This is a genomic window from Pantoea sp. EKM103V, from assembly GCF_011800365.1.
Taxonomy (GTDB): domain Bacteria; phylum Pseudomonadota; class Gammaproteobacteria; order Enterobacterales; family Enterobacteriaceae; genus Pantoea; species Pantoea anthophila.
The window spans coordinates 55,911-112,651 of sequence record NZ_JAALFQ010000001.1 but is presented as its reverse complement, the minus strand read 5'-3'; the positions used below and the strand labels follow the sequence as shown (position 1 = coordinate 112,651).

Annotated in this window: 52 protein-coding genes and 1 pseudogene (2 of these 53 cut by a window edge); 19 read left to right on the top strand and 34 right to left on the bottom strand. The window is 59.8% G+C overall.

What is annotated here, in order from left to right:
- Window positions 1-716, bottom strand: partial view of a tRNA guanosine(34) transglycosylase Tgt gene (tgt, locus tag HFD97_RS00555; protein ID WP_009091761.1) — the 5' portion only. 433 nt of this gene lie to the left of the window's left edge; only the first 716 of its 1,149 coding nucleotides appear in the window; the start codon lies at window positions 714-716; its stop codon lies beyond the left edge, outside the window.
- A 79-nt stretch (window positions 717-795) separates the two neighbouring features.
- A complete protein-coding gene (gene queA, locus HFD97_RS00550) occupies window positions 796-1,866 on the bottom strand; it encodes a tRNA preQ1(34) S-adenosylmethionine ribosyltransferase-isomerase QueA (RefSeq protein WP_009091763.1) in 1,071 nt (356 codons plus the stop codon).
- 103 nt (window positions 1,867-1,969) lie between these two features.
- Here queA and HFD97_RS00545 point away from each other — a divergent pair, with 103 nt between their 5' ends.
- From HFD97_RS00545 to HFD97_RS00535, 3 genes are all read left to right on the top strand, one after another.
- Window positions 1,970-2,551: an ACP phosphodiesterase gene (locus HFD97_RS00545; protein WP_111208103.1), complete on the top strand. Its 582-nt coding sequence runs from the start codon at window positions 1,970-1,972 to the stop codon at window positions 2,549-2,551.
- A gap of 207 nt (window positions 2,552-2,758) precedes the next feature.
- The gene (locus HFD97_RS00540) at window positions 2,759-3,571 is read left to right on the top strand and encodes an inositol monophosphatase (RefSeq protein ID WP_167431173.1); all 813 of its coding nucleotides are present in this window, start codon (window positions 2,759-2,761) and stop codon (window positions 3,569-3,571) included.
- The gene (locus HFD97_RS00535; protein WP_167431174.1) at window positions 3,572-4,828 is read left to right on the top strand and encodes a histidine-type phosphatase; all 1,257 of its coding nucleotides are present in this window, start codon (window positions 3,572-3,574) and stop codon (window positions 4,826-4,828) included.
- Between the two features lie 392 nt (window positions 4,829-5,220).
- Here the strand turns inward: HFD97_RS00535 and proY are convergent, their stop codons facing one another.
- From proY to phoB, 6 genes are all read right to left on the bottom strand, one after another.
- Window positions 5,221-6,573, bottom strand: a complete 1,353-nt coding sequence (gene proY / locus HFD97_RS00530) for a proline-specific permease ProY (protein ID WP_009091770.1) — start codon at window positions 6,571-6,573, stop codon at window positions 5,221-5,223.
- Between the two features lie 70 nt (window positions 6,574-6,643).
- Complete coding sequence (gene brnQ / locus HFD97_RS00525) at window positions 6,644-7,963, bottom strand: branched-chain amino acid transporter carrier protein BrnQ (protein ID WP_009091772.1); 1,320 nt, start codon at window positions 7,961-7,963, stop codon at window positions 6,644-6,646.
- A gap of 392 nt (window positions 7,964-8,355) precedes the next feature.
- The gene (locus tag HFD97_RS00520; protein WP_167431175.1) at window positions 8,356-9,462 is read right to left on the bottom strand and encodes a cobalamin-independent methionine synthase II family protein; all 1,107 of its coding nucleotides are present in this window, start codon (window positions 9,460-9,462) and stop codon (window positions 8,356-8,358) included.
- Between the two features lie 164 nt (window positions 9,463-9,626).
- Window positions 9,627-10,547 (bottom strand): PstS family phosphate ABC transporter substrate-binding protein, encoded by a 921-nt coding sequence (locus tag HFD97_RS00515; protein ID WP_167431176.1) that lies wholly within the window; start codon window positions 10,545-10,547, stop codon window positions 9,627-9,629.
- Between the two features lie 19 nt (window positions 10,548-10,566).
- Window positions 10,567-11,880: a phosphate regulon sensor histidine kinase PhoR gene (gene phoR, locus HFD97_RS00510; protein WP_009091779.1), complete on the bottom strand. Its 1,314-nt coding sequence runs from the start codon at window positions 11,878-11,880 to the stop codon at window positions 10,567-10,569.
- A 14-nt stretch (window positions 11,881-11,894) separates the two neighbouring features.
- A complete protein-coding gene (phoB, locus tag HFD97_RS00505; protein WP_009091780.1) occupies window positions 11,895-12,584 on the bottom strand; it encodes a phosphate response regulator transcription factor PhoB in 690 nt (229 codons plus the stop codon).
- 197 nt (window positions 12,585-12,781) lie between these two features.
- Between phoB and sbcD the strand changes: the two genes are divergently transcribed.
- On the top strand, window positions 12,782-13,978 hold the full coding sequence (sbcD, locus tag HFD97_RS00500) for an exonuclease subunit SbcD (protein ID WP_167431177.1): 1,197 nt from the start codon (window positions 12,782-12,784) through the stop codon (window positions 13,976-13,978).
- On the top strand, window positions 13,975-17,649 hold the full coding sequence (locus HFD97_RS00495; protein ID WP_167431178.1) for an AAA family ATPase: 3,675 nt from the start codon (window positions 13,975-13,977) through the stop codon (window positions 17,647-17,649). The genes sbcD and HFD97_RS00495 overlap by 4 nt, the downstream gene beginning before the upstream one ends.
- Window positions 17,650-17,697: 48 nt before the next feature.
- Here HFD97_RS00495 and HFD97_RS00490 read toward each other — a convergent pair.
- Window positions 17,698-17,811: pseudogene (locus tag HFD97_RS00490) on the bottom strand (hypothetical protein); the annotation flags it as partial.
- Between the two features lie 147 nt (window positions 17,812-17,958).
- Between HFD97_RS00490 and HFD97_RS00485 the strand changes: the two are divergent.
- Window positions 17,959-18,348, top strand: a complete 390-nt coding sequence (locus tag HFD97_RS00485; protein ID WP_167431179.1) for a cell envelope integrity TolA C-terminal domain-containing protein — start codon at window positions 17,959-17,961, stop codon at window positions 18,346-18,348.
- Here the strand turns inward: HFD97_RS00485 and HFD97_RS00480 are convergent.
- Together HFD97_RS00480 and HFD97_RS00475 are read right to left on the bottom strand one after the other, a co-directional pair.
- Window positions 18,345-19,412, bottom strand: coding sequence for an AraC family transcriptional regulator (locus HFD97_RS00480; RefSeq protein WP_167431180.1), 1,068 nt, complete (start codon window positions 19,410-19,412; stop codon window positions 18,345-18,347). The two genes, HFD97_RS00485 and HFD97_RS00480, sit on opposite strands and share 4 nt — an antisense overlap.
- A 183-nt stretch (window positions 19,413-19,595) precedes the next feature.
- Complete coding sequence (locus tag HFD97_RS00475; RefSeq protein WP_009091791.1) at window positions 19,596-20,600, bottom strand: phosphotransferase enzyme family protein; 1,005 nt, start codon at window positions 20,598-20,600, stop codon at window positions 19,596-19,598.
- Window positions 20,601-20,850: 250 nt separating this feature from the next.
- Between HFD97_RS00475 and eat the strand changes: the two genes are divergently transcribed.
- Window positions 20,851-22,215 (top strand): ethanolamine permease, encoded by a 1,365-nt coding sequence (eat, locus tag HFD97_RS00470; RefSeq protein WP_167431181.1) that lies wholly within the window; start codon window positions 20,851-20,853, stop codon window positions 22,213-22,215.
- Between the two features lie 111 nt (window positions 22,216-22,326).
- On the opposite strand, the gene mak is transcribed toward eat, so the two are convergent.
- Window positions 22,327-23,238: a fructokinase gene (gene mak / locus HFD97_RS00465; protein ID WP_046101338.1), complete on the bottom strand. Its 912-nt coding sequence runs from the start codon at window positions 23,236-23,238 to the stop codon at window positions 22,327-22,329.
- Between the two features lie 146 nt (window positions 23,239-23,384).
- Here mak and rdgC point away from each other — a divergent pair, with 146 nt between their 5' ends.
- Window positions 23,385-24,296, top strand: coding sequence for a recombination-associated protein RdgC (gene rdgC, locus HFD97_RS00460; RefSeq protein ID WP_009091797.1), 912 nt, complete (start codon window positions 23,385-23,387; stop codon window positions 24,294-24,296).
- 71 nt (window positions 24,297-24,367) lie between these two features.
- Here rdgC and ppnP read toward each other — a convergent pair whose 3' ends face one another.
- From ppnP to aroL, 7 genes are all read right to left on the bottom strand, one after another.
- On the bottom strand, window positions 24,368-24,658 hold the full coding sequence (ppnP, locus tag HFD97_RS00455; RefSeq protein ID WP_009091800.1) for a pyrimidine/purine nucleoside phosphorylase: 291 nt from the start codon (window positions 24,656-24,658) through the stop codon (window positions 24,368-24,370).
- A 94-nt stretch (window positions 24,659-24,752) separates the two neighbouring features.
- Window positions 24,753-25,430 (bottom strand): AroM family protein, encoded by a 678-nt coding sequence (locus HFD97_RS00450; protein WP_167431182.1) that lies wholly within the window; start codon window positions 25,428-25,430, stop codon window positions 24,753-24,755.
- 1 nt (window position 25,431) lies between these two features.
- Complete coding sequence (locus HFD97_RS00445; RefSeq protein ID WP_009091804.1) at window positions 25,432-26,364, bottom strand: DUF1177 domain-containing protein; 933 nt, start codon at window positions 26,362-26,364, stop codon at window positions 25,432-25,434.
- 11 nt (window positions 26,365-26,375) lie between these two features.
- Window positions 26,376-27,935, bottom strand: coding sequence for an OPT/YSL family transporter (locus tag HFD97_RS00440; RefSeq protein WP_167431183.1), 1,560 nt, complete (start codon window positions 27,933-27,935; stop codon window positions 26,376-26,378).
- Between the two features lie 270 nt (window positions 27,936-28,205).
- Complete coding sequence (locus tag HFD97_RS00435) at window positions 28,206-28,958, bottom strand: IclR family transcriptional regulator (RefSeq protein ID WP_167431184.1); 753 nt, start codon at window positions 28,956-28,958, stop codon at window positions 28,206-28,208.
- Between the two features lie 342 nt (window positions 28,959-29,300).
- Window positions 29,301-29,492 carry a YaiA family protein gene (locus HFD97_RS00430; protein WP_009091809.1) on the bottom strand — a complete coding sequence of 64 codons (192 nt, stop codon included), beginning with the start codon at window positions 29,490-29,492 and terminating at the stop codon, window positions 29,301-29,303.
- 111 nt (window positions 29,493-29,603) lie between these two features.
- Window positions 29,604-30,128, bottom strand: coding sequence for a shikimate kinase AroL (aroL, locus tag HFD97_RS00425; RefSeq protein ID WP_167431185.1), 525 nt, complete (start codon window positions 30,126-30,128; stop codon window positions 29,604-29,606).
- A 315-nt stretch (window positions 30,129-30,443) separates the two neighbouring features.
- On the opposite strand from aroL, the gene HFD97_RS00420 reads away from it, so the two are divergent.
- The gene (locus HFD97_RS00420; RefSeq protein ID WP_009091814.1) at window positions 30,444-31,154 is read left to right on the top strand and encodes a DUF2076 domain-containing protein; all 711 of its coding nucleotides are present in this window, start codon (window positions 30,444-30,446) and stop codon (window positions 31,152-31,154) included.
- Between the two features lie 2 nt (window positions 31,155-31,156).
- On the opposite strand, the gene HFD97_RS00415 is transcribed toward HFD97_RS00420, so the two are convergent.
- On the bottom strand, window positions 31,157-31,606 hold the full coding sequence (locus HFD97_RS00415) for a YaiI/YqxD family protein (protein WP_009091816.1): 450 nt from the start codon (window positions 31,604-31,606) through the stop codon (window positions 31,157-31,159).
- 165 nt (window positions 31,607-31,771) lie between these two features.
- Here HFD97_RS00415 and proC point away from each other — a divergent pair, with 165 nt between their 5' ends.
- A complete protein-coding gene (proC, locus tag HFD97_RS00410) occupies window positions 31,772-32,584 on the top strand; it encodes a pyrroline-5-carboxylate reductase (protein ID WP_140923328.1) in 813 nt (270 codons plus the stop codon).
- A 47-nt stretch (window positions 32,585-32,631) separates the two neighbouring features.
- Here proC and HFD97_RS00405 read toward each other — a convergent pair whose 3' ends face one another.
- The 3 genes from HFD97_RS00405 to HFD97_RS00395 form a co-directional block, all read right to left on the bottom strand.
- Window positions 32,632-34,158, bottom strand: a complete 1,527-nt coding sequence (locus tag HFD97_RS00405) for an FAD-dependent oxidoreductase (RefSeq protein WP_058956381.1) — start codon at window positions 34,156-34,158, stop codon at window positions 32,632-32,634.
- Between the two features lie 200 nt (window positions 34,159-34,358).
- Complete coding sequence (locus tag HFD97_RS00400; protein WP_033736600.1) at window positions 34,359-34,661, bottom strand: PsiF family protein; 303 nt, start codon at window positions 34,659-34,661, stop codon at window positions 34,359-34,361.
- Between the two features lie 120 nt (window positions 34,662-34,781).
- Window positions 34,782-34,928 carry a hypothetical protein gene (locus tag HFD97_RS00395; RefSeq protein ID WP_162836530.1) on the bottom strand — a complete coding sequence of 49 codons (147 nt, stop codon included), beginning with the start codon at window positions 34,926-34,928 and terminating at the stop codon, window positions 34,782-34,784.
- Between the two features lie 254 nt (window positions 34,929-35,182).
- Here HFD97_RS00395 and HFD97_RS00390 point away from each other — a divergent pair, with 254 nt between their 5' ends.
- Window positions 35,183-38,320 carry a beta-galactosidase gene (locus HFD97_RS00390; RefSeq protein WP_167431186.1) on the top strand — a complete coding sequence of 1,046 codons (3,138 nt, stop codon included), beginning with the start codon at window positions 35,183-35,185 and terminating at the stop codon, window positions 38,318-38,320.
- Here HFD97_RS00390 and HFD97_RS00385 read toward each other — a convergent pair.
- Entirely contained in the window at window positions 38,202-39,476 is a 1,275-nt protein-coding gene (locus tag HFD97_RS00385) for a multidrug efflux MFS transporter (protein ID WP_167431187.1), read from the bottom strand. The genes HFD97_RS00390 and HFD97_RS00385 overlap by 119 nt on opposite strands.
- A 388-nt stretch (window positions 39,477-39,864) precedes the next feature.
- Between HFD97_RS00385 and HFD97_RS00380 the strand changes: the two genes are divergently transcribed.
- Window positions 39,865-40,116 (top strand): biofilm development regulator YmgB/AriR family protein, encoded by a 252-nt coding sequence (locus HFD97_RS00380; protein WP_009091829.1) that lies wholly within the window; start codon window positions 39,865-39,867, stop codon window positions 40,114-40,116.
- Between the two features lie 9 nt (window positions 40,117-40,125).
- Here the strand turns inward: HFD97_RS00380 and HFD97_RS00375 are convergent, their stop codons facing one another.
- The 3 genes from HFD97_RS00375 to HFD97_RS00365 form a co-directional block, all read right to left on the bottom strand.
- The gene (locus HFD97_RS00375) at window positions 40,126-40,446 is read right to left on the bottom strand and encodes a hypothetical protein (RefSeq protein ID WP_140923331.1); all 321 of its coding nucleotides are present in this window, start codon (window positions 40,444-40,446) and stop codon (window positions 40,126-40,128) included.
- A gap of 152 nt (window positions 40,447-40,598) precedes the next feature.
- Window positions 40,599-40,895 (bottom strand): I78 family peptidase inhibitor, encoded by a 297-nt coding sequence (locus HFD97_RS00370; protein WP_009091832.1) that lies wholly within the window; start codon window positions 40,893-40,895, stop codon window positions 40,599-40,601.
- A 274-nt stretch (window positions 40,896-41,169) separates the two neighbouring features.
- On the bottom strand, window positions 41,170-43,773 hold the full coding sequence (locus HFD97_RS00365; RefSeq protein WP_167431188.1) for an EAL domain-containing protein: 2,604 nt from the start codon (window positions 43,771-43,773) through the stop codon (window positions 41,170-41,172).
- Between the two features lie 208 nt (window positions 43,774-43,981).
- On the opposite strand from HFD97_RS00365, the gene HFD97_RS00360 reads away from it, so the two are divergent.
- The 3 genes from HFD97_RS00360 to HFD97_RS00350 all read left to right on the top strand — a co-directional run bounded on the left by HFD97_RS00360 (window position 43,982) and on the right by HFD97_RS00350 (window position 45,293).
- On the top strand, window positions 43,982-44,632 hold the full coding sequence (locus tag HFD97_RS00360) for a CPBP family intramembrane glutamic endopeptidase (RefSeq protein ID WP_009091835.1): 651 nt from the start codon (window positions 43,982-43,984) through the stop codon (window positions 44,630-44,632).
- A gap of 160 nt (window positions 44,633-44,792) precedes the next feature.
- Window positions 44,793-44,963 (top strand): hypothetical protein, encoded by a 171-nt coding sequence (locus HFD97_RS00355; protein ID WP_009091837.1) that lies wholly within the window; start codon window positions 44,793-44,795, stop codon window positions 44,961-44,963.
- A gap of 99 nt (window positions 44,964-45,062) precedes the next feature.
- Window positions 45,063-45,293, top strand: coding sequence for a hypothetical protein (locus HFD97_RS00350; RefSeq protein WP_046102016.1), 231 nt, complete (start codon window positions 45,063-45,065; stop codon window positions 45,291-45,293).
- Window positions 45,294-45,409: 116 nt separating this feature from the next.
- Here the strand turns inward: HFD97_RS00350 and yniD are convergent, their stop codons facing one another.
- The 6 genes from yniD to HFD97_RS00325 all read right to left on the bottom strand — a co-directional run bounded on the left by yniD (window position 45,410) and on the right by HFD97_RS00325 (window position 51,118).
- The gene (yniD, locus tag HFD97_RS22225) at window positions 45,410-45,517 is read right to left on the bottom strand and encodes a small membrane protein YniD (RefSeq protein WP_244319728.1); all 108 of its coding nucleotides are present in this window, start codon (window positions 45,515-45,517) and stop codon (window positions 45,410-45,412) included.
- 122 nt (window positions 45,518-45,639) lie between these two features.
- A complete protein-coding gene (locus HFD97_RS00345; RefSeq protein ID WP_046101325.1) occupies window positions 45,640-46,068 on the bottom strand; it encodes an OsmC family protein in 429 nt (142 codons plus the stop codon).
- A 58-nt stretch (window positions 46,069-46,126) separates the two neighbouring features.
- Window positions 46,127-47,314, bottom strand: coding sequence for an FMN-dependent L-lactate dehydrogenase LldD (gene lldD, locus HFD97_RS00340; protein ID WP_058956385.1), 1,188 nt, complete (start codon window positions 47,312-47,314; stop codon window positions 46,127-46,129).
- Complete coding sequence (lldR, locus tag HFD97_RS00335; protein ID WP_154928038.1) at window positions 47,314-48,087, bottom strand: transcriptional regulator LldR; 774 nt, start codon at window positions 48,085-48,087, stop codon at window positions 47,314-47,316. Before lldR ends, lldD begins: the two co-directional genes overlap by 1 nt.
- Window positions 48,084-49,739 carry an L-lactate permease gene (gene lldP / locus HFD97_RS00330; RefSeq protein ID WP_167431189.1) on the bottom strand — a complete coding sequence of 552 codons (1,656 nt, stop codon included), beginning with the start codon at window positions 49,737-49,739 and terminating at the stop codon, window positions 48,084-48,086. The genes lldR and lldP overlap by 4 nt, the downstream gene beginning before the upstream one ends.
- Window positions 49,740-49,948: 209 nt before the next feature.
- On the bottom strand, window positions 49,949-51,118 hold the full coding sequence (locus tag HFD97_RS00325; protein WP_167431190.1) for a cyanate transporter: 1,170 nt from the start codon (window positions 51,116-51,118) through the stop codon (window positions 49,949-49,951).
- Window positions 51,119-51,205: 87 nt separating this feature from the next.
- Between HFD97_RS00325 and HFD97_RS00320 the strand changes: the two genes are divergently transcribed.
- The 3 genes from HFD97_RS00320 (at window position 51,206) to dbpA (ending at window position 56,066) form a co-directional block, all read left to right on the top strand.
- On the top strand, window positions 51,206-52,066 hold the full coding sequence (locus tag HFD97_RS00320) for a LysR substrate-binding domain-containing protein (protein ID WP_167431191.1): 861 nt from the start codon (window positions 51,206-51,208) through the stop codon (window positions 52,064-52,066).
- Window positions 52,067-52,155: 89 nt separating this feature from the next.
- Window positions 52,156-53,544, top strand: coding sequence for an amidohydrolase (locus HFD97_RS00315; protein WP_167431192.1), 1,389 nt, complete (start codon window positions 52,156-52,158; stop codon window positions 53,542-53,544).
- 1,139 nt (window positions 53,545-54,683) lie between these two features.
- A complete protein-coding gene (gene dbpA / locus HFD97_RS00305) occupies window positions 54,684-56,066 on the top strand; it encodes an ATP-dependent RNA helicase DbpA (RefSeq protein WP_046101317.1) in 1,383 nt (460 codons plus the stop codon).
- A gap of 33 nt (window positions 56,067-56,099) precedes the next feature.
- Here dbpA and HFD97_RS00300 read toward each other — a convergent pair whose 3' ends face one another.
- Window positions 56,100-56,492 (bottom strand): YgiW/YdeI family stress tolerance OB fold protein, encoded by a 393-nt coding sequence (locus HFD97_RS00300; RefSeq protein ID WP_009091859.1) that lies wholly within the window; start codon window positions 56,490-56,492, stop codon window positions 56,100-56,102.
- A 167-nt stretch (window positions 56,493-56,659) separates the two neighbouring features.
- Here HFD97_RS00300 and HFD97_RS00295 point away from each other — a divergent pair, with 167 nt between their 5' ends.
- Window positions 56,660-56,741, top strand: the 5' portion of a protein-coding gene (locus tag HFD97_RS00295) for a chemotaxis protein (RefSeq protein ID WP_111208035.1). 881 nt of this gene lie beyond the right edge of the window; the window shows 82 of its 963 coding nt (coding positions 1-82); it begins with the start codon at window positions 56,660-56,662; its stop codon lies off the right edge, out of view.

Here is a 56,741-nt window from a genome sequence, read left to right as displayed (position 1 = left end):
TTATCCTGCGGAAGCTGCGGACAGACGTGCTCAAGAATACGGTGCATGTCCTGCTTAGGTTCACCCACCGCCAGGCCGCCCACAGCGTACCCATCAAAGCCAATCTCTACCAGACCTTTAACCGAGACATCTCGTAAATCTTCGTAAACCGAGCCCTGGATAATGCCAAACAGTGCATTTTTGTTGCCGAGGCTGTCAAAACGGTCACGGCTGCGTCGTGCCCAGCGCAGCGACATCTCCATTGAACGTTTGGCATAGTCCCAGTCCGCCGGATAAGGCGTACACTCATCGAAAATCATCACGATGTCGGAACCGAGGTCATACTGAATTTCCATCGATTTTTCCGGATCGAGGAAGATCGGATCGCCGTTGATCGGGTTACGGAAATGCACGCCCGCTTCGGTGATTTTACGGATGTCGCCCAGGCTGAAGACCTGGAAGCCACCGGAGTCGGTCAGAATCGGCCCTTTCCACTGCATAAAGTCATGCAGATCGCCGTGCAGTTTCATGATCTCCTGACCCGGACGCAGCCAGAGATGGAAGGTATTCCCCAGAATGATCTGCGCGCCGGTATCCTGTACCTCTTCCGGCGTCATGCCTTTGACGGTGCCATAGGTGCCAACGGGCATAAACGCCGGGGTTTCCACCACGCCGCGATCAAAAATCAGACGGCCACGGCGTGCGCGCCCGTCTGTGGTATCAAGTTCAAATTTCACAAAGCCTCCATCGGAGAAACAGTCCGATGCAGATAGCCTTCTGTCACGCAGAGCGCGATTCCGGCTATCGGTTGATAAATCAGTCGCCCACTTTTTCCAGCGGCGCCTGCGGATTTTTGCTGATAAACATCGCGTCGCCATAACTGAAGAAACGATATTGCTCAGCCACGGCTGCGCGGTACGCGGCCATGGTGTGCTGATACCCGGCGAAGGCCGAGACCAGCATAATCAGGGTCGATTCAGGCAGATGGAAGTTGGTGATGAGCGCGTCGATCACCTGATACTCATAGCCCGGATAGATAAAAATCTGGGTATCGTCGAAGAATGGCGCGATCAGGGCATCCTGGCTCGCTTTGGCTGCGCTCTCCAGCGACCGGACGGAGGTGGTGCCCACCGCAACCACCTTATTGCCGCGCGCCTTGCAGGCCAGCACCGCATCAACCACCTCCTGCGGTACTTCGGCATATTCCGCGTGCATGTGATGCTCTTCAATGGTTTCGACACGCACCGGCTGGAAGGTTCCCGCCCCGACATGCAGCGTCACAAACGCCATCTCAATGCCCTTCTCTTTCAGCGCCTGCAACAGCGGCTCATCAAAATGCAGACCGGCTGTGGGTGCCGCGACGGCCCCCGGACGGGCGCTGTAGACGGTCTGATAAAGCTCGCGGTCGGCCTCTTCGTCCGGCCGATCGATATAGGGCGGCAGAGGCATATGGCCCACGCTGTTCAGGATATCGAGCACCGCGCGCTCATCATCAAATTCAATCTCAAACAGCGCATCGTGGCGGGCCACCATGGTCGCTTTCACGCTCTCATCTTCGCCCAGCAGCAGCGCTGCACCCGGCTTCGGCGCTTTTGAGGCGCGCACATGTGCCAGCACACGCTTGTCGTCGAGCATCCGCTCGACCAGCATCTCGATTTTGCCGCCGCTGGCTTTGCGGCCAAAGACGCGCGCCGGGATCACACGGGTATTGTTGAACACCAGCAGATCGCCTGGATTCAGCTTATCCAGCACGTCGGTAAAGACCCCGTGCGTCAGTGCGCCGCTGGGACCGTCGAGCGACAGCAGACGGCAGCCGCTGCGCTGCGCCTGGGGATAGTGAGCAATCAGGGATTCGGGCAATTCAAAAGCAAAATCGGCGACACGCATTGAAGTGTTCTTTCTCAGGCAAAAACAGGCGGCACAGTTTAGCGGAAAATCGACCAATTCTGAACAGCTGGCTGCGCAAAGGCAGTTCAGCCTATAATGCGGCATGAACTTTCTTGCTCATCTCCATCTGGCTCAGCTGGCCGACAGCTCCCTGCTCGGCAATCTAATGGCTGACTTTGTGCGGGGTAACCCGCACCAGCACTGGTCTGCGCCTGTCGCAGACGGCATTCTCATGCACCGGCGTCTTGACGTCATGACCGACACGCTGCCGGAAGTGCGCAGCGCCCGTCAGCTGTTCCGTGCTGAAACCTATCGCGTGGCCCCGATTACGCTGGACGTCATCTGGGACCATTTTCTGGCCCGTCACTGGCAGCAGTTCATGCCCGGCCAGACGCTGGCGCAGTTTTCTGCCGCCGCCGAGCGCGAAATCGTGCCGCACCTCGCGGAGACGCCGGTCGATTTTCAGGAACTTAACGCGGTGATGTGGCGCGAGCGCTGGTTTGAGCATTATGCCCAGCCCGCGCGGCTGGAGCGGGTTCTCCACGGCATGGCCAGCCGCCGTCCGCGTCTGGCGGCACTGCGCGACTCCTATCAGGATTTCACTGAACACTACGATCAGCTGGAAGCGCTGTTTTTTGTTTTTTATCCGCGTTTAATGGCGCTGGCGACCAGCCGCACCCTGTAAAACCCGATCCTCTGCTGCCGCGCCGGGCGGGCGCAGGCGCCTGCCCGCTGAAAAAGCCCGTCGTCCGCCCCTGCGCCATCTTGCCATTGCCCGCTAACTGCGGCTTAATGAAGCCTTTCTTAACAATAGTTACGTTAACAGCACAGCCAGACCGCCTGTTCAGGCGCGCCTTCCGTTCGTTATGGCACAAAATCATAAGAGGAAAAGATGTCATCCGCTTCGCAATCTGAAATTGACGCGCGTTACCGTTACGCCTGCGACATCGCCCGTGCGGCGGGCAGCCGGGCCCTGTCATGGTATCAGCAGCGTCAGACACTGGTGGTGGAACACAAAAGGGATTTACAGGATGTGGTGAGCGAGGCTGACCGCAACGTGGAAGCGCTGCTTAAAACATTAATCGCTGAACGTTTTCCTGACGATGCCGTCTATGGCGAAGAGAGCGGTGGCGAGGTTCAGGGCGCCCCTTTTGTCTGGGTCATCGATCCCATCGACGGCACCGCCTGCTTCGTCAACGGCCTGCCTAACTGGTGCGTGTCGCTGGCGGTGGTCTGCGAGGGCGAACCGGTGATCGGCGTGATCTGCGACCCCAATCATCAGGAGCTGTTTCATGCCCGCAAAAACCATGGGGCGTGGCTTAACGAAAGCCGCCTGCAGGTCCATGCGGCAGAGCGGCTTAACGAGGGACTGCTGGGTATCAGCAACTCCAGCCGCAACGGCGGCGAAAGCGTCTCGCGCCTCATCACCGGCCTGATTGAGCAGGGTGGCATGTTTATTCGGGTGGGGTCCGGCGCGCTGACCAGCGCTTGGGCTGCTGCTGGACGCCTGATAGGCTATTACGAAGCGCACATGCATCCCTGGGATAGTCTGCCGGGCATTGTCCTGATGCGCGAAGCGGGCGGCGTCACCAACGACTACCTGCGTAACGACGGGCTGAAAAACGGTAATCCGGTTCTGCTGGCCAATGCGGCCCTCTATCCACAGATTAAAGCGCTGACGGGTAATCCCGCTCTGGATGAGTAGATGATCCGGTTACGGCTGCGTCGGTGCGCGCTTATTCTCGCCGCTCTCTGTCTGCTGAGCACGACGTCACAGGCGGCTGAGTATCAGCTGGAGAAGGTGGTCGAGCTGAGCCGCCACGGCGTGCGACCACCGACGCCGGGAAACCGCAAAGAGATTGAGGCGGCCAGTGCGCAATCCTGGACGGTGTGGACCACCGCCGATGGGGAGCTGACCGGACATGGCTACAGCGCGGTCGTGAATAAGGGCCGCTGGCAGGGCGATCACTATCGCCAGCTCGGCCTGCTGGCGGCGGGCTGCCCCGATGCGGCGCAGGTCTATGTGCGGGCCAGTCCGTTGCAGCGCACCCGCGCCACCGCGGCGGCACTGACTGACGGCGCCTTTCCCGGCTGCGGCGTGCCGGTGCATCACGTCGCGGGCGAGGTCGATCCCCTGTTTCAGAGCGACAAACTGCCGCTCACCCACATCGATCCCGCCCGGGCGCTGGCGGCTAAGCAGCAGAAGGCAGGCGATCTGGCACAGCGGCAAAAGCAGCTGCAACCGGCAATTCAGCAGCTCAGAGCGGCGGTCTGCCCGCCTGCGTCCCGCTGCACGTTCTTCGATCGCCCCTGGCAGTTCAGACAGACCCGCAACGGCGGCAGTTACGTTGAGGGGCTGAGCGCGATGGCCAGCATGGTGGAGACGCTGCGCCTGGGCTACAGCGAAAATCTGCCGTCTGATCAGCTCGCCTGGGGACACATCACCTCGGCGGCGCAGATCACCTCGCTGCTGCCACTGCTGACCGCAAACTACGACCTCAGTAACGATATCCTTTATCTGGCCCAGCGGCGTGGCTCGATCCTGCTCAGCACAATGCTGCAGGCGATTGGCTCCGACACGTCGCCGACCCGCTGGTTAATTCTGGTGGCGCATGACACCAATATTGCCATGGTCCGCACGCTGATGGGCTTTGACTGGACGTTGCCAGGCTATTCACGCGGGAATATTCCGCCGGGCGGCAGTCTGGTGCTGGAGCGCTGGCGCGACACGCAAAGCGGGGAACGTTTTTTGCAGATCTACTTTCAGGCGCAAAGCCTGGATGATCTCCGCCGGCTGCAGCCGGTTGATGAAAAACACCCGTTATTACATCAGGCGTGGCATCAGCCTGGCTGCAGGGATACCAGTGTGGGCCTGCTCTGCCCTTATCAATCCACGCTGACACACCTGCAGAAAAACATCGACAACAGCGCTACGCTGCCGGTTTCCGTTATATTGCCCTGAGTCTGTGGCTAATCATATTCAGGCCGCAACAAAAACGCGGTCTGAATAATGTTAATCCCTGTTAATTAGCGTTATTCCGCCCTTTTCTTAATTGAATCCGGCTGGCTTTCAGCGCCCCGCGTTTTGTTTTACGATAGCCCCGTCAATCATCCCTTTATACATTTTTTCCTGTAATATTTAGATTCTTTCGGCGACTGGTTTCGCCGTTTTTTATTTCCTTTTACCCTCCCCTTCTCTGGCCATTCAGGCCTGTCTGACGCCGTCTGCCGGGAAATACTTTTATTCTGCGCTGACTGCGCATCCTTTGAGAAATTAAGGCGGGAGGAAAAGAGAATGAAGGCGGGAGATTGCCGGTTCTGCTCCCCCGTGAATCGGGAGAGCAGAACGGAAGATTAGCGTGGCTTGCGCACCAGCTTATAGCCCAGCAGCAGCAGCACAATCCACACCATACCCACGTAGAGTGAAATGCGGGTATCGGGGAAATAACCAATCAGGCCGATAATAAAGCAGAGGAAGGCGACGCCGACGCCAGCGGTCCAGCTGCCGCCCGGCAAGGCGAACAGCAGCTTACCGGCCGCCTCTTTGCCAATTTTGCGGCGGAACGCGATCTGCGACAGCAGGATCATGATCCAGACCCACACCGTAGCAAAGGTCGCCAGCGAGGCGATCACCAGGAAGACTTTCTCTGGCATCAGGTAGTTGAGATAGACCGCGATCAGCATGGCGAACATCATCACCACGACCGTCACCCACGGAATGCCGCGTGCGGAAACCTTCATGAAGACCTTCGGCGCATGGCCCTGCTGCGCCATGCCGTGCAGCATACGGCCCACGCCAAAGACATCGCTGTTAATCGCGGAAAGTGACGCGGTCAGCACCACGAAGTTGAGAATCGAGGCGGCTGCAGCGATCCCCAGATGCTGGAAGGTCAGCACAAACGGGCTGCCCGACGTCCCCACCTGGTTCCACGGGTAGATCGACATAATCACAAACAGTGTGCCGACGTAAAAGACCAGAATGCGCCATGGCACCGAGTTGATTGCGCGCGGAATCGACTTCTCCGGCTCTTTCGCTTCCCCGGCGGTGATGCCGATGATTTCGATGCCGCCGTAGGCGAACATCACCATCTGCAGCGACAGCAGCATGCCGACCACGCCGTGAGCGAAGAAGCCGCCGTTGGTCCAGAGGTTATGGATACCGGTTGGCTGGCCGCCGTTGCCAATCCCCCAGATAATCATGCCGAAACCGGCCAGAATCATCACGATAATGGTGGCGACCTTGAAGAAGGAGAACCAGAACTCCACCTCGCCAAACACCCTGACGCTCATCAGGTTAACCGCCCCGATGATCAGCACCACGCTCAGCACCCAGATCCAGTGCGGCACCTCCGGGAACCAGACGCCCATATAGATGCCAAACGCCGTCACATCGGCAATCGCCACAATCAGGATTTCAAAACAGTAGGTCCAGCCGGTGATGTATCCGGCCATCGGCCCCAGGTAGTCCTGGGCGTAACGGGAGAAGGAGCTGGCCTGAGGATTATTGACCGACATCTCACCCAGCGCGCGCATGATGATGTAAGCCACTGCCCCGCCGATGATATAGGCGAGCAGCACGCTCGGCCCGGCCATTTTAATCGCGTCAGCGGAACCGTAAAAGAGCCCGGTGCCAATCGCCGATCCCAGCGCCATAAAGCGGATGTGGCGCGTGCTCAGTCCGCGTTTGAGCTTATTGGTTTCTTGCATAACAACCTGTACCTGTGAAATGAAAAAACCACGGGCAAGCCCGTGGTTAAAGAAAAAACCGTGCTGACTGTTACGAGTGAGCCGTCACCTGTTCAGGCCCTTTCACCCGATCAACCACAGCGGCAATCAACAGCATCACCAGCGACGGCGGCAGCCAGGCGAGACCCTGGTCGGCCAGCGGCAGATGCTGGCTGAAAGCCGGCAGCAAATCTTTAAACCCGGTCGTTTTAATCGCATCGACAATACCAAACAGCAGGCTTACCAGCATTGCAGGCGCGATAATCCGGCTGCTCTTGTTCCACCAGTTGAGGGTGAAACTCAGCACCACCAGCACGATACAGGGCGGATAGATCGCCGTCAGTACCGGGATGGAGATCTGAATCAGGTGGCTCAGGCCGAGATTCGACACCACCATAGAGAACAGACCCAGAATAAACACCAGCGTTTTATACGATAACGGCAGGTATTGCGCAAAAAATTCCGCACAGGCACAGGTCAGGCCCACCGCGGTCACCATGCAGGCGACGAAGATCAAAGCGGCCAGGAAGAAGCTGCCCATGTTGCCAAAGGTGTGCTGAACATAGGCGTGCAGAATCGCTGCGCCGTTAGCGTTTTGATCCACCAGCGCGCCGCTGCCCGCCCCCAGTTTAAACAGGCAGAGGTAGACCAGCGTCAGGCCCAGACCGGCAATCAGTCCTGCCAGTACGGTATAGCGGGTCAGCAGTGCGGCATTGTCCACGCCACGCGAACGGGCGGCGTTAACAATCACGATGCCAAACACCAGCGCGCCCAGGGTATCCATGGTCAGGTAACCGTTAACGAAACCGCTGGAGAAGGCCGCACGCTGATAATCAGCCGTAGCCGTGATCGTCCCGCCTGCCGGCCACAACAGCGCGGCGACGCCCAGTATGGTCAGCGCAACGATTTTCAGGGGGGCCAGGAAGTGCCCTACCGTGTCGAGCAGCTTGCCGGGATAGAGCGACACGCCAATCACCAGCACAAAGTAGATCAGGCTGTAGATAAACAGCGGCAGCGCGCCTTCACCGGTCAGGGGGGCGATGCCCATCTCAAACGAGACCGTCGCAGTTCGCGGGGTGGCAAACAGCGGCCCGACCGCCAGATAGCAGACGGTGGCCAGCACGATGCCCGCCACCTTGCCGATCGGGCTGCTGAGCGCATCCACGCCGCCGCCGACACGGGCCAGCGCGATCACGGTCATCACGGGCAGACCGACAGCGGTAAGCAGAAATCCGATGGCTGCAGTCCAGACGTGTTCGCCAGACTGAATACCCACCATAGGAGGGAAAATGATGTTGCCCGCGCCAACAAACAGGGCGAATGTCATAAAGCCCAGCGCGAGAATGTCCTTCGAAGTTAAACGATGTGTCATACGGCCTGTCACTGATGTTGCGGTGGAAGTTGGGTTTGTGTTGTCCCCCTCGCTGCATATAAGCCGCGACCTGACTGAGTGTCTCAGCGCATTATGCTCGTCGCAGGGAAAAGTGCAGGTGATTTGAGCTGCTTTTATTCTGTTCACAGAGGGATGGATCGACAACGGCGCTAAGTAAAACGTTTATAGCGGAGAAAGGCAATACGGGATCGGAAAACCAGAAGCTTATCCCGCCATTTTTTCGAATGACAGAGGATAGCGTTGATTTTTGGCACAGGCACACAAGATGATGTGCCTGAAAAACAGACAGACGGTGGGAAATATCCGCATAAACGCACCGGCAGATACACAAAAGGCGCGTTTTACGCGCCTGTCTGCACAACGTTACAGCCTTACCAGACCTGTTTCGCGATATCGACAACCAGTCGAATCTTCTGCCACTGCTCGGCTTCGCTGAGGCTGTTGCCCTCTTCGGTCGACGCAAAGCCGCACTGCGGACTGAGGCAGATCTGCTCCAGACTCACAAACTGCGCCGCCTCTTCCAGCCGGGATTTCACCTGCGCCGGATCTTCCAGCTCTCCCACTTTCGTGGTGATCAGCCCCAGCACCACCTGCTGATGACCGGGCTTGATAAAGCGCAGGGGCTCGAAGCCACCGGAACGGGCATTGTCATACTCCAGGAAGAAAGCATCTACGTTGACGCTGCCGAACAGGATCTCAGCGACCGGTCCGTAACCGCCCTCTGAGATCCAGGTTGAGCGGAAATTACCGCGACAGACATGCAGACCCACGGTCAGATCGGCCGGTTTATCCTCCAGCGCTTTGTTCAGCACCCGGGCATAGGTCTGCGCCAGCTGCGCCGGATCGTCACCACGCGCCCGGATATCCCGCTTCTGATCTTCCGAGCAGAGGTAAGCCCAGACGGTGTCATCCAGCTGCAGATAGCGACAGCCCGCCGCGTAAAACGCCTGAATCGCCTGTTTGTAGGTCTGCGCCAGATCGTCGAAATAGTCCGCCAGATCGGGATAGACCTCCGCGTCGATCACTTTGCGACCGCCACGGAAGTGCAGCACGCTGGGGCTGGGAATGGTCATCTTCGGCACCGCATCACCGGCAATGCTCTGCAGGAAGCGGAAATGGTCCAGCATTGGGTGATCGGCCGGAAAGCCGAGCTTGCTCACCACTTTCACACCGTGCGCTTTGGTCTGCACGCCATTGAACTGAATGCCCTGCTCCGCTTCATAGCTCTCGACGCCGTCCAGGCCGTAGAAAAAATCGAAGTGCCACCAGCCGCGACGAAACTCACCGTCAGTCACGACTTTCAGGCCGTTCTCACGCTGCTTAGCCACCACATCACGGATGGCCGCATCTTCGACCTGACGCAGCGCTGCCGCATCAATCTCGCCGGCCGCAAACTGTTCGCGCGCCTGTTTAATCGCGGCGGGACGGAGGAAGCTGCCAACGGTATCGGCACGGAACGGGGCGGTTTCTCTTTGCATGATCACTCCTGTCTCTCCTGCCAATCATTGCGGCAGGAAATTATTGCATTCTGATATAAATAGCCATCTGGATGGCTATATGTCTGAATGCAGAGTGACATGAGTGGCCTCAGTCTGCAACTGAAGAAAATTCAGCGATGATGAAAAAAATTCAACTTAGAGGATTACTGCAGGGCTGCACGCGCCTGCGCCATCTGCGCGTCAGAGAGCGGCAGGTAGCCCGCTTCACTGACCCGACGCTGTCCCTGCGCGGAAAGCACCTGCTGCAGAAACGCGGCCACCAGCGGCGGCAACGGCTTTCCGGACGCTTTATTGACATAGAGATAGAGCGGACGCGCCCAGGGATAGCGGCCACTGCGGATAGCCTCCGCATCCGGGGCAATCGCCTGCCCCTGATCGTTCATCACCGCCAGCATTTTGACGCCGCTGAGATGAAAGCCAAAACTGGCGTAGCCAATGCTGCGCGGGTTCCCGGCCACCGCCTGCACCACCGCAGCCGAGCCGGGAAACTCCGCCACGTCGCGGCGAAAATCGCCCTTGCAGAGCGCCTGCTGCTTGAAGAAACCCCAGGTGCCGGAGGCGGAGTTGCGGCCATAGCGCTGAATCGGCCGTTTACGCCACTCAGCGCCGGTTAAGCCAAGATCGCCCCAGAACCGCGGCACGCTGTGTGCACCGCACAGGCGGGTCACTGAAAAAAGGGCATCAAGCTGCGAGGGCGCAATCTGTTGCAGCGGATTGCGCTGGTTGACCACGACGACCAGCGCATCCATGGCCACCGGCACCGCCAGCGGCGGGTAGCCGTAGCGCGCTTCAAACGCCTGGCGTTCATCCGCCTGCATTGGACGGCTCATCGGGCCGAGTTGCGCCGCCCCCGCCGCCAGCGCGGTCGGGGCCGTAGAGGAGCCGGAGGCCTGCACCTGCACGTTAACGCCCGGAGCCTGGCGGCTGAAATCCTCGCTCCAGAGGGTCATCAGATAGCCCAGCGTATCAGACCCGACACTGCTGAGATTGCCGGCGAGCGTGCCGGGCTGAGCCAGCGCCAGACCCGGCAGCAGCGTAATGAGGAAGAGAAGAAGCAGGCGCATGGCAGAGTTCCGGCAGCGGTTAATGAACGGCATTCTCCTGCATCACGCTGCTGACAATCAACCTTGCCGGCAGCGTAAAGGTAAAGCAGGTCTCCTTATGCGGCACGCTGGTGATATCGAGCCGCGCGTTGTGGTGGCTCAGGGCATGTTTCACAATCGCCAGCCCCAGTCCGCTGCCACCGGTGGCGCGTGAGCGCGCCTTGTCAACCCGGTAGAAGCGCTCGGTCAGCCGCGGGATGTGTTCCGGCGCGATCCCCGGCCCGTTGTCACAGACCCGGAAAATCGCGCCCTGTTTGCCGCGCAGCCAGCTGATATCGATCCGCGTGCCCTCTGGCGTGTGGTTCACCGCGTTGTAAACCAGATTGGAGATGGCGCTGCGCAGCTGTTCATCGTTGCCGAACACTTTCAGATGGGGATCGGTGTGGAAATGGATGTCGTGGCGGCCGCCGCTCAGCGTCGCGGCTTCATGCTGCAGCAGTTTCAGCATCACCGGCACATCGACCTTCTCTTTCAGGTCGATCGCCGGGGCCGCTTCGATGCGCGACAGCGTCAGCAGCTGCTTAACCAGACTGTCCATGCGGCGCGTCTGCTCCGACATGGTGTGCAGCGCTTTGCTGCGCGAAGGTTCGCTCATCACCGAGTCGTTCATCATCTCCAGATAGCCCTGCAGCACCGTAAGCGGGGTGCGCAGCTCATGACTGACATTGGCAAAGAAGTTGCGGCGCGCCCCTTCCAGCTGATGCATCTGCGTCACATCGCGCGCCACCAGCAGCCACTGCCCTTCACTGTAGGGCATAACGCGAAATTCCATGTGCAGTTTATTGTTCAGCACCAGCGTCAGGGGTTTATCAAAATCGCGCTGGCGAAGATAGCGGGAGAATTCGGGGTAACGCAGCAGGTTGAGGATATTCTGGCCATTATCTTCCGGCCAGCGCAGGCCAAGGTGCTGCTGCGCCAGTCCGTTGCACCAGAAAATGGTGCCCTCTTCGGTGGTGAGGATCACCGCATCCGGCAGCGATTCGGCACCGCTGCGGAAACGCTTGATCAGATTGCCCAGTTCGCGCCGCCGCCGCCGGTTGCGCAGCTGCATCTGGTAAAGCCCATAGAAGAGCGGCTCCCAGCTGGCACGCCCGGCAGGGGGCGTCATGGTGCGGTCGAGCCACAGCCAGTGTGACAGCCGCATCAGATTATGAAAATGCCACAGCAGCACCAGCAGCACGCTCAGCAGCAGCCACCATGCCAGCCCGCCAAACAGCAGGCCAGGCAGCAGCGCGGGCAGACAGGCCAGCAGCAGTTCTGTCAGTAATCTCTTCCAGGAGAGGCGTTCCAGCACGGTAAAGGCTCCGTTCAGTAGCGGGCAGAGAAACGATACCCTGTTCCGCGAACGGTTTGTACCATGCGATCGTGGCCGGAGATCTCCAGCGCTTTACGTAAACGACGGATGTGAACATCAACGGTGCGATCTTCCACATACACATTGGTGCCCCAGACGTGGTTCAGCAGCTGTTCGCGGCTGTAAACGCGCTCCGGGTGCGTCATAAAGAAGTGCAGCAGCTTATATTCGGTCGGGCCCATCTCCAGCGGCGTGGTTTCGGACATCACGCGATGCGACGAGGGGTCCAGACTCAGCCCCTGCATCTCGATCACCTCTTCCACCGCCATTGGTGAAATACGGCGCATCACCGCTTTAATGCGCGCCATCAGCTCTTTGGGGGAAAAAGGCTTGGTAATGTAGTCATCCGCGCCCACTTCCAGCCCGCGCACCCGATCTTCCTCCTCGCCACGGGCGGTCAGCATCATGACCGGAATGTCGCGCGTCATCGCCTCACGCTTCAGGTGTTTGATAAACTGAATGCCGCTGCCGCCCGGTAACATCCAGTCCAGCAGAATCAGATCGGGCCAGGGTTCGATCAGCCTGGCCACGGCGCTGTCATAATCTTCCGCCTCGATTGGCTGATAGTCGTTCTGCTCCAGAACAAAACACAACATTTCACGGATGGGGGCTTCATCCTCCACAACCAAAATGCGCTTAGCCATTATTTCTCCTGCTGATTATGACGGCTGTCACTGAGATTCGCGGCGCCATTATGCGTCAGATTTGTGACACTTTTATGAAAAACATAACCTGCCTGTAACCACATAGGTAATCAATTATGACAGTGCAGCGACTCTTTTTTGCTTTGGCCGCAGAGCCAGTATAATCGCCGGGCGAATCACAACGGCAGGGACTCATCATGCGCATTATTCACACTGCGGACTGGCATCTGGGGCAGTTCTTCTACAACAAAAGCCGGGCGGCCGAACATCAGGCGTTTCTCGACTGGCTGTTGATCCAGATCGAACAGCATCAGGTGGATGCGCTGATTATCGCGGGCGATCTGTTTGATACCGGCACGCCGCCCAGCTACGCGCGCGAAATGTTCAACCGGTTTGTGGTGGCGCTGCAGCCCAGCGGCTGTCAGCTGATTGTGCTGGCGGGCAACCACGACTCCGTGGCGACGCTGAATGAGTCGCGCGAGCTGCTCGCCTGTCTCAATACCCGGGTGATCGCCACCCCGCAGGACGATGATGTGCTGCTGCTCAACACCCGTCAGGGTGAACCGGGGGCGCTGCTCTGTGCGATTCCCTACCTGCGCCCGCGCGACATCCTGCGCAGCCGGGCGGGTCAGTCGGGACGCGACAAACAGACCTCGCTGCTGGAGGCGATCGCTCACCACTATCAGCAGCGTTTCGCCGCAGCGCAGGCACTGGGCCATGCGCTGCCGGTGATCGTCACCGGTCACCTCACCACCGTCGGCGTCAGCCAGAGCGATTCGGTGCGTGACATCTATATCGGCACGCTGGACGCCTTCCCGGCCAGCGCCTTTCCCGCCGCCGACTATATTGCGCTGGGCCATATTCATCGCGCACAGCGCGTCGCCGGCAGCGAGCATATCCGCTACAGCGGCTCACCGATCCCACTGAGTTTTGATGAGCTGAGCAGTGAAAAAAGCGTCTTCCTGCTGGAGCTGACGGCCAGCGGCCTGCAGGCGGTCACCCCGCTGGTGGTGCCGCAGACTCAGCCGATGCAGGCGCTGAAAGGATCGCTGGCGCAGATCGCTGAACAGTTAAACGCCTTCAGCGGGCAGCAGCCGGAGAAACCGATCTGGCTCGATATCGAAGTGACGACCCAGGAGTACCTCAGCGATCTGCAACGCCAAGTGGAAACGCTGACCGCCACGCTGCCCGTCGAGGTGCTGCTTTTACGCCGCAGCCGTGAACAGCGGCAGCAGAGCCTGGCGCGGCTTGACAATGAAACCCTGAGCGAGCTGAAGGTGGAAGAGGTCTTCGCCCGCCGGCTGGCGCTGGATGAGGGCTTAGAGGCGGAGCAGATCGATCAGATGACCACCCTGTTTCGTCAGACGCTGGCCGCCATGGAAGAGACCCAATGAAGATCCTTACGCTACGTTTTAAAAATCTGAATGCCCTGCGCGGTGAATGGTTTATCGATTTCCGCGCCGAACCTTTTGCCAGCAACGGCCTGTTCGCCATTACCGGTGCCACCGGTGCCGGGAAAACCACCCTGCTGGACGCCATCTGCCTGGCGCTCTACCACCAGACACCGCGCCTGGGCGCGATCTCCCAGAGCCAGAACCCGCTGATGACCCGCGACTGCGCGGAATGTCTGGCTGAGGTGGAGTTTGAGATTAAGGGTGAGGCCTGGCGCGCCTTCTGGAGTCAGAACCGCGCCCGCGGTGCCGCCGACGGCAAGCTGCAGGCCCCGCGCGTTGAGCTGGCACGCTGCGCCGACAACACCATCGTGGCCGATAAGGTGGGTGACAAGCTGAAGCTGACGGAAACCCTCTCCGGGCTCGATTTTGAACGCTTCACCCGCTCGATGATGCTCTCTCAGGGCCAGTTCGCCGCGTTTCTCAATGCCAGAGCCAGTGAACGCGCCGAACTTCTCGAAGAGCTGACCGGCACCGAAATCTACGGCCTGATCTCAGCCGCCATTTATGAGCGCCACAAAGAGGCGAAAACCCAGCTGGACCTGCTGCGCAGCCAGGCAGGCGCGATGACCCTGCTGGAGAGTGAGGCGCGCGAGGCGCTGCAACGGCAGCTGACCGGGCTGACCCAGGCGGAACAGCAGCTCAGCAGCCACTATCAGCAGGCGCAACAGCAACAGCAGTGGCAGCAACAGGCACAGCAGCTGCAGCGGGAGAGTGAGCAGGCGGAGGCGGCGGTGCAGCAGGCCAGCGCGGCCTTACAGGCCGCTGAGCCCGATCGCCAGCGGCTGGTACGCAGCGAACCGGCTGAAAAACTGCGGGGCGCGCTGCAGCAGCGCGACACCCTGCGTACCGAACAGCAGCAGGTCTCGCATCGCTGTCAGCAGCTGACGGATCAGCAGCAGCAGGCGCAGAGCCAGCATCAGCAGCATCAGCAGCGCTATGCGGCCACCCAGCTTGCCCGCCAGCAGGCACAGCAGGAACAGCAGCAGCAGGAGACCCTGCTGACGGAACAGGTGTTGCCGCTGGATCAGCGCATCAGCGCCCTGCAGCAGCACAATGAGGAGCAGCAGCAGGAAAACGCCCGTCAGCAACAGCATCTTGATCAGACTCAGGCAACCCTGGCGGAGCAGACCCGTCAGGTGACCCGCCTGAAGCAGGCGATGGCTGAACAGCATCAGTTACGTGAGCAGTTGACCGATCTGGCGCACTGGGGGGCTTCGCTGCCGCTGTGGCAGGAGAATTTTGCCCTGCTGGCACAGCGTGAAGCGACGCTGGCGGGACTGACACAACAGCGCAATCAGCAGCAGCAGCAGATCGCCACGCAGCAGGCGGAGCAGCAGCAGCAGGCCCGACAGGCACTGCCGCGCCAGCAGGCGGAGCAACAGGCCCGCCAGGCGCTGTCGCAGGCGGAGCAAGCACTAACTTCGCTTCAGGAGCAGCATCCGCCTGCAGCACTGCGTCAGGCGTTAAGCCAGTTGCAGTGCAGCCGTCCGGCGCGTCAGCAACTGCTGCTGCTCTCAACGCAGTGGCAGCCGCTGCACCAGCAGCTGGATCAGCGCCAGCAAAGGCTACATGCGCTGGAAAAAGCGCATCAGCAGAGTGAAGCGGAATTGCAGACGCTGCGTGAGACGTGGAAACGCGAAAAACAGCAGCTGGATGATGTGGAAAAAATCTGCGCGCTGGAGCAGCAGATTGTCGATCTCAGCGACTACCGCGCCCGGCTCACCGCCGATCAGCCCTGCCCGCTGTGCGGCTCCTGCACCCATCCCGCCGTCGGGGCCTACAGCACACTGGAAGTCAGTGCTAACCAACAGCGCCGGGCTGCGCTGCAACAACAAACCGAGGCACTGCGCGAAGCGGGCACGGCAAAAAACGAACAGCTGAAGCAGTCTGCGGTACAGCAGCAGACGCTGCGCGAGGAAATCGCCGGGATGCAGCAACAGCTTGAGCAGCTTGAGCAGCAATGGCAGGTTCTGAGCGGTGAGCTGGCACTTACTTTCCCGCTTGCCGATCGCGAGACCTTGGCCACGTGGCAGCAGCAGCAAAGCGACCGTGAAAGTCAGCTTGAGCAGCAGCGACAGGCTCAGGAAGCCGCTGAACAGGCGCGTCAGGCTGCGAAAGATCACCATCTTCAGCAGCTACAGGCCTGGCAGCAGCAGCAGCAGGCCGAACAGCTGGCGCAGCAGTCGCTGACCAGCCTGCTACAGGCGCTGGATGTGCTGCAACAGCGCCAACAGCAGGAACAGCAGGCCTGGGAGCAGTTGCAGAGCCGTCTGGAGCAGCAGTTCAGCGCACACCATCTTGCCCTGCCCGCTGCCGCCGATCGCGCTGCGTGGCTGGCGGAGCAACAGCGGCGCTGGCAGCGCTGGCAGGAGAGTGAGCAGTTGCTCGCTAACCTGCAGCCACAGCTGTTGAAAGGGGAAACCCAGCTCACTGCCCTGCAGCAGCAGGCTGAACAGGAACAGCAGCAGCTCACGATTCGTCAGCAGCAGCAGCAGCAGAGCCAGGCGCAGCTCAGCGAAATGCGTCAGCAGCGTCTGGCGCTGTTTGGCGATCGCGAGGTCACCCTCGCCCGTCAGCAGCTGCAGGCCCGCGTTCAGCACGCCGATGAACAGCTGGCACAGCAGCTCACCGCCCTGCAACAGGCGCAGGCCGAGGTCAGTCGCCTGCAGGGTGAGCTGGCGGGGCTGGAAAATCAGCGTCAGACCCTCAGCAGCAAACTGGCAGAGGCGGAAAACACACTGCAGCAGTCACTGGCGCGCGCCGGATTTGCCGATGAAGCCAGCCTGCGCGCGGCGCTGCTGGATGAGCAGAGTGCGCTGCAACTGCGCCAGCAGCTGCAGCAGCTCGATCAGCAGTACCAGCAGCAGCAGGCGCGACGGGCGGATCTGCGTCAGCGGCTCAGCGCCCATCAGCAGGCAAAGCCCGATGCGATGCCGGAATCTGCCGAGGCGCTGGCGCAGCAGCTGGAGCAGTTGCGGCTGGCGCTGCGCGACAACGCCAGCCAGCAGGGTCAGATTCAGCAGCAGCTGCACAGCGACGCCAGCCTGCGTGCCCGGCAGCAGAGTCTGATGACACAGATAGAACAGGATGGGGTGGCGCTGGAGCAGTGGAGCCTGCTCAACGACCTGATCGGCTCCGCCAGCGGCGATAAATTCCGGCGTTTCGCCCAGGGGCTGACGCTGGATCATCTGGTCGCGCTCGCTAACCGTCAGCTCGACCGGCTACACGGCCGCTATCTGCTGCAGCGGCGGGCGCAGGATCAGCTGGAGCTGGATGTGGTTGACACCTGGCAGGCTGACGCCGCGCGCGATACCCGCACCCTGTCGGGCGGGGAGAGCTTCCTGGTCAGTCTGGCGCTGGCCCTGGCGTTATCCGATCTGGTGAGCCACAAAACGCGCATCGAATCGCTGTTTCTGGATGAAGGATTCGGCACGCTGGACGCCCAGACGCTCGACACCGCGCTGGATGCCCTGGATGCGCTCAACGCCAGCGGCAAAACCATCGGGGTGATCAGCCACGTCGAGGCGATGAAGGAGCGTATCCCGGTGCAGATTAAAGTGCGCAAGATGAATGGATTGGGTTACAGCCAGCTGGAGCTGCCCCAGGGATAACGGGCGCGTCAGCCGGGAGGTTAAGCGATGCGCGGCGCTGACATCCGGCGAGCCGTTATCCGCAGGCAGCACCAGAATCAAGGCGGGTTTGCTGGCATGGAAGGCACTGCCCGCCGTCAACCAGGAGAGTGCCGCAAAGGCCTGTTTTTCTGCCTTTCTCATCCAAAACGTGAAAGAGAGATCGTCCGCACCGGGGCGGTAAATTCTGGTTCTGCTGACAGTCGGAGGAATGCCATAGCATTCAGCAGGCCGGTCTGTAGACTGTCGGCAGCAGACAGGAAGATCTTTAAGGGGAGATGGGCCAGTTAAATGAATTTGATTAATGTAATGAGGCGGATATTGCCGGGTGTGATTGTTGCCATCTCGCTCAGCGCCTGCCAGCAAGCTGTGATAAAGCAACGGGATAGCGTGGCAAACCTCTGTCTGCCGGAGAAAGATCCTGACAGCAAATCCTGTCACTGGACGCATCAAATGCAGCCGGTGCTGAACCGGGACTTCCGGGATGCAGCCCGTTATGCGGGCCAGCAATGTCTGGTACGGATGGAGTGGCAACGGAGTGGACGTTATGCGGTGACCCAGACCCAGGGTGATGAAGCGCTCTGCCTGCGCGCATGGCAGCTGGTGGCGCAGACCCGCGGCCTTCCGCCACCGCCGGAGCCCGGACAACCCGCGTGGTTCGGCTTTGCGCCGCGTGGTTAGCTGGCCAGCCCCTCCTGACGCCACTGACGCGGACTGATACCAAACCAGCGACGGAACGCGCGCGAAAAAGCACTGACTTCCGAGTAGCCCAGCAGCAGCGCCATTTCTGAAATCGGCAGCTGCTTCTGTTGCAGGTAGTGTGTCGCCATTTCGCAGCGCACCTGATCCACCAGCGCGGTGAAGCTGCTGCCCTCTTCGCGCAGCCGCCGCTGCAGTGACCAGCTCGACAGCCCCAGCTTCTCCGCCACCTCTTCCAGCACCGGCTCCCCCTGCATCAGCGACAGATTGACCTGCGAACGCGCCTGCTCAACCATGCTCTGCTGCGACGTGCCGCGATTAAGCCGCCGTATCGCATCCTGCATCACCGTCAGCAGGATCGGATCGCTCTCCGGCATGGCGCGCAGCAGATCCCGCTTCGGGATCACCAGTGAATTGAAGGGCTGATCGAACCAGACCGGCGCATCAAAGACTTTGCAGTGATCGTGCCACTGGCCGGGGCGCGGATGTTCAAAGTGCACTTCGCGCGGCGCCCAGTGTTTGCCCGCCACGTGGCGGATCAGATTCATAAACATGCCCAGCGTCAGCTCCGCATCCTGACGGCGCGACAGAATCGCCCCGTGGCGCACCTGATAGTCGAGCCGCCAGCATTCCCCCTTATCCACCAGGCGTGTCAGCGTGTCGTGCTGATGCCAGGGAAACGCGTTGACCACATTGTGCAGCGCCTGTTCCAGCGTGGTGGAACAGAGACCGATGTAGCCAATCAGGCCTAATGACTGCGGTTTAAACTGCCTGCCGTAGTGCAAACCGAAGTTATCAGAACCGGAGTGTCGGGCCGCCTCTTCCAGTACCCGACAGTAGTTAACCAGCCCGAGGCTCAGCGTCGGGCTGGCAAGGCGCTCCGGATCGATGCCGCTGATACCGAAGATGCGGTCCGCGTCGCCGCCCTGAGTATGAATAAAGTCGCTCAGGCCAGTCGCTGCCGCAGCCAGTACGCCGTGATTGCCAGCTTCTGCGGCTGCCGAGCAGGCAGCAAACGCATCGGGCTTGATCAGTGTCGGATTCATGGTCGCCTCTGTGAGTAGAAAGGTGGATCACCCCTGTTACTGACAGCAATTTCCATACCAGTTTCCCGAAGCCAGCCGCAGGCGGCACGGGCGCAACCGCATCCCGCATCCCGGCCGCCTCTTCCGCTGCGCCACCCGGCTGTCGGGCACTGTGGCGGCGCAGCGACGCCCGTCGCTGGTGCATCAGACTCCCACCGGCAGTCGCTCCCCCTCCAGATAACGGCGGCAGAGACGCACTGAATGGCTCGCCCACTCGGGTCCCAGACTGCGCGCCATTTCCGTTTCGGCATGCGAACCGACCCACGCGGTGAGCTGAATACGACGCTGAACCAGCAGCGCAGGCAGCATAGCCATCTCCGCATCGCTGATGTGCGCCACCTGCTCATAACCGCGGATCCAGTGATCGATCCACTCCGGGGCGCGCGGATGGTGCTCAACAAAACTGATCGCCGCCGCCAGATCGTGCAGATACCAGCCCAGCCCGCAGTCATCAAAGTCGATCACCCGCGTTTCCCCTTTATGCAGCAGCAGGTTGGTCAGGCGAAGATCGGCGTGGATCAGGCCGTAACGATCCGATCCCTTCCCGAACTGCGCCATCGCCGCGCCCACCTGCGCAATCGCCTGTTCGACCACGCCGTGATCGGCAGGGTTGAGGTTCGGCGCATCCTGCCAGCGTCCCCAGTGACTCTCCGCGCTGGTCATGGTGTGGTGGTCCCAGATAATGCGCTGAAAGCCCGCTGGCTTTTGCCACTGCTTACTCTGCTGGTGCAGCCGGGCGGTGATCTGCCCCAGCTGCTGAAAGGCGCGGGGATCGACGTCGGTGGTCGGCATCTCGCCCTCGATCCAGTGAAACAGCACCACATAACGCTCGCTGCCATCCGGCAGCCGCAGCGTCAGCACCTGTTCGCCCTCTTTATCCGGCACCGCTTCCGGCACCATGATGCCGGTTTCACGCAGCGCATCGAGCCACTGCAATTCACTGACGATATCCGCTTTCTGATGGTAATCGCCACGATGCAGCCGCAGCGCATAACGCTGCCCGGCCGCCCTGAGCAGAAACGTGGCGTTCTCCGATCGGCACAGCAGGCTGAGCTGACCCTGCAGTGGATCGGGATAACAGGCCAGCGCCTGCTGCGCCATCAGGGTGAGTTGGGAATCAGTCAGGTTGTCATATTGTTTCGCGCTCATCAGTCCGGCTCCTGGTCACTTGCGTCATTTCAGCATGCGTGGCCAGCGTGTGTGCTGCTTGACTTCAGAGGAGACAAAGTTGACCGCAGCGTGCAACTGGCCCGGTTGTTGCGTGTGAGTTGACTCTGGAGAACAGAAGTCACTGCGCTGGTGTCAAGTCGTGGCGCGCAAGGCAGCGGCATCATCCTTCTACTGTAGCGTAATGGCGGTGTAACGCCGCATAAGACCAACAACGACGGGGATGGCAGTTATGACAAACAGACTCAAGCCCACGCTGGGTACCCTGCATCTGTGGGGGATTGCGGTTGGCCTGGTGATCTCAGGCGAATATTTTGGCTGGAGCTATGGCTGGGCGGTGGCGGGCACGCTGGGATTCCTGGTCACCACCGCGCTGATCGCCACGCTTTACACCTGTTTTATCTTCAGCTTCACCGAACTGACCACCGCGATCCCCCATGCGGGCGGGCCGTTTGCCTACAGTCGCCGCGCCTTTGGTGAAACCGGCGGGCTGATTGCCGGTCTGGCGACGCTGATTGAGTTTGTCTTTGCGCCACCGGCGATTGCCATGGCGATTGGGGCCTATCTCAACGTGCAGTATCCCGACCTCAACCCGAAAACCGCCGCCGTCGGCGCCTACCTGCTGTTTATGACGCTGAATATCCTCGGCGTAAAACTGGCCGCGATGTTCGAACTGGTGGTGACGGTGCTGGCGGTGATCGAACTGCTGGTGTTTATGGGCGTGGTCTCTCCCGGTTTCAGCCTGGCGAACTTCGCCGCACACGGCTGGGCGGGCAGCGACAGCTTCGGACTGCCCGCCTTCTCCGGCATTTTCGCCGCGATCCCTTTTGCCATCTGGTTTTTCCTCGCCATTGAAGGCGCGGCAATGGCGGCAGAAGAGGCAAAAGATCCCACCCGGACCATTCCCCGCGCCTACATCAGCGGCATTCTGACACTGGTGGTGCTGGCGATTGGCGTGATGCTGATGGCGGGCGGTGCGGGCGACTGGCGCAAACTGGCTGACATTAACGATCCGCTGCCGCAGGCGATGAAAATGATCGTCGGGGAGCACTCAAACTGGATGCATATGCTGGTCTGGATCGGCCTGTTTGGCCTGATTGCCAGCTTCCACGGCATTATTCTCGGCTACTCACGGCAGTTCTTTGCGCTGGCCCGCGCGGGTTATCTGCCTCCTGCCCTGGCAAAACTGTCGCGTTTTCAGACCCCGCATCGCGCCATCCTTACCGGCGGCGTGCTGGGCATTGCGGCCATCTACAGCGATGGCGTGATCAATCTGCAGGGGATGACACTGACGGCGGCGATGATCACCATGGCGGTGTTTGGTGCCATCGTGATGTACATCATGAGCATGCTCAGCCTCTTCCGGCTGCGCCGCAGCGCGCCGGAGATGGCACGCAGTTTCCGTGCGCCGGGCTATCCGATTGTGCCGGGCATCGCCCTGCTGCTGTCGGTCATCTGCCTGCTGGCCATGCTGTGGTTCAACCCGGTGATTGGCGTGCTATTTGTCGCCATTATGGTGGTGGGCTATCTCTATTTCCTTGCGACCAAAGCGCAGCGCGGCCGCGCCCCGCAGGACAGTATGCTGGTGGGCGAGTAAACCGGTACAATAACGCTGACGGATCAACGGCTCAGCGCCTGGTACTTCAGGGGCTGAGCCGCCGCGGTCCGGCAAGCGCATGACAGAGCCAGCTCTCACCGGCATGCCGCATCAGCTCTGCAGCGGCCAGAGCCACGCCGCACCGCGCACGCCGCTGGAGTCGCCATGCTGCGCTTTCAGCACCGGCGTTTCACACTCGCCGCCAAACACCCACTTCTTCATCAGCAGCGGCACGGTCTGATAGAGGCGATCCACGTTGCTCATCCCGCCCCCCAGCACGATCACATCGGGATCGATCAGATTCACCACCTGCGCCAGCGATTTTGCCAGCCGCAGCTCATAACGGCTCATCGCCAGTTCGGCGATCGGATCCTGCTGCGCCAGCAGCGAGACGATCTCCGCCCCTTTGCGATGCACGCCGCTCAGCCGCTGATAGTCAATGCCAAAGCCGGTGCCAGAGACAAACGTCTCAATGCAGCCCTGCTGGCCGCAGTAGCAGGGCACTTCCTGGCGGTAGCGCAGCTCATCCTCATCCATCCAGGGCAGGGGATTGTGCCCCCACTCACCGGCATTGCCGTTGCCGCCAATGCGCGACTCACCGTTGATCGCCACGCCCGCTCCCGAGCCGGTGCCGATGATCACCGCAAACACCAGCGCCTGTCCGGCGCCGGCGCCGTCGATCGCTTCCGACACCGCCAGACAGTTGGCGTCGTTGGCGATACGCACTTCGCGGTTCAGCGCCTGTGCCAGATCTTTATCCAGCGGCTGGCCGTTGAGCCAGGTGGAGTTAGCATTCTTCACCCGCCTGCTGTAAGGCGACAGTGAGCCAGGAATACCGATCCCGACCGTGCCGCTCTGGCCGGTTTTCTCTTCAGCCAGCGTCACCAGATCGACAATCGCCTGTACCGTCGCCTGATAGTCATCACGAGGGGTATTTACCCGGTGGCGGAACAGCGCCTGCCCTTCATCTGACAATGCAATCACTTCTGTCTTGGTGCCACCCAGATCGATACCTATGCGCACGGTTTATTCCTCATTATTCGTTCAGATGAGAGATACAGTAGAAGCCGCCAGCCGGAAAGGCAATGAAACCACTCCGATGTTTCGCTATCATGCGCGCTGACTCTAGCAGACTTGTGCGCCCGATCGCGCCACGGTAAGGAATCCCGATGTTGTGGTTTAAAAATATGATGGTTTATCGTCTGAATCGTGACATTCCGCTGTCCGCAGATGAGATGGAAAAACAGCTCGACGCCTTCACGTTTTCGCCGTGTGGCAGTCAGGATTTAAGCAAAACCGGCTGGGTCTCGCCGATGGGCAACCGCAGTGATGCGCTGACCCACGAGAACAACGGCCAGATCGTGATTTGCGCCCGTAAAGAAGAGAAAATTCTGCCTGCACCGGTGGTGAAACAGGCGCTGGAAGCCAAAATCGACAAGCTGGAATCTGAGCAGAGCCGCAAGCTGAAGAAGACAGAAAAAGATTCGCTGAAGGATGAAGTGCTGCACAGCCTGCTGCCGCGCGCCTTCAGCCGTTTCAGCCAGACTTACCTCTGGATCGACACGGTTAACAATCTGATTATGGTGGACTGTGCCAGCGCTAAGAAAGCGGAAGATACGCTGGCGCTGCTGCGTAAAAGTCTGGGTTCACTGCCGGTGGTGCCCCTGACGCTGGAAAGTCCGATTGAGCTGACGCTGACCGAATGGGTGCGCTCAGGCGATCTGCCGGCCGGTTTTGCACTGATGGATGAAGCGGAGCTGAAAGCGCTGCTGGAAGATGGCGGCGTCATCCGTTGTAAAAAGCAGGATCTGGTGTGCGATGAGATCGCAAACCACATTGAAGCGGGCAAGCTGGTGACCAAACTGGCGCTCGACTGGCAGGAGCGTATTCAGTTTGTGCTGGCCGATGATGGTTCAGTGAAACGTCTGAAGTTCAGTGACACGCTGCGCGACCAGAACGACGATATCGACCGCGAAGATTTTGCCCAGCGTTTTGATGCTGACTTTATTCTGATGACCAGCGAACTGGCCGCGCTGACCAGCAACCTGGTGGAAGCGCTCGGCGGCGAAGCCCAGCGTTAATCATCGGCAGGCAGCCCCATGCTGACAGGGGTTGTCTGACCATAAAAAAAGGGCCGCTTAGCGGCCCTTTTTTAATCTTTCAGGTAACGGCAGAGATAGGAGCTCGGCTCGCCCACCTGCAGATGAAATTCGCTGTGACCCGGCACGTTGAACACCGAACCCGCTTCAAACCATTTCCACTCCGTCTCACCCGGCAGTAACACCTTCAGCGAGCCGCTGACCACGGTCATCTCTTCCGGCTGACCGGTACCGAATGTGTATTCACCTTCAGCCATCACGCCCACGCTGGCACGGCCGGTGCTCGCACTGTCAAAACCGATAGATTTAACTTTTCCGTCAAAATACTCACTTACGTTGAGCATAATAGTCTCCAGAGCACATGTTGTGTGTCTGGCAGTGTAGAAGGGAACCCGCTGATCTGTCACGCGAAATCACAGGCGTTTGTGATCGCCTTCGTCAGGGAAGCAGCGCGGCCGCCAGCCGGGCCACCAGCTCATTAGAGAGGAGAACCGGCACGCCCAGCTGCTGCTGTAACGCAGCCCGATGCTGCTGGTGATACCCCATACAGTCCATCACCACCAGCGCCGCACCCTGCGCTTGCAGCGTGCGTGCTGCACTGATGAAGGTCGCCTGATCGCCCTCATAGGGGCTGGCAACCGCATAACAGGGGGGAACGGGCAGATGCTGCCACTTACCCGCCTGCTCGACAATCTGCTCCGTAACCGGCACCACGATCCCGATCTGCTGCTGCTGCACCATGGCGCCGATCAGCGGCGGGATAATACGGTCCGGCTCCAGCAGAAGCGCCTGTCGGGTGCGAAGCTGGCTGAATTCACCGGTGCAGAGCAGCAGGATGGTCTGATAGCCTGCAAGTTCCAGCGCACTGATTTTGCGCTGCAGTCCCTGCTCGACCTTCGACGCCGCCAGCCGCACCTGTTCGCCGCTTTGCAGCCGTGACACCAGCACCGCATCGCCTGCATCCGGCGCAAACTGCGCCTCGATCTCGGTGCGGCTCAGCCCATCCAGCAGTCCGGCGTGATCGGTCTGCGCATCCGGCAGATGCTGACGCAGCAGCGGCAGTATGTCGCTGCGCGGCGACTGACCGATGGTCAGCGTCACCAGGGAGGCCGTCATCTTAGTGGTTCCGGTGACGCAGATGCGCCAGGCTGCCATAGAGCGCGATCAGCCGCGCATATTCGTCGGCGTCGTAGAAGTGACAGGTTTCACGACCAAACTCCTTGGCGACCTCAATGGCAAACTTCGCTGCGGCTGCAATGTCCACTTCATGACTGGCCCCGGTTCCGCAGCCCGGCACCACCGACTCTGCCGTGATCGCCACGCCTACTACCGGGACATCGGTGGCGGTGGAAGGCTGCAGAATACTGTTGAGGTGATAAATCCCGTTACCGTACGGCGTAATATCCTGAGTCGTGATCGGGAAGGTCACCGCCGGACGACCGCTGGTCATCTCCATGATGCGCAGCAGATCCTCCGACACCCGCAGGATGTAGCCCTCTTTTACCGTCGGCGACAGGGCAAAACCTTTGTGGTTGATGATGCGATTGCCTTTGGTGGTGTCGATCGACAGAATCGCATCCACTCCCGCCACCACCTCATTGTCATTCATCGTGACATCATCAATCGGTGAATCCATAAAATCGACCGGCAGATGCGGCCGCGTGGGCGCATCGGGACAGATATGGGTGGTGATGATCACATCACCCGTCAGCCTGTCGCCTTTACCCTGCATCTGCGCCAGCTTCAGCGCACAGGCGATCGCCGCGACGGCGCCATCGGCATCGGAGACCATCCCGATCCGGCCAGGGCGGGCACCGATGCCGCCAAGCCGGCCAATAATTCCCAGCGTTGGCGCACGGCCTCCCGCGGCTTTGCCCTGCACGCCCGGGATATCGATGCGCACAAAGTCGGTCCGGCCTTTGGGACCCGTCACCCGGTTGAAACGGGCCGTGATCTCCGGCCAGGGCGCAAACAGATCCACCACCTGCTGCCCGTCGATATGGGCGCTGTCCAGTAATTCAAAAACCGTCAGGGTCTGCTGCAAACTCATCGTTAATCCTTTTATTTCTTGCTGCTGCTGGCAAACAGCGAATGGAAGAAGCTGTAGAGGGCATCACCGGCAATAAACCCTGCCGCCATGACTTCCATCGGCGACCGGCCCCGCTCGCCCCAGACGCGAATAATGACGATGCGCAGGGCAATCCCGACCATCACAGCCCAGCCCGCCATCGCGTTATTGATTAACAGACCGGTGGCCAGCAGCACGCCCAGCTGCCGTTTCGGTCCACCGATCAGCTGAATCATCGCGCCAGGAATTGCCCACAGCAGCAGGTTTCCGGCGATACCCGGCTCCGCGCCCGCCTGAATCGTTTTGGCATAGACCCGCGCCACCGGCGGCAGCAGGTTATCGGTAAAGAACAGGGTATGGGCGTACCAGACCAGCGGAATCGACACCACAAAGGCGATCATGGCGGCGATCAGCTGAATGCGCCGTCCCCACAGCTCCTGTTGCAGGTCGGCACCGTTGCCGCGCAGGATAAAGCCCGCCTTCAGGTCATAGCCCATATCGGCGAACGCCGGCCCGGTGGCGGCGGTAAAGCCGCACAGCAGACAGAGTGCCAGCGGCGGAAAGCCGAGCAGAATGCCGATAATCAGCGTAATCAGCGCCACGGCAAAGGCCGGGAACCAGCCGGAGTGCATCGCGGCAATCCCGACAATCAGTTCATGGGCAAAGGCAGCAAAGGCGGCGTAGAGGACAAACAGCAGCAGCATCGCGATGCCCATCTCACTCCACAGGCCGCCCGCCAGCGCCAGCAGCGCCGAAATCACGATGTAGCCCACGCTGCCGAAGCCCAGCGCCCGCTGCACCTCATTGCCGTTGCGGCTCACCATCTGCGCATCATTTTTGCGACTGCGGATCACCATCATGACCTGAATCAGCGCCACCAGGCCGGCACCGACCATCACGCCATGCGGAATGTAGAGTGCATTGATATCAATACCAGCCACCGGCTGCGCGTAAGCCCGCAGCAGAAAACCGATGCCGAGCATCGACAGCGCCCAGATATTGCCGATAAACGCGGTGCCAAAGGCGGACATCGGGATCTTCAGCATCGCGCCGACAACGCCACCGACAATACCCGCCACCAGCAGCCAGGCCTGGCGCCCCCCTTTATCCCCTGCTTTGATCGCTTCAGCCGCCGCCACGCCCGGAGGCCAGGCATTGCTGGCCGGAAAGACGCGGGTATCAAACAGACGATAGAGCAGCCAGGCATCAAGCAGCATTGCGGCACTGACGCCACAGAAGAGTGGCAGGACCAGCTGTGGCTCTCCCAGCGCCCAGGGCACCGCAATCGGCATCAGCAGGCTGTTGGCTGCCCCGAAGGTGGCTGACGAGATAGCGGTCTGCGCCAGATTCTGGATTTCAATCGAACGATAGCGGCGGAAAGCCTGCAGCGGAATACGCGCCAGCAGCATGGCAAACAGCGCACCAATAATCGACGTGTTAGGCGTTACGCCAAGGGTGGTGATCAGCTGGATACCAATAATGGCACCCGCGATAGAAAGCAAAATTAAAACCAGTGCCACGCCAGCATGCCTGATCGGATTTACCCGTTCCATATGTCCCCGCCAGTCCTTGTCCAGAAGAAATAGAAGAATGTCTGCCCGCCTGCTGACGGGTTGACGCCGCTTGTCTTTTTTACGGTTCTGATGCGCGCAGGCGCTGCCCTCCTGCCAGGAACGTCACCCGTGCACAAACACGCGAGGGGACGCACACAGCCAGCCAGGCTGCTGCGTAAAGCATGGCGATCAGATTGAAAGAAAAAGGCCCGAAGGCCCTGGTTTTCCCTGGTGTGGCGAAAGTATTACGCCGATAAAATCGTGGTGACGTTACGCGCCAAACTTTTCGGCCATCTCTGTGGCCGTTGCGCGTAATGCGTCAAGGAGCGCGGGCGGGTATCCCGGTTCCGACTCCTGCGACAGAAACGACAGGCAGAGCGCGACCGTTTCGCCATGATGTTTGTTGTGTACGATGACTGACAGTGAACTGATGCCAGGCAGAGACTCATTCCGGGCCAGTGACCAGCCCTGCTGCCGGATTTCCGCCAGACTGGCAAGAAGCGCCTCCGGGCTTTGCGGCGAGTTTGCCGGTCCAGCCTGCCAGTGGTCACGAAAACGCGCCAGCACCTCGTCATCGCTTAACTGCGCCAGCAGTACCCTGCCGGTTGAGGTGGCGTCAGCCGGCATCCGGCTGCCGGGTGGGGTGACCATCTGGGTAAAGTGACGGCCATGAAACATGCGCATCACTAATATTTCCCGGCCATCCAGCTTTGACACATAGCCCATGCAGCCCGTTTTTGCGGCCAGCCTGACCATCGAGGCTGAGACGCTGTCCACCAGCGGTGCAGACAGATAGTGCCCGGCGGCGGCTAACAATACGCGGCCAATGTGATAACCGCGCGTGTCGGCATCGCGCTCCAGCAGCCCCTGACTTTCCATCGTGGCGAGCAGACGCGATACCGTGCTTTTGGGCAGGCCCAGCGCCTCAACCACCTCACTGAAGGAGAGACCGACATGCCCCTGCGTCACGCCCTTGTGCTGAAATAACCGGAGTACGGCGGCGGCATTTTCGAGTGTGGTCATGTCACGGGTTCCACTATATGGAACAAAGTTCCTCTGCAGTTGCGACGAAAATAAAACGTGACGCTGAATCGGTCAAGCGACAATTTTGACACCGGCAGGATCGGCAGCAGAGAAAATACGGCGATAAAATTGATTAGCGGGGCTTTATAGGGCGACGCCGGGAGTGCGCAGAACAGACGCCCGGACAAAAAGCCAGCCGCAGTAAATCTGCGTAAATTTTGCGTGTTAATTGACCGGATGCGGTCGGGGAAAGGGGAAGCTTTATCGCGCAGGGGCGACAGAAGAAGGTGTGCCGGCTATCACAGGATGAAACAGGCTGGCGTCCCTGCCAGCAGCAACGAATTACTCTTTTTCGACGTCTTCGTAGCGCGCTTTGGCATCATGCGCTTCTTCTTCCGTTTCGTGCTCGCTGATTAAGGAATTTGGTTTAGGGTGGTCAGCACGTAACTCATAGGACGTGACTTTTTTACCCTCAGGACCCTTTTCTACAGGCACAACTTTCGCTTCACGTGGATACGGTGGTCTGGTCGGCATACTGTGTCCCTCTTCTCTCAATAACATTCCACAGGACAGGCCGCTGCCTGTCATGAGGTAAGTATAGACAACACCCACTGAAGCGGGATCAAAGCGGGAAAAATCTGAGGGTTAGCTGGCGCGCGCCAGGGAGAGGGAGAGCAGGATCTCCTCGACCACACGCTCGGGGGACTGCATGGCATTCACCTGATGATGGGCGGCGGCCTGATAGAGATGCGCGCGTTCGCGCAGGACATCGCTCATCTCATCGGCAATCGGACGGCCGGTTAAGGTCGGACGCTGGGCCGCCTCTGGTTCGCTTTGCAGCCGCTCTGCCAGCACCTCCGGAGAGGCGCTAAGCCAGATCACCTGTCCCTGCTCCCGCATAAAGCGGCAGTTCTCCTCGGCCAGAATCATGCCACCGCCGGTGGCTATCACGGTGCGCGGCGCCGTCACGGCCCGCAGTGATTCGGTTTCACGGGCGCGGAACCCCTCCCACCCTTCTGCCGCCACAATCTCGGTCACGCTGCGCTGCGTGCTGAGTTGCAGATGGTGATCGGTGTCGGTGAAGGCGTAGCCCAGCGCCTGCGACAACGCCACGCCGACTGTGGTTTTGCCGCAACCGCGAGCGCCAATCAAAAAGATGGGTAGTGACATCAGGGCCGTTCCTCCGCCTGACCGCGCGATGCGGCTGCATGGTTAGCTGATTAATGCGACGCATCATAACTGGAAATTATTATGGCCTCCACCTGTCAGGCAGGTTTTACGCACTTTACTGCCCTGAATGGCGATAAGTCTCATCTTTTCAAGGGGAAATGCATGCACGATTTGTGCATCAGGGTCTACGCTGCCCGGCAGAAATGGCGAAAAAGCGGAGCAAAACGGGTCTGGCAATATTTGCTTACCGCCACAGATTTACTTTTCTCTCAGCCGCCCACATATACTGATCACCATCGCCACAGGAGAGTCATCATGCAACGCGAAGAACAACAACTGATCGAAGGGCTGTTCACCCGCCTGAAACAGGCCGAAAGCCAGACCGCGGCACGTGATGCCGCTGCCGAACAACTGATTAACCAGCACCTGCAGGCGCAGCCTGGCGCACCTTACTACATGGCGCAGGCGATCCTGATTCAGGAAGCGGCGCTGAAAAAACTCAATGAGCGGGTATCGGCGCTGGAAAGTCAGCTGGCACAACAGCAGCAACAGCAGCCCGCCCAGAGCAGTGGCGGGTTTCTGTCAGGGCTGTTTGGTGGCGGTTCACGTCAGCAGCAGCCTGCTCAGCAACAGCAGCAACCGTCACCCTGGAACAGTGCGCCTCAGCAACCGGCTCAGCCGCAATATGCGCCAGCCCCGGCGTCACGCGGCACCGGCTTCCTCGGCGGCGCACTGCAGACGGCGGTGGGTGTCGCCGGTGGTGTGGTGATGGCCGATATGCTGACCAGCATGTTCCACCACTCACAGCCGGAAGAGATTGTGAACATCATCAATGAGCCACCGCTGCCGGAGGTGAACGATAATCTCAATACCTTTAACGGCGGCGATGACAACCTCAACACCTTCAACGAGGGTAATGACAACGCCTTCCTGGATCAGAACAGCGGCTGGGATAACAATTTTGCCGACAACGGCGACCTCAACGATTTTGGCGGCGACGATTACGACGACGACAGCTTCGTTTAACGTCAGCGTTTCTGCTGTCTGAGCCAGCTATCCAGTTCATTTGCAAACTGCTGGCGGTCACGCGGACTCATTGCCGCGGGGCCGCCGGTCTGCACACCGCTTGACCGCAGGGTATCCATAAAGTCGCGCATCGTCAGCCGTTCCCGTATCGTCGCCGGTGAGTAACGCTCGCCACGCGGATTCAGCGCCGCCGCCCCCTTCTCAATCACCTCGGCCGCCAGCGGAATATCGGCGGTAATCACCAGATCCCCTGGCTCAACACGTTTAACAATTTCATTGTCCGCGACATCAAACCCGGCAGGCACCTGCAGGGTGCGCAGATAGGGCGAAGGCGGCACACGCAGAAACTGGTTTGCCACAAAGGTGACCGTGGTGGCGGTGCGATCGGCCGCGCGGTACAGCACCTCTTTGATCACATTCGGACAGGCATCGGCATCGACCCAGATAGACATCATCACTCCTTACAGTCAGAGAAGTCTGCGATCTTGCCGGGTTCCCTTTAAATGGCAAATTTAATTTGCGGCACGCTTTCCAGGCTGCACGCGGCTGACTTGTTATTCGGGCTGACTGAAGTAAGCTAGCCGGAAGAAAACGCATAATGTCCTAAGGAGATGGCGATGCTGGCTAAGAAAATCGGGTTTATCGGCGGGGGAAATATGGCGAAAGCCATTATCGGCGGACTGGTCAACAGTGGCAAAATCGCCCCGTCTGATATTTTCGTTTATGACCGCAAAGCAGACACCAACCAGGCGCTGGCAGAGCAGTATGGCATTAACGCCGCAGAGAGTGCTGACGCGCTGGCGCGCGAGGTGGACATTCTGTTTGGCGCGGTCAAACCCAATGTCATCCTGAAAGTATTAAAAGAGCTGGCAGGCAGCCTGAAGAAAGAGGCGCTGGTGGTGTCGATTGCGGCGGGTGTGACGCTTGATTCACTCTCTTCGGTGCTGGGTTATGACCGCAAAATTGTCCGGGCGATGCCTAATACCCCCTCGCTGGTGAGTGAAGGCATGACCTCGGTCACGCCTAATGCGCTGGTGGAGTCCGCAGAAACCGACGAAGTGGTCGCGATTTTTGAGAGCTTCGGCAAGGCGGCGGTGGTGGATGAGTATCTGATTCACTCGGTCGTGGGCGTCAGCGGGTCCGCCCCGGCTTACGTCTTCATGTTTATCGAGGCGATGGCGGATGCGGCTGTCGCTGGCGGCATGCCGCGCGCGCAGGCCTATCAGTTTGCCGCGCAGACGGTGAAAGGGGCGGCGCAGATGGTGCTGACTACCGGCAAACATCCGGCGGAGCTCAAAGATATGGTCTGCTCTCCCGGCGGCACCACCATTGAAGCGGTGAAGGTGCTGGAAGAGAAAGGGATGCGTTCGGCGGTGATTGAAGCGATGCAGCAGTGCATGGCGAAGTCAGAGAAACTGAGCCGCAGCTAGCAAGCCATGATGAGCAGGGCGGCCCGTCGGTCCGCCCTGCGTTCGGCTTACTCCATCGCTGCCTTGCAGTACGCCACGGCGTCGGCAAACGTCATGGGTTGCTGCATCCGTTCCACCAGCTCAGCGGTCAGCGTATACATCCCGCACGAGCAGATCGCCGCCAGTTCACCCTGCTGTCCATAACACGCGATAAACTTTTTCTCCTCCAGCGAGCCGAGCAGCTGGAAATTATCCCACTCTCTGGCGTGGCCCAGATACTCATAACGGGTGCCATACTGGGTCGTCCAGAAAAAGGGCACACGTTCAAAGGCGACGTGCTGGTCCAGCATATTTCTGGCGACGGTCTGTCCCTGCTGATGCGCAACACGATAGTGCTCGATGCGCAGCGGCCCCTGCGCCGACGGATACGTCGCGATGTCACCCGCAACCCAGATGTTCTCAGCGACCTTCAGCTCTGCATCGGCCTGCAGGCTGCCATCCTCTGCCAGCGGCAGATCGTGGATAAAGTCGGTGGCCGGTTTCACGCCGGTGGCAAACAGGACGACGGTAGCGGGCAACTGCCGCCCCCCTTTAAGCTGCACACTGCTCACCTGCTGATCGCCCTGCAGGGATTCAATTTCGCCCTGCTCCCATTTCACGCCATTTTTCTGATGCAGCTGATAGAAATAGCGGCCAATCTGGTCGCCAAACTGTTTCGCAAAGGGCAGCGTCTGGCGGGCAATCACCGTCACGTCAATGTCACGGTTACGCAGCGCCGACGCCAGTTCGGTGCCGATAAAGCTGTTGCCGATAATCACAATTTTATGGCTGGCATCTACCGCCTGAAGCAGCTGGTCGGTCTGGGCTTTGCTGCGCAGCAGATGCACCCCCTCCAGATCGCTGCCGGGTATATCGGGACGTACAGGTGCCGCGCCACTGGCGATCAGGAGTTTGTCGAAGGCGAGGCTTTCACCATCTTCAAAGATCAGCCGTTGCTGCTGAGCGTCAAGGCGGCTCACACTGGCCTGAATGCGCTCGACGTGATCCATCACATCCGCTTTCAGCAGCTGCGGTACCTCGCTGATATCCATCTTGCCTGATGGCACAAATTTGGTCAGTGCAGTGCGGTCGTAGGGTGCGTCCGCTTCCCGCTCCACCAGCACCAGACGCCCTTTATAGCCCTCATGCCGTAACCGCCACAGCGCAGCACTTCCCGCCGCGCCGCCACCCAGCACCACGAAAACCGGTGCGTCTGCACCGCTGCCAATGGGCGCGGCGGGCGACATCGCCTCAGGATTGACCAGCACACGCCCCTCTTCAATCCGCAGCGGATACTGTTTGAGATCGGCCAGCGCCAGCGGTTCACACATTTTGCCGTCGGCCAGATTAAATGCGGCTTTGTGCCACGGGCAGACCAGCCGGTCGCCACAGATCGCGCCCTGCTCCAGCGGCGCGCCAGCATGCGGGCATTTCGCCTGGTAAGCACGAACGCTCTCCCCCTCGCGGATCAGTAACACTTCCACCTCACCCAGCGTTTTTTTAACCGGCTGACGCTGCGGCAGGTCTTTCAGATCGACGGTAAATTGATAGTTCACAACGTGGCTCCTTTGACTGTTCCGGTTGGGCGCCGCGCCGTCAGATCCTGCGCAGCGCAAATCCCCACAAACAGTAAGTGTGGCAAAGGAAATTAAAAGCCTGACGCGGAATGTTTGTCAGAAGCGTAACGGGCTGTTACAGCAGGGAATTTAAACGCAGGCCGGAAGGGAAACGGCCACCTGCGTGGCCGGGAGAAACATCAGCTTTTTTTCAGGCACTGGCTCATAAAGGTTTTACGTGCATCACCCGCCAGCTTTTTATCGCCAGCTTCGCCATTGCAGCTTTTCATTTTCATCTGCTGCGGAGACATCTGTGACAGCTTGCTCTCTTTTTTCAGGCATTCACTCATAAAGGATTTGCGCGCATCTCCCTTGAGATCCTGTGATTTGGCATGCTGGTTACAGATCGTCATTTTCTCCTGCTGCGGGGTCTTCTCCGCCGCATTTGCCAGCCCGCTGACCAGCAGGCCCGCCATCATCATTGCCAAAAAACCGACTTTCATCGTGTTATCTCCCATGTGGATGTGTTCTTTCTTATTCTGGCAGTGAATAAGCAAAGCGGGAAATGTTTCCGGTCAGCGTGATGGAAAGATCCCATTCCAGAGTGGGACTGTACTGCACGTTTAGCGCGGATCAACAAATCCGTGGCCTGGCCCGCCACCCGGGCCGCCCCAGCCCCCTCCACCGCCGCCGCCAGGAGGCGGGAAAAGACATCCGCTCAGGATAAAACCTAATGCCACAACAGCCGCCAGCTTAACGATTCGTTTCATATCAACCTCAGGGTGTAAAAATCGGGCTGAGTGTATGAAGCCATCAGCGGGACTGACAAGTGAGATTTCTCTGCATCCTGCCGCTATTCATCTTTGCTGACCAGACTTAACATTTTACAGTCAGTAATCTGCTCTGTTCTCAACATCCCGACAGGTTTGCAGACGAAACTATTTGTGCAAAACGGGAGGGCGAACGCTTTACAGCCTGGCAATTTTTGCGCATTGTGAGCGCATCACATTTACAGGATACCGACATGACTCTCTCTCAGGCTGCTCTCAGTGACATCCTCTCCCGGCGCGACTGGGAAAACCCGGTAGTGACCTCGCTGCATCGGCTGGATGCCCACCCGCCCTTTGCCAGCTGGCGCGATGAAGCAGCTGCGCGTGATGACGCCCCGTCCGCCTCACTGCGCAGTCTCAACGGTGAGTGGGGATTCAGTTACTTTGCGCAGCCTGAAGCGATTCCCGCCAGCTGGTTACTGCAGGATCTGCCGGATGCCGGTACGCTTCCGGTGCCGGCCAACTGGCAGATGCACGGCTATGACGCGCCCATTTATACCAACGTGCAGTATCCGATCCCGGTCGATCCGCCGCGGGTACCGGCAGCAAACCCGACCGGATGTTACTCGCTCACATTCAGCATTGAAGCCGCATGGCTGGAGACGGGACAGACGCGCATTATTTTTGACGGCGTTAACTCCGCCTTTCACCTCTGGTGCAACGGTCACTGGATTGGCTACTCCCAGGACAGTCGGCTGCCCGCTGAATTTGACCTGAGCGAGGTGCTGCGTCCCGGTAAAAACCGGCTGGCCGTGATGGTGCTGCGCTGGAGCGATGGCAGCTATCTGGAAGATCAGGACATGTGGCGCATGAGCGGTATTTTTCGCGACGTCACCCTGTTGCATAAACCCCGGGTTCATCTGGCTGACGTTCAGCTGGAAACCCGGCTCAGCCCGGAATTTTGCCGTGCGGATCTGCGTGCGCAGGTGCGTGTCGCGTTGCCTTACGCCGTTACCTCACGCTATCAGCTGCGTCTGACGCTGTGGCAGGGCGAGCAGCAGATTGCACAGTGTCAGCAGCCGCTGGGCAGCGCCATCATCGATGAACGCGGCCACTATCCCGAACGCGCCCTGCTCAGCCTGCCGGTGGAGCGGCCTGAACTCTGGAGCGCGGAGACGCCTCACCTCTACCGCGCCACGCTGGCCCTGCTGGATGAGCAGCAGCAGTTAATCGAGGTGGAAGCCTGGGATGTCGGTTTCCGCCAGGTCACTATCGACAATGGCCTGCTGTGCCTGAACGGCAAACCGCTGCTGATCCGCGGCACTAACCGTCACGAGCACCATCCTGAACGGGGCCAGGTGGTGGATGAGGCGATGATGCGCCGCGACATCATGCTGATGAAGCAGCACAATTTTAATGCAGTGCGCTGCTCGCACTACCCCAATCATCCGCTCTGGTACCGGCTGTGCGATCGGTACGGGCTTTATGTGGTGGATGAGGCCAACATTGAGACCCACGGCATGCAGCCCATGAACCGGCTCTCTGACGATCCGCGCTGGTTTGCCGCCTACAGCGAGCGGGTCACGCGCATGGTGCAGCGTGACCGTAACCACTGCTGCATTATTATCTGGTCGCTGGGCAACGAGTCCGGCCATGGCGCAACGCACGACGCGCTTTACCGCTGGGTGAAAAGCAGCGATCCGACCCGTCCGGTTCAGTATGAAGGCGGCGGTGCGGATACCGCCGCGACCGATATCATCTGCCCGATGTACGCCAGGGTGGATCAGGATCAGCCCTTCCCGGCGGTGCCGAAATGGTCACTGAAAAAGTGGATTGGACTGCCGGGCGAAACGCGCCCGCTGATCCTCTGTGAATATGCTCATGCGATGGGCAACAGCTTTGGCGGCTTTGCGAAATACTGGCAGGCTTTCCGTCAGTTTCCGCGCCTGCAGGGCGGCTTCGTCTGGGACTGGGTGGATCAGAGCCTGACCCGCTATGACGATCAGGGAGAGCCCTGGCAGGCCTATGGCGGCGACTTTGGCGATACACCCAACGATCGTCAGTTCTGTATGAACGGGCTGGTGTTTGCCGACCGTACACCTCATCCGGCGCTCTATGAGGCGCAGCGTGCCCAGCAGTTCTGGCACTTCACGGTCGATCCCGACGATCCGCTGAGCTTTACGGTCAGCAGCGACTATCTGTTCCGCCACAGTGATAACGAAGTGTTGCGCTGGTGCATAGAGCAGGCCGGCCAGGTCGTGGCGCAGGGTGATATCCCGCTTGATATCCCCGCGCAGGGCCAGCAGCGGATCACCCTGCCCTCCCCGCCTCCGTTGCAGGGCGAATGCTGGCTGAATGTTGCCGTGCATCAGGTGCAGCCGACCCGCTGGAGCGAAGCTGGCTGGCGTGTCGCCTGGGATCAGTGGGCGCTCCCCTCCGCGCTGGCACTGCCTTCCCTGCCGGAAACCGGTGAGGCACCGCAGCTGCACGATAACGGCCGTGAGATTGTCGTCACCCACCGGCAGCAGCGCTGGCAATTTTCCCGTCACAGCGGCGAACTGGAGCAGTGGTGGGTGGATGACGCGCCGACGCTGCTGACGCCGCTTCAGGCGTGCTTTATCCGCGCGCCGCTGGATAATGACATCGGCACCAGCGAAGCGGAACGGATCGATCCCAACGCCTGGTCGGAGCGCTGGAAAGCGGCAGGCTATGACCAGATGCAAAGCCAGCGGATAGCGATTGCGGCCGAAACGCTGACCCGGGCGGTGCAGATTGAGACGCTGCACAGCTGGCACGCCGGGGGTCAGCTCGCCTTTATCAGCCGGATACGTTTTCTGATCAATGCACAGGGGGAGCTGACGCTGCAGCTTTCCGTTGAGCAGTCCCGCGGTTTGCCACCGCCAGCGCGCATCGGGCTACGCTGCGCGCTGGCGACGATCCCGCAGCAGGTGAACTGGCTCGGCCTCGGTCCGCACGAAAACTACCCTGACCGCCAGCTGGCCGCACAGTTTTCCCGCTGGCAGTTACCGCTGGATCAGCTCTTTACGCCCTATGTTTTCCCGGGTGAGAATGGCCTGCGCGGCGGCACCCGTGAGCTTGATACCGGCAGCTGGCAGGTCAGCGGGGATTTCGCTTTCTCGCTGAGTCGCTTCAGCCTGGAGCAGCTGCGGGAGACGTCACACCGCCACCTCCTGCGCCCGGAAGCGGGCTGCTGGCTGCATCTGGATGCGTACCACATGGGGGTGGGCGGCGATGACTCCTGGAGTCCCAGCGTCAGTCCTGAGTTTCTGCTGACTCAGCAGCGCTGGCAGACGGAACTGACGATTTGCCAGCCGACGCGGGCAGCACGGTCTTCGGACGACGGTAAACGCGCTTCAGAAACAGCACATTAATCAGCACCACCACGGCGGTGGCAAAAAAGACCCAGCGGAAACCTGCCATCGCCGACACCGCCCCGCCCAGCAGCGGACCGGCAACGTTGCCGAGATACATAAACGACTGGTTGTAGCCGAAGATCCGCCCCGTAATGTTGTCGCGTGAATGGCGCACCAGCAGGGTCTGCACCGCAGGCATCATCGCACCATCGGCGAAGCCCAGCAGAAAGCGCAGCACGCCCAGCTGCGTTGCGCTGGTCACAAAGGACATGGCGATAAACAGCAGTAGCGAGATCGCCATCGTCGCCAGCAGAATACGCTGTGTACCGATGCGATCGCCGAGTCGCCCCAGCCGGGGTGCGGCCAGCAGAGCGGACACGCCGGGCAGCGCGGCGATCACCCCGCTGAGAAACGCGATGTTCTCCGCATGGGGCGCCAGCTCCCGCACAAACAGCGTCAGGATGGGGTTAACCGACCCGTTACACATCTGAATCACCAGGGTGGTAAAGAACAGGCAGAGCACCAGTCTGGGGTTATCCAGCGAGCGGAACACCTCGCGTCCGCTGAGCTTCTCCTTTTTACTCACCGGGGTGTAGCCGGCCTCTTTAATCAGGAAGAGTGTGACCAGAAAACTGACCAGCAGCAGAGCTGCGGTGACCATGAAGACCATGCGCAGCCCCACCCCGTCAGCCAGCAGCCCGCCCAGCATCGGTCCCAGAATCACCCCGCCAATCTGGCCGGTAGAGACACAGCTTAGCGCCCAGCCGCTGCGTTCACGCGGCACCTGAGCGGCCACCAGCGCCATGGCGTTGGGGATATAGCCGGAGGTCAGCCCCATCAGGGCGCGCAGCAGCAGCAACTGCCAGGCTTCGGTGACGAAAGCCTGCAGCAGGATCACGATCCCCATGCCAGCAGCGGCGCGCAGCAGCATCAGTTTCCGCCCTTTGCGATCGGCCAGGCTGCCCCACAGCGGCGCAACCGCCGCTGAGATCACAAAGGTGATGCTGAACGTCAGTCCCGACCAGAGGCTCAGTGAGGTGCCGCCGGTGACGCCCAGCTGCTCAAGGTAGAGTGGCAGGAACGGAATAATCTGGCTGATCGCCAGTCCGGTAAAAAAACAGCCAAACCAGACCGAGATCAGGTTTATCTTCCAGGGTTCAATGATGCGTGGCATGGGCAGAGGAAGTGAAGAGAAAGAGGGCTGAGTTTAACCCAGGCCCGCTGCGCGTGACCGCCAGAACATGGCAAAAACGGCAAGCATCTTGATTCTGCGCAATTTACGCCGCCGGACAGGTCGCGGATCTGTCGCCTGTCGATCTCCATCCCCCCCTCAGCAGGATGGAAAAATATGTCATTGTGTTACTGACAACCGTTTGCTTCGCTTCTATGTTTAAAAAACCGCCAGCCACGGCGGTATAGCGATCGTTCCGATCGGTGTGACGCCCTCCGCAAACAACGGTGCAGACCGTCCGGCTATGCTGAGGCGAACCCGCGTATTGAGTAGATAAACGCCCCTGCACCCAGGTGTAAGGGAGAGGTCTGGGGTTTAGCGGAGGTGGGAAATGAGAGTGCAACCGAACAGCGCCAGCCGCGCTATCACCGACTATTTCAATGGCCCGAACTGGCGGACGCCGCCCGAGTCCGATCTGCTGGCGGTGATTATGCGCGAGATGATGGAAGCGGGTCAGCCCGCCACCAATAAAGCGATTATTGCGCGGGTGATTGAGAAACTGGAAGTCGAAGGGGACGAAACGCAGCTGCAACGTTATCGTACCCTGCTGGCTCAGTTAATCGACGCGCCACCCCGGGCCTGAAGCGGTGGCTTATTTCACCCAGCGCAGCTTATCCGCTTCGCTGATGCTGGCCCGCCCGCTGCTGCGCTGAAACAGGCAGAGCTCCCGTCCACGCTTATTGTTCATATGACGCTGAGGATAGCGCCCCTCCAGCAACAGAGCGCTGTATCCTGTGCTGTCGTCATACTCAATCGGCTCGCCCAGCACCCTGACTTTGCTCAGGTGACTGGCGTTAATGCAGGCCTGGGTCATCACCTGACGGCTCTGTTGCCAGGCTTCGGCACTGGAGGCCTGCGCCGCTGCACTGCTGAGTAAGGCTACAGAGAGTAGCGCGCCTTTCATCCGTTTCATGTTCGCTCCTGTTACCGCCCGCAGGCGCTAAAAAAATTCCCGCCGGGGCGGAAATAAACAAGACGAGCATTGTCAATCGCGTGACGAGAAGCGCATCGAAATGCAGCGCCATTCTCGCCCGCCGTTATGACAAGGCTGTGACACCCAGGCCGTCAGCCGCAATAAACAGAGCTGATGTTGCCGTTTTTATCCGCCAGGAAGTTAAGCCGGTTGAGGTTAAAGTCCATGGTGACGGCAGAGTTATAAGGGATAGGACGCACCAGCTGGTCGAAATGCTGTCCCTGCAGCGCGGTTAACGGTTTGCCGACATAGTGCTGAAACTGTGAGGCACCACAGCGATCATTCTCAGGATCCGGCTTCACGCTGGCCGTGTCAGAGTGGGAGGCGGATTGACAGGCAGTTAAGGCAAACAGACCCGCTACCAGCAGCCCTTTTCCATAAAATTTCACGTTTGATCTCCTGTTGGACGTGTAAAACCCTGTCCCCAAGAGTAGCAAAGCGTGCCGGCCAGGCTGAACTCTAAAAAAGTAAAGTTGTTACAGCCGCCGAAAACCGTAAGCGGTGGCGATCACAATTTAGGATTAATCGCACGCACTGCTTAAAAAAGAAACGCCCGGTGGCTACAATTAACTAAGATTATTCTTAGCTCTGGGAGTCCATAATGGAACTGATTATTTTTGTTGTCTGCGCCATGCTGATGACCGCCGTGGCGGTCAAAGTCCGTTAAGCGGACCCAGCCTGATTCTGCGCCGTTCTTTCCAGAAGCGTACTGAACGCAGCCAGCGGCATCGGACGACCGAGGAAGTAGCCTTGCCCCTCTTCGCACGAGAGCTGTTTTAACTGGTTCAGCTGCGCTTCTGTCTCAATCCCCTCTGCCGTAATGGTCAGCGCAAACGCGCGTGCCAGCGCAATAATGCCCGCTACCACTGACTGTGCCTGCTCCGACTCCGGAAAATCTTTCATCCATGAGCGATCGATCTTGAGGCCGTTAAAGGGGTAGGTTTTCAGGTAACCCAGCGCGGCATAACCGGTGCCGAAATCATCCACGGTTAACCTGACCCCCAGCGCCCGTAAGCCCTGCATCATCTCCAGCGCACGCTGCGGATGTTCAAAGGTGACATTCTCTGTGATCTCCAGCTCCAGGCGCGTTGCCGGCAGGCCGCTTCGGGCCAGTGCATCCGCCACCCGCTGCACCAGGTCGCTGGTGCGAAACTCCATCGGCGAGATATTCACCGAGACGTAGCGGTCGCCTCCCCACCCCAGTGCATCTTCACAGGCGCGCATCAGCACCCAGTCACTGATGGTGGCAATCAGTCCGCTCTCTTCCGCCAGCGGAATAAAGTGATCGGGTGTCATCCACTGATCCGGCGCAACCTGCCAGCGAAGCAACGCCTCGGCTCCCGCCAGCTGGCCGCTCAGCAGCTGATAGCGGGGCTGATAGTGCAGGCGAAATTCATTGTTCCTCAGCGCTTTCTCAATGCGGCGTGCCATTTCACGCTTATCCTCGCGCTGGCTGGCCATCTCGCTGGCATACCAGACCCACTGATTGCGCCCCGCTTCACGCGCTTCGGTGAGCGCGATGTCGGCCATACGCAGCAGCGTTTCCGGGTGACTGGCATCCTGCGGGACGCAGGCAATGCCCATGCTGACCGTCAGATAGTGGACATGCTGGCCGGTGCTGATCGGCTGCTGAACCTCATGCACCAGCTGAGCACAGCGCTGATCGACCCGCTCGCGGTTCGTTTCACGCAGGACCAGCACAAACTCATCCCCGCCCAGTCGTGCCACCAGCTCCTGAGGCCCCGTGGCGCGCTTCAGACGCTGCGCGATCTGGCTCAGCACCTCATCGCCCGTCGCATGGCCCCAGGTTTCGTTGATCGGCCTGAACTGATCGAGGTCGAGCGTAATCAGCGTCAGCGGCACGATCCCTTCCGGCTGCTCAAGATGCTGTGTCAGAAACTCCTGCAGCTGTACGCGGTTCGACAGGCCGGTTAAGACGTCATGACGCGACAGGAACTGAATACGCGCCTCCGCTTCCATACTCTGCGTGATGTCTGAAACCGTGCCGCGGAATCCGATACGCCGCGTGTCATGCCAGATCGTTTTCGCCACCAGCTGACCAATACGGCGGTTGCCCTGCGCCGACATAAACTGGCAGCGCAACGGCATCTGCTGCCCCTCCTCCTCCTGGCGCAGCAGCCAGGCGACCAGCGAATGGCTGGGATGGGTCAGCAGCTGATCGATGTGTCGCCCCAGCCAGTGTGACATGTCGTGGCCGGTGACATTTTCAAAGCGCGCGGACAGGTAGATCAGGCGGCCCTTCTCATCCGTCTCCCAGATCCAGTCTGACGCCGCCTCAGCGAGATCGCGAAACCGCGCTTCACTGCTGGCCAGCTCCTGCTGGCTGATCGCCAGCATGGCGAAGCGCCGGTCTGAGAGGATCGCATTCGAAAGCGCATGGCGGCTGACGCGGCGGGTGATCAGACCAATGATAATCGCCATCAGCGTCAGCAGGGGTAGCAGAAACAGGATCAGGCCCATTCCCGGCATCTTCGGTGTCCAGCGCAGGACAATCGGTTCGCCGTGCGGCAACGGCTGCACCATGCGCGGCTCGCGCAGCGCATCCTCTTCACTGTCGGGCAGACGCAGCTCACGCACATCCAGCGAGGCGCCCAGCGCCTGAAGCTTGGCGGGGGTAAACAGATTCACAAACACCATCACGGATGGCGGCCCCGCCTTTGACGGCGTGTTATCCACTCTGCCGCTGCTGATCGGGGCGGCCACCACGATGGCGGGCAGATGATTGATCTCTGCATCCTGCGTCATGGCCCTGTTGTTCAGCTGACGCGCGGCCGCAATCAGGCCGGACGTCTGCTGACCCAGCCACGCCTCCAGCGGCGTGTCCGTCAGCTGACCATCAATCACCGTGTAGGTGGTGTGACCTTTGCCATCCACCACGAACACGCCTTCATAGTGATACTCTTCATAAAGACCCGGACCAAAGTTCTCTTCGTCATACGCCCAGGCTTTGTTCACGCTGACGTGAAGATTACGCCACGCTTCGCCCCAGAATGCATAATCCCGGATATCAGTGGCCATCGCCTCCTGACGACTCTTCCACGCCTGCTGCACCAGCAGCAGATCGTGCTCAGCCGATGTGCTGTTCTGCCGCTGGGCGATGGTCAGCACCATCACCATTGAGAGCAGCAGCACGCCAAACAGCAGCAGCGAAAGCGTACGCAGACTGCGGCGCGTAAAGCGCACAGTGCGGTCTTCAGCAGCCTGTCTGAATGGCGGTGAGGGCGGTGCCGGGGGGTTAAAATTCATTGAAAGTGCTCACTACACAACCAGGTTTTAGTCACGGGCCAGCCCTGTAATACGGGGGGCTGACCAGATAGTTTCCTCAGTTATCGGCCCGCCTGCTCCGGTGTTTAGTCTGCGGCAAAAATAAGCATGCAATATTGTCTCAAGGGCTGACTCGACAGCGATCAGGCGCATTGCTACTATGCGCTAACCTTCGCTGGCAGAGTCGCCTATGAACACCAATTCCGACAGAGTGACCCTGACGCTGTTCTACGTCGGCAGCTTTGTGGTTTATTACCTGGTTACCATGCTGATCACGCTGTTTCCCAACTACAGCGTGCTGCGCAATGACGGACTGCTGGTGCCGGTGCTCTGCCTGTTTGAATTTGCGGTCATCTACCCGCTGTATCGCTTTTACTGCCAGCGCCGCGCCGATCTGCCGCTGGGTGAACTCGGCATGCTGCAAACCCTGCTCTTTACCGGCGCGCTGTTTGTCCTGATGGCGGCCCAGATGCAGTTTATGCAGCCGGAAGGCTGGCTGGTGATGCAGGCCCAGCAGGGACGCAATTCGCTGCTGATTCTGCTGCTCACCGCCGTGCTGCTGGCCCCGGTGTTTGAAGAGGTGCTGTTCCGCGGATTCCTGTTGCAGGGCTTTCTGCTGTGGGCACCGCGCAGCCGCTTCGCCTGTATGCTGCTGACCTCGCTGCTGTTTGCGGTGATGCACACGCAGTATGTTCACTGGCAGACCCTGATCGCCCTGACACTCTTTTCGCTGCTGCTCTGCTACGCCCGGCTGCGGAGTAACAGTCTTGCCCTGCCTATCTTTCTGCACACCCTGAACAATCTGATTGCGCTGCTGCCCGCCTGGTATTTCGCGGGCTGACGCCTCATCGCCTCTCTGCTGACGCACCGTTTTCCGGCCGTGTCGCGGGCCACCGCTCACACTGACAATGCTGCCCCGGCACGTTTGTCTATACTGGTGGATAAAAAGGGAAAAAAGACGTCACAGTCCGGACCAGCAGACCGTGTAAAGGAGAAGAGCGATGTTGATAGGATTTGTGTTGTTAGTGAGCGCGTGTGGATATGATGCCTGTGAGGCGTTACCCGTCTCGGAGCGTATCTATCCGACCAAAGCCGACTGTGAAACGATGGCGCACCGTATTCACAAAGTCAGACCGAACGTGGTCCTGCTTTGCGGTGAAGTTCATCGCTGATTCAGGGCCAGTCGCAATAAAGCCGCGCTGCAACATTGCAAGCTGGCGATTTAGCGTACAAAATATAAGCTGTTGTTCACCATTATCGTTGTGAATCCCATGAAAACATCACGTCCCCGTCGTCCTGCCGGACGCTGGGTTTACTATCTTTTGTATGATGGCATTCTGTGGCCCTGCCCTGTCCGCTGGGAGTGGGAGAGCAGTTATGGCGGCTGGCTGCCGTTTTACTACACGCCTACCTTTGAGTTTGTGGTGGGCGATCCGCGTAAGGCTCATCGCATTGCGCGCAGCGACGTGCGCGTCAGACGGCGCGAAGATGCCTTTGTCTGAGCGAAATCTACCGCCACGGCAGCCATGAGGCTGTCAGCAGGAAGTAAATCGCCTCCAGCACGATAATCACCATCAGTAAGATGCCCAGCGTGTGGCGACCTGTTCCCTTCATCGGTTCAGGCCCAGATTATCGCAGCCCGGCGTATCAGCAGCAGGGCACCACAGATGCATAACAGCACCAGCACCATCTTCCACTGTTTTCTGGCCGCCCGGACTCTCACCATCGCGGTTTCCTCTCTTTCAGAAAGCAAAGATGCGCCTGAAGGCGCATCTGTTTCGGTCAACAGCAGGACCGGTTGTGCATAGCGTCGCGCCAGGGTCGCCAGAGGGCGACCCGTTACCGGCATCAGTTATTCAGCGTGTAATCCAGTGTGATTTCCGCATTCAGTAACTGAGAAACCGGGCAGCCCGCCTTGGCGTTGTTGATAATTTCATCAAACGCTGACTTATCAATGCCTGGCAGAGAGACGGTGCTGGTCAGCGCCACTTTGGTGATGGCAAAGCCGTCGCCTTTCTTGTCCAGCGACACATCGGCCGTGGTATCAATGCTTTCCGGCTTGTGGCCCGCATTGCCCAGCATCAACGACAGGGCCATGGAGAAACAGGCCGCGTGCGCTGCACCAATCAGCTCTTCCGGGTTGGTGCCTTTGCCGCCTTCAAAACGGGTGTTAAAGCCATAGGGCTGCTGGCTCAGCACGCCGCTCTCAGTGCTGACGGTGCCTTTGCCTTTGATATCGCCTTCCCAATGCGCCGAACCTTTCTTATGAATGGTCATCTCATTCCTCCTGTGGGTAAAGAAGCTAAGTATAGACAATGCATTCATTTTCGCAGGCTTAACTCACCGCGCGCGGACGGGGTGAGGCGCTCTGCGGTTCCAGCAGCGCCCCGGCCTGCACCAGCGAATCGCGCGTGATATCCGCGATGGACTTCGCGCCGGTCAGGGTCATGGCAACGCGCATCTCCTTCTCAATCAGGTTCAGCAGGTTTTCCACGCCGCGCTGACCGTGGGTCGCCAGCGCATAGATAAAGGCGCGTCCCAGCAGCACGCTGTCTGCGCCCAGCGCAATCATGCGCACCACATCCAGCCCGTTGCGGATACCGCTGTCTGCCAGAATGGCAAGATCCCCTTTGACGGCATCGGCAATCGCCGGTAACGCCCGCGCAGACGACAGCACACCATCCAGCTGACGGCCGCCGTGGTTAGACACCACAATCCCGTCGGCCCCGAAGCGCACCGCATCGCGCGCATCTTCCGGGTCCAGAATCCCTTTGATCACCATGGGCCCGTCCCAGAACTCACGGATCCACTCCAGATCGCGCCAGGAGATAGAGGGATCGAAGTTGTTCGCCAGCCAGCCGATGTAATCTTCCAGTCCGGTCGGCTTGCCGAGATAGGCAGAGATATTGCCCAGATCGTGTGGACGCCCCTGCAGGCCGACATCCAGCGCCCACTGCGGATGCGTGACCGCCTGCCAGTAGCGCCGCAGCGCGGCGTGTTGACCGCTCATGCCGGAGTGCGCATCGCGATAGCGGGCACCCGGCGTCGGCATATCGACGGTAAAGACCAGAGTCGAGCAGCCCGCGGCTTTGGCGCGCTCCAGGGCGTTGCGCATAAAGCCACGGTCGCGCAGCACATAGAGCTGGAACCACATCGGGCGGTTAATCGCCGGTGCCACCTCTTCAATCGGGCAGACCGAAACCGTGGAGAGGGTAAACGGAATCCCTTTCAGGGCAGCCGCACGCGCCGCCTGCACCTCTCCCCGACGGGCATACATGCCACACAGTCCTACCGGCGCCAGCGCAACCGGCATCGACAGGGTTTCCTTAAACAGGGTCGTTTCCAGACTCAGTTCTGACATGTTCTTCAGAATACGCTGGCGCAGCGCCACGTCCGACAAATCCTCCACATTGCGACGCAGGGTATGTTCGGCATAGGCCCCGCCGTCAAGATAGTGGAACAGGAACGGCGGCAGGATACGTTGCGCGGCGGCGCGATAGTCACTGGCAGCTGAGATAATCATCAGTCAGATTCCTTAGGGTTGCGTGTGTCGTTATCCGGTAAGCGGGTGATGCGCGCCTGACGCGCTTCATCTTCATGCAGGCTTTTCATGGTGGTGTGAACAAACCCCAGATGCTGCATCGCCGCCTGCCGGGCGGCGTCGGCGTCGCCCGCGAGAATGGCGTCGAGCAGCGCCTGATGCTGTTCCGTGAGGCGGGCAAAAATCGCAGGCTGGGTATACATCCGCTGACGGCTCTGCATGACCGAGGATTGCAGCAGTTCAAAAAAGCCCCGCATGGTCTGCAGCAGCACCAGGTTGTGCGACGCCTCGGCAATCGCCAGATGGAAGCGCACATCGGCCTGGGCGGCGAGATCGGGATCGTCACTCTCCTTCAGCTTCAGCGTGGCATCAAAGGCGTATTGCAGCCGCTCTCTGTCGGCGTCGGTGGCGCGCAGTGCCGCATGCCAGGCGGTGCTGGCCTCAATGGCGTGACGCGCCTCCAGAATGTCATAGCGGTAGTCGGGATCGTCATGCAGCAGCTGGCGAATCGGCTCCACGATGCGCTGTTCCGACCAGGGGGCCAGCTGCTGCCGGAGCCAGGTTCCGCCGCCGCGCCGGCTGATCAGCATGCCGCTGCTGATCAGCTGCTGAATCGCCTCACGCAGCGAGGAGCGTGAAACGCCGAGTTCAGCCGACAGCTGTCGCTCGGCAGGCAGGCGCATGCCTGGCTCAAGGTGATGGTCGGTGATGTACGCCCGCAGGCGCGTCACCAGCGGGTCTGCCGGGTTTGTCATGGGATCATCCAGGGGAAAACGTAGGCCTGAAGGGTGGTAATGAGACCGACCATACAGGTGAAAATCAGGCTGTGTTTCACGGTAAAGCGGAACAGGTCGGACTCTCTGCCCACCAGCCCGACCGCCGCACAGGCGATGGCGATCGACTGCGGTGAGATCATCTTGCCGGTTACGCCGCCGGTGGTGTTGGCCGCCACCAGCAGGACATCGGAGACGCCAATCTGCTGCGCGGTGGTAGCCTGCAGGGCGGCGAAGAGCGCATTGGATGAGGTGTCCGATCCGGTCAGGAAGACGCCCAGCCAGCCCAGAAACGGCGAGAAGAAGGTAAACGCGTGACCGGTGTGTGCGAGGGCCAGCGCCAGCGTGGCGGAGAGGCCGGAGTAGTTGGAGATAAAGGCAAAGGCAAGCACCATTCCGATAGAGTAGATGGGCAGCGCCAGCTCCTTCAGCGTAGCCGCAAAGGTCTGCAATCCGGCCCTGGGCTTCATGCGCAGGAAGATCATCGCCGCAATCGCCGCGATCAGAATCGCGGTGCCGGTGGCGGAGATCAGATCGAGCTTATAGAGGGCCGGATAAGGCGTGGCGCTGCTGACCACCGGCGGCACCCGCGCCACCAGCCCATTCAGCAGCGGAACCGGTATGTTCAGCACCCACTCATAGAGCGCGCCGCCCTGAGTAAACAGCGCCTTAAACGGCGGAATACTCCAGAGCGTTACGGTGGCGGTGAGAAACAGGAACGGCATCCAGGCGCGAACGATCTGGCTCAGCCGGTACGTCTGCGGCGGCGTCAGGGCGTCACCCTGCTTCGCCCCGGCATCAGCAAAGCGGAAGATGCGCACCGGCTTCCAGACCCGAAGAAACAGCGTCAGAGAGATCAGCGAGGCGAGCGACGAGATAATGTCAGGCAGCTCCGGCCCCAGAAAGTTGGAGCTGAGAAACTGGGCGACAGCAAAGGAACCGCCCGCCACCATGACTGCCGGCCAGGTCTCTTTTACCCCACGCCAGCCATCCATGATCGCCATAATCCAGAACAGCACAATCAGGGTCAGCAGCGGCAATTGACGTCCGGCCATCTGGCCGATGGCGAAGCTATCCAGCCCGGTGACCTGCCCCGCCACGATAATCGGAATCCCCATCGCGCCAAAGGCGACCGGCGCGGTATTCACGATCAGGCAGAGCCCGGCGGCATAGAGCGGGTTGAAGCCCAGCCCCACCAGCAGCGCGGCGGTAATCGCGACGGGTGCACCAAAGCCCGCCGCCCCTTCCAGAAAGGCGCCGAACGAGAAGCCGACAATCAGCATCTGCAGGCGCTGATCGGGCGTAATCGACAGGATAGAGGCGCGGATAATATCGAACTGGCCGGTTTTAACCGAAATTTTGTAAACGAAAACGGCGGCGACAATGATCCAGGCTATCGGCCACAGGCCGTAGAGAAAACCATACACCACGGCGGCCAGCGCCTGTGCCACCGGCATCTGATAGAGGAACAGCGCCACCAGCAGCGCCAGCACCACAGTCAGAGTGGCCGCCAGATAGCCCTTCATCTTAAGTTTAATCAGTGCAAAGAAGAAAAACAGAATTGGTATCAGTGCGACCAGGCTCGAAAGCCAGATGTTGCCCAGCGGATCGTAGTTTTGTTGCCAGATCTGCATGCCGTTATCTCCAGAGGAAAGATGAGATGGAACACAGTCGCTGTGCTGCATTCCCTCAGCCCGCCGGATTGGTCAGACCACATCCGGCTTTCGCGGGCCTTATGGCTGGAGATAGTTAATGCATTGTTAACCTGAGGCAACAAAAGTTGCGCGATTTTTCTGGTTGTGTGAACCAGGGAAAAATATTGCGCCGATTGGTCTGACCAAAATCAGGGATTTTCTTCGGGAAAGGCGTGCGGATAACTGCGCGGATGGAAACGCAGATTCAGCGCAATCAGCAGCAGCGTAACCGCCGCCTGCAGAACCCACACGCTGGTGAAGTGGCCGGTAAGCGTGTGCAACTGCCCGGCGATAAACGGCATACTGCCCGCGATAATAAAGCCGACGCCCTGCATAAAGGCGACCAGCCGTGCACCCGCCTGCGGCTGCGCCAGATGATCCAGGGCCAGTACCAGCGCCAGCGGAAACGCCCCGCCCAGTCCTGCGCCCGCGATCCCCGCCCAGAGCCAGGGAGCCAGCTGCGGGGCAAACAGGAAGCCAAGCATGCCGCTGAGCTGCATCGCCAGCGTCAGCAGCAGCAGCGGACGGCGATCGCGCCCCCGCGCCAGCAGAGGCAGCAGCAGCGCCCCGGTCACCTGACAGCCGATCATCATGCCGAGCAGTGAGCCGCCCGCCTGCGCAGGCCAGCCGAGCTGGTGATAGAAGTCGGGCAGCCAGGCGACACAGATGGCGTAACCGCCGTTCACCAGGCCGAAACTCAGCGCCAGGGCCCAGGCGCGCGGTTTACGCCAGAGGGAAGGCAGCGCTGCCCTCTCCTGGCGGGCGACCGGTCTGCTGGCGATAAACAGCCAGAGCAGCATAGCCAGCACCACCGGCAGCGCCCAGCTGCTCAGCGCGCCCTGCCAGCCAAGCTGCCCGGTCAGCCACGGCGAGATTGCCGCACCGATGCCGCCGCCGCCCATCAGCGCCGCGGCCCACAGACCGGTGACCCCGGCACTGCGCTGGCCAAAGCGCTGGCGGATCACTCCCGGCATCGCCATCTGCACGATGCCGATGCCCGCACCGCCCGGCAGGGTCGTCAGCACCAGTCCTCGCCCCTCCGTCACAAACAGCCGGCTCGCCAGGGCCAGCAGCAACAGCAGCAGCCCGCCCAGCAGTAGTTTGCGCACGGAAAAGCGCTGCATCAGTGGCGCACTGACGAGGGCGATCGCGCCCATCATCATCATCGGCAGCGCTGGCAGCAGCGACGCCGCCAGCGGTGACAGGCCAATGCTCTGGCGTAACTGGCCGAGCAGCGGGCTGACGGAGGTCATCAGCGGCCGCATATTCAGCCCGGCCAGCACCAGTGCCGCCAGCAGCAGAACGTTATCTCTCTTCATCGGCAATCCATACGTTTAAAAGTTGTCAGCCTGACAGCAGCCGATACTATTGGGAAATGAAATATTACTCTGCCAGGTAGTGAGAAAATGAATCGTCAGCCGATGTTTACCCCGCAGCAGTTGCTCAGTTTTGTGGCCGTGTGCGAAACCACCAGCTTCACCCGGGCGGCCGACCGGGTGCACCTGTCGCAATCCACCGTCAGCCAGCAGGTGCGGCGCCTTGAGGAGATGGTGGGAAAGGCGCTGCTGGTTCGCTCCTCGCATCAGGTGCAGATCACCGAAGAGGGCGAAAAACTTTTGGGCTATGCGCGACGGATTATTGCGCTGAACGCAGAAGCCCACGATGTCCTGAGCGATCAGTGGCGCGACGGCGTGCTGCGGCTGGGAGTGCCGGAAGATTTTGCCGCCCCCACCGCCGGTCTGCTGGCGCACTTCAGTCGCGCCCACCCTCAGCTGCGGCTGGATGTGATGAGCGGCATGCAGGTGGAGCTGAGGCGCGCCTGGCAGCGTGAAGAGCTGGATATCATGCTGATTAAGCAGCCCTATGGCGATCGTCCGCTGGCATCGCGGCCGGAACCGCTGCTATGGCTCGACAGCGCGGAGTGGCCCTGCTTCGAACAGACGCCGGTGCCGCTGGTGCTTTTTCCCCAGCAGGGGCTTTATCGCGATGAGGTGTGTCAGACGCTCGATGCGCTGGGCCGAAGCTGGCGCATCAGTTACAGCAGCGCCAGTCTGGTGGCGCTGGCCGCCGCCAGTGCGCAGGGGCTGGGACTGACGTTGCTGCCCGCCAGCTGTCGCCTGCCCGAACATCGGGTGCTGGGCCGTGAGCAGGGGCTGCCGGTGATTGATACTTTTGAACTGGCGCTGTTCTGCCGTCATCCACAGGATCCGTTGCAGCGCGCGCTGGCGGAATCACTGGCGGCGTTCGGTCAGCTGCGCTGGCAGTGAAATATCGAATAGTCACCAGTGAGAAATAGCGCAGCAGGGTAAGCCCGCCTTTGTCAGATTAACGGTCTGTTCCCCTGACTGGAGTTTTTATGCCCGTTTCCTCTTCATCGAGCCGCCGTGACTTTCTCGGACACGGTGTCCGCTGGACCGCCGCAGGCGGCCTGCTCGCTGCGGGTCTCGGCCCGGCCAGTGCCGCGACGACCTCCGCCCCCTCCGTCTCCCACCCTCACACCCCCGCCCCGCTGCCTCAGCAGGATCACTATCTGCTGCGCAATGTGCGGCTGGAGGAGGGGTTTATTCGTGAGGAGGATGAGATCGTCGCCACCCGCACCGGCCGTTACGATATCAGCGTGCGCGACGGCAGCATTGATCGACTGACGCCCGCCGGTCAGGGTGATGCAACTCTGCCGTCATGGGATGCGCAGGATGCACTGCTGCTGCCCGCCACCCGGGATATGCACATCCACCTTGATAAGACCTTTTACGGCGGCCCGTGGCAGGCGCCCCGTCCCCGTCAGGGCAAAACCATCATGGATATGATTGCCCGCGAGCAGGTGCTGATTCCGCAACTGCTGCCGCACTCACAGGCGCGCGCCGAAGCGTTAATCGCCCTGCTGAACGCCAAAGGCACCACCCGCGCCCGCAGCCACTGCAATATCGATCCGGTCAGCGGCCTGCAGAGTCTGGAACATCTGCAGGCGGCGCTGGCGCGGCACCCCGACTTTCACTGCGAGATCGTGGCGTTTCCACAGCACGGCCTGCTGCACTCGCAGGTCGATGGCCTGATGCGCGAGGCGATGCAGCACGGCGTCGCAAAGGTGGGCGGGCTGGACCCCACCAGCGTGGATGGCGCGATGGAGAAGTCACTGGATGCGATGTTCCGGATTGCACTCGATTATCAGCGCGGCGTTGACATCCATCTGCATGAAACCTCCCCGGCTGGCGTGGCCGCGATCCAGTACATGATCGACACCGTCGCCAGGAACCCGGCGCTGAAAGGCAATGTGACGCTGAGCCACGGTTTTGCGCTGGCGACGCTGGAGGGGAGCGCTCTGAACAAAATGATTGAAGGGCTGGCAGAGCAGCAGTTCAGCGTAGCCTCAACGCTTCCCCTCGGCAAACTGACCATGCCGATTCCGCAGCTGCAGGCGGCGGGCGTAAAAGTCATGACCGGCACCGACAGCGTTATCGATCACTGGTCACCCTTTGGCACCGGCAGCATGCTGGAAAAAGCGAATCTCTATGCCCAGCTCTATCGCGGATCGGATGAGTTTTCGCTGTCGCGGGCGCTGGGGATTGCCACAGACGATCGGCTTCCGCTTTCGGCTCAGGGCGAAAGACAGTGGCCGCAACCGGGCGATGATGCGAACATGATGCTGGTAGCCGCCAGCTGCTCCGCCGAAGCCGTGGCACGGATTTCACCGGTAGTCGCGACCTTCTCGCGCGGTAAACCCGTGTTTGCGCTGTCATCGGCCTGAAATCGCAGGGCGGATGCCTCGCGCTGAGCCTGCTTAGTCATAGCGGAGAGAGCGAGCCTGCTCAGGGACGCGACTGCCGGACTTAAAGCGAAGGGAGCATACGCCTGTAGCAAAGCATAGCGGGCCAGGGATGGCCCGCGCTGAGCCTGCCAGGGATGGCGGTTTTGCGTCTTTGCGGAGGGCATATGCTCCCTGAAGCCTGCTCTGAGAGGAAGGTGAGTGGTATCGTGAAATGGATCCAGTCTGCTCAGGGAAGCCAGTCAGATCGGAAAGGCGCTTAAGCCAATCCCTGGCCGCTCGGCCCGCGCCGTCCCTGGCGCGGGACGCTTTCCTCTTCTGACTGGCTTCCCTGCGCTTTAAGCTTATTTATCGCTGATAGATTTCCGGTGCCCACGGTTTACCAGTAGCGATAGTTTTGAAACGGGAAACGACTGCCGGACATACGCCTCCCAGAAACGACAGAGCCTCCACAGGGGAGGCTCTGCATTTACCTGAGCGGAGTGCGTGTTACGCGCTTTTGGCCCATTGTTGATTCGACATTAATTCCATTGCCAGCGCGTATAAGCGACGATCTTCCTGATCACAGGGCTCATCTTCCGCATAACACCCGATCATCGAAGCGATCTTATCCGCAGATAAGCTCTCTCCATGAACGTGAAGTGTCAGTACGGCGCGGCCTACTATTTTAAGCACATTTTCATGTGGTCCCTGGATGCTATTACTCAATGCAAATACCCTCTACCGGTCGTTGTACCAGGAATATGGCGCGCTAAATATAAAGCAATTAGCTCAGGATTTTTATCGGCACCAGGAGTGATATTTTTTAATGATTAATTCTATTACTGGAGTCATGACAAAGGATTTATCTGATTAACAATGAAATAAATTTTTAAAAACGGCAGCTTATAAACCTATGACTGGCCTCATGAAATACCCTTTTTTGATTAGTCGCCTTCGGCACCGGCCAATCAATTAAAAAAAACCACCATTTCCAGGCAAACTTCAGTCTATTCCTAAGCGATACGGCAGAGATAGATTCACCCAGCTAACCATCGAGGTTCCCGTTGCCGTCTGGCGTGCTTTCTGCCAGACTTGCCCCGCAATCATGCTCTACACTTTCAGCCTCAGAGGCCGCGCCCGTGACCGCTTTTTCTACCCTCAATTCGCTTCCCGACAGCCAGCTCGATAACCTGCGCGAGATGGGCTACACCAGCATGACGCCGGTCCAGGCCGCCACGCTGCCCGCCATTCTGCAGGGACGCGACGTGCGCGCGCAGGCAAAAACCGGCAGCGGTAAAACGGCTGCGTTTGGTATCGGCTTACTGCACCATATCGACAGCACCCGCTTTCAGACTCAGGCCCTGATCCTCTGTCCGACCCGTGAACTGGCGGATCAGGTAGGCAACGTGCTGCGCCAGCTGGCACGCTTCACCCGTAACATCAAAGTCCTCACCCTGTGTGGCGGACAGCCGATGAGCGCACAGCGCGACTCCCTGGTGCATCCGCCGCATATCGTGGTCGGCACGCCAGGTCGTATCCTCGATCACATCCATCGTGAAAACCTCAAGCTCGACCAGCTCAACACGCTGGTGCTTGATGAAGCAGATCGGATGCTGGAGATGGGCTTCCTGAATGATATGGAAACGATCATTGAAGCCACCCCCGCGTCACGCCAGACCCTGCTCTTCTCCGCGACCTGGCCTGACGGCATCACGGCTATCAGCACCCGCTTCCAGCGCGACGCGCTCAGCGTGGTGACGGAAGATGTCAGCGAACTGCCCGCTATTGACCAGCAGTTCTTTGAAGCGAGCCACAATGAAAAACTGGGCTTACTGATTGCCCTGCTCAGCGATCATCAGCCCGCTTCCTGTGTGGTCTTCTGTAACACCAAACGTGAATGCGACGATGTTGCCGCGGCGCTCAACGCACGCGACATCAGCGCCCTGCCGCTGCATGGCGATCTCGAACAGCGCGACCGCGAACGCGTCCTGATCCGCTTCGCTAACGGCAGCGGTCGTGTCCTGGTTGCTACCGACGTCGCCGCACGCGGACTCGACATCAAATCACTGGCGATGGTCGTCAACTATCAGCTCGCCTGGGACCCTGAAGTCCACCTGCATCGTATCGGGCGCACGGCACGCGCCGGTGAGCATGGCGTTGCGGTCAGCCTGGTAGCACCCGATGAGATGGCTCGCGCCCACGCGCTGGAAGATTTCCTGCAGCAGAAACTGCCGTGGATCGCGGCCAGCACGCTGAAAAAAGGCAGCAGCAAACCGCTGCCTGCGGCCATGATGACGCTCTGCATTGATGGCGGTCGTAAAGCCAAGATTCGTCCGGGCGACATTCTGGGGGCACTGACCGGTGAGGCGGGGTATCGCGCGGAGCAGATTGGGAAGATTGTGCTGACGCCAACCCATGCCTATGTGGCCATTGAAGCCAGTCAGGCAAAAGGCGCGCTGGTGAAACTCAAGCAGGGCAAAATCAAAGGCAAAACCTGCCGGGCGATTCTGCTGAAGGATTGAAAAAACGGGCGAGGAGAACCTCGCCCGTTTTTATTACGGCTCTTCGATTTGGGTCACGTGCAGCGTGGTCTTATCCCCTTTACCCTGCACCTTGCCGCTGACCCGCACTTTGTCTTCCGCAGTGTAGGTCTTACCATCAAAGGTTTTCTTCGGCGCGATAATCGGTAACGTCCCGGTGTTGTCGCGGAACTGATAACGTTCACCCTGCTCTTTCTTCACGATATAGCCTTCCAGCGTCACGTAACCGCCCTGACGGAAGTCGCGGATCTGATCGATATGCGTCTGACCGGTATCCTCAGAGCCTTTATAGCCCGCATCCTGCTTGTGCTGAGGCGGTGGCGTTTCGCCCGCTTTGTATCCACCCTCTTCCGCTGCAACGCCCGCGCTCACCATCACCAGCAATGACGCTAAAATCACTTTTTTCATTTCACACTCCTTTATTGGAAAGGTGTCCATGTTGAACCTTCAGGGTTAAGCCTGGCACATTAATTGGCGATCGTTTTATTTCACCCTTCTCTTCTCACCTTTTTCCGTTTGCTGCCGATAACCTTTACACACCCTATTTCACCAGCTGCGTTAACGCAGAGGCAACCATGGATAATTTTCAAAAAGAGATTGATGAAAGAGCGAACCTCGCGTTATCGAACAAGTTTGAGCTGCTGCTTTTTCGCTTAG

What these genes read in the sequence shown, in the direction of transcription:
- proY (WP_009091770.1), bottom strand. Translation starts at nt 6,573, where the DNA reads ATGCAAGAAACCAATAAGCTCAAACGCGGACTGAGCACGCGCCACATC.
- HFD97_RS00445 (WP_009091804.1), bottom strand. Translation starts at nt 26,364, where the DNA reads ATGAGTTTGCAGCAGACCCTGACGGTTTTTGAATTACTGGACAGCGCC.
- HFD97_RS00440 (WP_167431183.1), bottom strand. Translation starts at nt 27,935, where the DNA reads ATGGAACGGGTAAATCCGATCAGGCATGCTGGCGTGGCACTGGTTTTA.
- HFD97_RS00385 (WP_167431187.1), bottom strand. Translation starts at nt 39,476, where the DNA reads ATGCCACGCATCATTGAACCCTGGAAGATAAACCTGATCTCGGTCTGG.
- HFD97_RS00535 (WP_167431174.1), top strand. Translation starts at nt 3,572, where the DNA reads ATGATCCGGTTACGGCTGCGTCGGTGCGCGCTTATTCTCGCCGCTCTC.
- HFD97_RS00435 (WP_167431184.1), bottom strand. Translation starts at nt 28,958, where the DNA reads ATGACCACACTCGAAAATGCCGCCGCCGTACTCCGGTTATTTCAGCAC.
- HFD97_RS00515 (WP_167431176.1), bottom strand. Translation starts at nt 10,547, where the DNA reads ATGCGCCTGCTTCTTCTCTTCCTCATTACGCTGCTGCCGGGTCTGGCG.
- HFD97_RS00325 (WP_167431190.1), bottom strand. Translation starts at nt 51,118, where the DNA reads ATGAAGAGAGATAACGTTCTGCTGCTGGCGGCACTGGTGCTGGCCGGG.
- rdgC (WP_009091797.1), top strand. Translation starts at nt 23,385, where the DNA reads ATGTTGTGGTTTAAAAATATGATGGTTTATCGTCTGAATCGTGACATT.
- HFD97_RS00545 (WP_111208103.1), top strand. Translation starts at nt 1,970, where the DNA reads ATGAACTTTCTTGCTCATCTCCATCTGGCTCAGCTGGCCGACAGCTCC.
- lldD (WP_058956385.1), bottom strand. Translation starts at nt 47,314, where the DNA reads ATGATTATCTCAGCTGCCAGTGACTATCGCGCCGCCGCGCAACGTATC.
- HFD97_RS00420 (WP_009091814.1), top strand. Translation starts at nt 30,444, where the DNA reads ATGCAACGCGAAGAACAACAACTGATCGAAGGGCTGTTCACCCGCCTG.
- lldR (WP_154928038.1), bottom strand. Translation starts at nt 48,087, where the DNA reads ATGACAAACCCGGCAGACCCGCTGGTGACGCGCCTGCGGGCGTACATC.
- eat (WP_167431181.1), top strand. Translation starts at nt 20,851, where the DNA reads ATGACAAACAGACTCAAGCCCACGCTGGGTACCCTGCATCTGTGGGGG.
- HFD97_RS00450 (WP_167431182.1), bottom strand. Translation starts at nt 25,430, where the DNA reads ATGACGGCCTCCCTGGTGACGCTGACCATCGGTCAGTCGCCGCGCAGC.
- HFD97_RS00400 (WP_033736600.1), bottom strand. Translation starts at nt 34,661, where the DNA reads ATGAAAGTCGGTTTTTTGGCAATGATGATGGCGGGCCTGCTGGTCAGC.
- HFD97_RS00320 (WP_167431191.1), top strand. Translation starts at nt 51,206, where the DNA reads ATGAATCGTCAGCCGATGTTTACCCCGCAGCAGTTGCTCAGTTTTGTG.
- HFD97_RS00415 (WP_009091816.1), bottom strand. Translation starts at nt 31,606, where the DNA reads ATGTCTATCTGGGTCGATGCCGATGCCTGTCCGAATGTGATCAAAGAG.
- HFD97_RS00355 (WP_009091837.1), top strand. Translation starts at nt 44,793, where the DNA reads ATGTTGATAGGATTTGTGTTGTTAGTGAGCGCGTGTGGATATGATGCC.
- proC (WP_140923328.1), top strand. Translation starts at nt 31,772, where the DNA reads ATGCTGGCTAAGAAAATCGGGTTTATCGGCGGGGGAAATATGGCGAAA.
- phoB (WP_009091780.1), bottom strand. Translation starts at nt 12,584, where the DNA reads ATGGCTAAGCGCATTTTGGTTGTGGAGGATGAAGCCCCCATCCGTGAA.
- HFD97_RS00475 (WP_009091791.1), bottom strand. Translation starts at nt 20,600, where the DNA reads ATGAGCGCGAAACAATATGACAACCTGACTGATTCCCAACTCACCCTG.
- HFD97_RS00375 (WP_140923331.1), bottom strand. Translation starts at nt 40,446, where the DNA reads ATGAAACGGATGAAAGGCGCGCTACTCTCTGTAGCCTTACTCAGCAGT.
- brnQ (WP_009091772.1), bottom strand. Translation starts at nt 7,963, where the DNA reads ATGACACATCGTTTAACTTCGAAGGACATTCTCGCGCTGGGCTTTATG.
- lldP (WP_167431189.1), bottom strand. Translation starts at nt 49,739, where the DNA reads ATGCAGATCTGGCAACAAAACTACGATCCGCTGGGCAACATCTGGCTT.
- HFD97_RS00485 (WP_167431179.1), top strand. Translation starts at nt 17,959, where the DNA reads ATGAATTTGATTAATGTAATGAGGCGGATATTGCCGGGTGTGATTGTT.
- HFD97_RS00430 (WP_009091809.1), bottom strand. Translation starts at nt 29,492, where the DNA reads ATGCCGACCAGACCACCGTATCCACGTGAAGCGAAAGTTGTGCCTGTA.
- HFD97_RS00365 (WP_167431188.1), bottom strand. Translation starts at nt 43,773, where the DNA reads ATGAATTTTAACCCCCCGGCACCGCCCTCACCGCCATTCAGACAGGCT.
- HFD97_RS00345 (WP_046101325.1), bottom strand. Translation starts at nt 46,068, where the DNA reads ATGACCATTCATAAGAAAGGTTCGGCGCATTGGGAAGGCGATATCAAA.
- HFD97_RS00540 (WP_167431173.1), top strand. Translation starts at nt 2,759, where the DNA reads ATGTCATCCGCTTCGCAATCTGAAATTGACGCGCGTTACCGTTACGCC.
- HFD97_RS00495 (WP_167431178.1), top strand. Translation starts at nt 13,975, where the DNA reads ATGAAGATCCTTACGCTACGTTTTAAAAATCTGAATGCCCTGCGCGGT.
- HFD97_RS00520 (WP_167431175.1), bottom strand. Translation starts at nt 9,462, where the DNA reads ATGCAAAGAGAAACCGCCCCGTTCCGTGCCGATACCGTTGGCAGCTTC.
- HFD97_RS00395 (WP_162836530.1), bottom strand. Translation starts at nt 34,928, where the DNA reads ATGAAACGAATCGTTAAGCTGGCGGCTGTTGTGGCATTAGGTTTTATC.
- sbcD (WP_167431177.1), top strand. Translation starts at nt 12,782, where the DNA reads ATGCGCATTATTCACACTGCGGACTGGCATCTGGGGCAGTTCTTCTAC.
- HFD97_RS00480 (WP_167431180.1), bottom strand. Translation starts at nt 19,412, where the DNA reads ATGAATCCGACACTGATCAAGCCCGATGCGTTTGCTGCCTGCTCGGCA.
- aroL (WP_167431185.1), bottom strand. Translation starts at nt 30,128, where the DNA reads ATGTCACTACCCATCTTTTTGATTGGCGCTCGCGGTTGCGGCAAAACC.
- HFD97_RS00380 (WP_009091829.1), top strand. Translation starts at nt 39,865, where the DNA reads ATGAGAGTGCAACCGAACAGCGCCAGCCGCGCTATCACCGACTATTTC.
- queA (WP_009091763.1), bottom strand. Translation starts at nt 1,866, where the DNA reads ATGCGTGTCGCCGATTTTGCTTTTGAATTGCCCGAATCCCTGATTGCT.
- ppnP (WP_009091800.1), bottom strand. Translation starts at nt 24,658, where the DNA reads ATGCTCAACGTAAGTGAGTATTTTGACGGAAAAGTTAAATCTATCGGT.
- HFD97_RS00300 (WP_009091859.1), bottom strand. Translation starts at nt 56,492, where the DNA reads ATGAAAAAAGTGATTTTAGCGTCATTGCTGGTGATGGTGAGCGCGGGC.
- yniD (WP_244319728.1), bottom strand. Translation starts at nt 45,517, where the DNA reads ATGGTGAGAGTCCGGGCGGCCAGAAAACAGTGGAAGATGGTGCTGGTG.
- HFD97_RS00390 (WP_167431186.1), top strand. Translation starts at nt 35,183, where the DNA reads ATGACTCTCTCTCAGGCTGCTCTCAGTGACATCCTCTCCCGGCGCGAC.
- HFD97_RS00360 (WP_009091835.1), top strand. Translation starts at nt 43,982, where the DNA reads ATGAACACCAATTCCGACAGAGTGACCCTGACGCTGTTCTACGTCGGC.
- HFD97_RS00315 (WP_167431192.1), top strand. Translation starts at nt 52,156, where the DNA reads ATGCCCGTTTCCTCTTCATCGAGCCGCCGTGACTTTCTCGGACACGGT.
- HFD97_RS00350 (WP_046102016.1), top strand. Translation starts at nt 45,063, where the DNA reads ATGAAAACATCACGTCCCCGTCGTCCTGCCGGACGCTGGGTTTACTAT.